General features: G+C 41.1%; 52 protein-coding genes and 3 pseudogenes (2 of these 55 cut by a window edge). 12 read left to right on the forward strand and 43 right to left on the reverse strand.

The genetic code is table 11. From position 1 onward, the window contains the following. The 6 genes from IGI71_RS13315 to IGI71_RS13340 form a co-directional block, all read right to left on the reverse strand. Positions 1-1319 carry the 5' portion of an extracellular solute-binding protein gene (locus tag IGI71_RS13315; protein ID WP_010749864.1) on the reverse strand. Its footprint begins 196 nt before the window's first position, so the window shows 1319 of its 1515 coding nt (coding positions 1-1319); the start codon lies at positions 1317-1319; the stop codon falls past the left edge of the window. A 418-nt stretch (positions 1320-1737) separates the two neighbouring features. Beyond that, entirely contained in the window at positions 1738-2991 is a 1254-nt protein-coding gene (locus IGI71_RS13320) for a glycoside hydrolase family 28 protein (RefSeq protein WP_430615788.1), read from the reverse strand. Positions 2992-3414: 423 nt separating this feature from the next. Then, positions 3415-5028, reverse strand: coding sequence for a glycosyl hydrolase family 28 protein (locus IGI71_RS13325; RefSeq protein ID WP_231434788.1), 1614 nt, complete (start codon positions 5026-5028; stop codon positions 3415-3417). Positions 5029-5103: 75 nt separating this feature from the next. Then, positions 5104-5937 carry a carbohydrate ABC transporter permease gene (locus IGI71_RS13330; RefSeq protein WP_005234188.1) on the reverse strand — a complete coding sequence of 278 codons (834 nt, stop codon included), beginning with the start codon at positions 5935-5937 and terminating at the stop codon, positions 5104-5106. Positions 5938-5940: 3 nt separating this feature from the next. After that, positions 5941-6900: a carbohydrate ABC transporter permease gene (locus tag IGI71_RS13335; protein WP_016608843.1), complete on the reverse strand. Its 960-nt coding sequence runs from the start codon at positions 6898-6900 to the stop codon at positions 5941-5943. 189 nt (positions 6901-7089) lie between these two features. Beyond that, on the reverse strand, positions 7090-8400 hold the full coding sequence (locus IGI71_RS13340; protein WP_060791387.1) for an ABC transporter substrate-binding protein: 1311 nt from the start codon (positions 8398-8400) through the stop codon (positions 7090-7092). Between the two features lie 264 nt (positions 8401-8664). Here IGI71_RS13340 and IGI71_RS13345 point away from each other — a divergent pair, with 264 nt between their 5' ends. From IGI71_RS13345 to IGI71_RS13355, 3 genes are read left to right on the forward strand one after another with little or no spacing between them, the layout of a single operon-like run. Further along, the gene (locus tag IGI71_RS13345) at positions 8665-9321 is read left to right on the forward strand and encodes a DUF624 domain-containing protein (RefSeq protein ID WP_430615789.1); all 657 of its coding nucleotides are present in this window, start codon (positions 8665-8667) and stop codon (positions 9319-9321) included. Beyond that, complete coding sequence (locus IGI71_RS13350) at positions 9290-11059, forward strand: sensor histidine kinase (protein WP_151195168.1); 1770 nt, start codon at positions 9290-9292, stop codon at positions 11057-11059. The genes IGI71_RS13345 and IGI71_RS13350 overlap by 32 nt, the downstream gene beginning before the upstream one ends. Further along, positions 11056-12507: a response regulator gene (locus IGI71_RS13355; RefSeq protein ID WP_005234181.1), complete on the forward strand. Its 1452-nt coding sequence runs from the start codon at positions 11056-11058 to the stop codon at positions 12505-12507. Before IGI71_RS13350 ends, IGI71_RS13355 begins: the two co-directional genes overlap by 4 nt. 155 nt (positions 12508-12662) lie before the next feature. On the opposite strand, the gene rhaM is transcribed toward IGI71_RS13355, so the two are convergent. Next, positions 12663-12974, reverse strand: coding sequence for an L-rhamnose mutarotase (gene rhaM, locus IGI71_RS13360; RefSeq protein ID WP_061053170.1), 312 nt, complete (start codon positions 12972-12974; stop codon positions 12663-12665). 39 nt (positions 12975-13013) lie between these two features. Further along, a complete protein-coding gene (locus IGI71_RS13365) occupies positions 13014-14120 on the reverse strand; it encodes a glycoside hydrolase family 88/105 protein (protein ID WP_081117554.1) in 1107 nt (368 codons plus the stop codon). A 132-nt stretch (positions 14121-14252) separates the two neighbouring features. Here IGI71_RS13365 and IGI71_RS13370 point away from each other — a divergent pair, with 132 nt between their 5' ends. After that, positions 14253-15137, forward strand: a complete 885-nt coding sequence (locus IGI71_RS13370) for an AraC family transcriptional regulator (protein ID WP_201688482.1) — start codon at positions 14253-14255, stop codon at positions 15135-15137. A 122-nt stretch (positions 15138-15259) separates the two neighbouring features. Here IGI71_RS13370 and IGI71_RS13375 read toward each other — a convergent pair whose 3' ends face one another. From IGI71_RS13375 to IGI71_RS13385, 3 genes are all read right to left on the reverse strand, one after another. After that, a complete protein-coding gene (locus IGI71_RS13375) occupies positions 15260-16684 on the reverse strand; it encodes a 6-phospho-beta-glucosidase (RefSeq protein ID WP_231434905.1) in 1425 nt (474 codons plus the stop codon). An 11-nt stretch (positions 16685-16695) separates the two neighbouring features. Next, entirely contained in the window at positions 16696-18552 is a 1857-nt protein-coding gene (locus IGI71_RS13380; protein WP_333718687.1) for a beta-glucoside-specific PTS transporter subunit IIABC, read from the reverse strand. Positions 18553-18765: 213 nt separating this feature from the next. After that, positions 18766-18921 (reverse strand): hypothetical protein, encoded by a 156-nt coding sequence (locus IGI71_RS13385; RefSeq protein WP_430615790.1) that lies wholly within the window; start codon positions 18919-18921, stop codon positions 18766-18768. 98 nt (positions 18922-19019) lie between these two features. Here IGI71_RS13385 and IGI71_RS13390 point away from each other — a divergent pair, with 98 nt between their 5' ends. Then, positions 19020-19841, forward strand: coding sequence for an MBL fold metallo-hydrolase (locus tag IGI71_RS13390; protein ID WP_201705248.1), 822 nt, complete (start codon positions 19020-19022; stop codon positions 19839-19841). A gap of 35 nt (positions 19842-19876) precedes the next feature. On the opposite strand, the gene IGI71_RS13395 is transcribed toward IGI71_RS13390, so the two are convergent. The 8 genes and pseudogenes from IGI71_RS13395 to IGI71_RS13430 all read right to left on the reverse strand — a co-directional run bounded on the left by IGI71_RS13395 (position 19877) and on the right by IGI71_RS13430 (position 30772). Beyond that, positions 19877-20764, reverse strand: coding sequence for a MurR/RpiR family transcriptional regulator (locus tag IGI71_RS13395; RefSeq protein WP_231434909.1), 888 nt, complete (start codon positions 20762-20764; stop codon positions 19877-19879). A 125-nt stretch (positions 20765-20889) separates the two neighbouring features. After that, the gene (locus IGI71_RS13400; protein WP_221692699.1) at positions 20890-22068 is read right to left on the reverse strand and encodes an MFS transporter; all 1179 of its coding nucleotides are present in this window, start codon (positions 22066-22068) and stop codon (positions 20890-20892) included. Between the two features lie 290 nt (positions 22069-22358). After that, a complete protein-coding gene (locus IGI71_RS13405; protein WP_221692700.1) occupies positions 22359-24116 on the reverse strand; it encodes a 1-deoxy-D-xylulose-5-phosphate synthase in 1758 nt (585 codons plus the stop codon). Between the two features lie 1037 nt (positions 24117-25153). After that, on the reverse strand, positions 25154-27052 hold the full coding sequence (locus IGI71_RS13410; protein WP_430615793.1) for a hypothetical protein: 1899 nt from the start codon (positions 27050-27052) through the stop codon (positions 25154-25156). Positions 27053-27161: 109 nt separating this feature from the next. Further along, a pseudogene (locus IGI71_RS13415) lies at positions 27162-27505 on the reverse strand (hypothetical protein); the annotation flags it as partial. A 439-nt stretch (positions 27506-27944) separates the two neighbouring features. Beyond that, positions 27945-29135 carry a site-specific integrase gene (locus IGI71_RS13420; protein ID WP_270286512.1) on the reverse strand — a complete coding sequence of 397 codons (1191 nt, stop codon included), beginning with the start codon at positions 29133-29135 and terminating at the stop codon, positions 27945-27947. A 59-nt stretch (positions 29136-29194) separates the two neighbouring features. Continuing rightward, positions 29195-29398 (reverse strand): DUF3173 domain-containing protein, encoded by a 204-nt coding sequence (locus IGI71_RS13425; protein ID WP_270286511.1) that lies wholly within the window; start codon positions 29396-29398, stop codon positions 29195-29197. A gap of 141 nt (positions 29399-29539) precedes the next feature. Then, positions 29540-30772, reverse strand: a pseudogene (locus IGI71_RS13430) (replication initiation factor domain-containing protein). A 161-nt stretch (positions 30773-30933) separates the two neighbouring features. Between IGI71_RS13430 and IGI71_RS13435 the strand changes: the two are divergent. Then, complete coding sequence (locus tag IGI71_RS13435) at positions 30934-31746, forward strand: helix-turn-helix domain-containing protein (RefSeq protein ID WP_270286509.1); 813 nt, start codon at positions 30934-30936, stop codon at positions 31744-31746. A 373-nt stretch (positions 31747-32119) separates the two neighbouring features. On the opposite strand, the gene IGI71_RS13440 is transcribed toward IGI71_RS13435, so the two are convergent. The 16 genes and pseudogenes from IGI71_RS13440 to IGI71_RS13515 form a co-directional block, all read right to left on the reverse strand. Continuing rightward, positions 32120-32311, reverse strand: a complete 192-nt coding sequence (locus tag IGI71_RS13440; protein ID WP_002304272.1) for a hypothetical protein — start codon at positions 32309-32311, stop codon at positions 32120-32122. Positions 32312-32554: 243 nt separating this feature from the next. Continuing rightward, positions 32555-32784: pseudogene (locus IGI71_RS13445) on the reverse strand (hypothetical protein). Next, a complete protein-coding gene (locus IGI71_RS13450; RefSeq protein ID WP_071868827.1) occupies positions 32768-32965 on the reverse strand; it encodes an accessory gene regulator B family protein in 198 nt (65 codons plus the stop codon). The pseudogene IGI71_RS13445 and the gene IGI71_RS13450 overlap by 17 nt, the downstream one beginning before the upstream one ends. Before the next feature lie 145 nt (positions 32966-33110). Beyond that, a complete protein-coding gene (locus tag IGI71_RS13455) occupies positions 33111-33989 on the reverse strand; it encodes an ROK family protein (RefSeq protein ID WP_002304270.1) in 879 nt (292 codons plus the stop codon). A gap of 38 nt (positions 33990-34027) precedes the next feature. Next, on the reverse strand, positions 34028-35146 hold the full coding sequence (locus IGI71_RS13460) for a glycoside hydrolase family 172 protein (RefSeq protein ID WP_002287020.1): 1119 nt from the start codon (positions 35144-35146) through the stop codon (positions 34028-34030). Next, complete coding sequence (locus IGI71_RS13465) at positions 35143-37242, reverse strand: glycoside hydrolase (protein WP_002287021.1); 2100 nt, start codon at positions 37240-37242, stop codon at positions 35143-35145. The genes IGI71_RS13460 and IGI71_RS13465 overlap by 4 nt, the downstream gene beginning before the upstream one ends. Before the next feature lie 50 nt (positions 37243-37292). Next, complete coding sequence (locus tag IGI71_RS13470) at positions 37293-38114, reverse strand: PTS system mannose/fructose/sorbose family transporter subunit IID (protein WP_266167211.1); 822 nt, start codon at positions 38112-38114, stop codon at positions 37293-37295. Beyond that, positions 38111-38920 (reverse strand): PTS sugar transporter subunit IIC, encoded by an 810-nt coding sequence (locus tag IGI71_RS13475; protein ID WP_002287024.1) that lies wholly within the window; start codon positions 38918-38920, stop codon positions 38111-38113. The genes IGI71_RS13470 and IGI71_RS13475 overlap by 4 nt, the downstream gene beginning before the upstream one ends. Before the next feature lie 20 nt (positions 38921-38940). Then, positions 38941-39435 (reverse strand): PTS sugar transporter subunit IIB, encoded by a 495-nt coding sequence (locus IGI71_RS13480; RefSeq protein WP_002287026.1) that lies wholly within the window; start codon positions 39433-39435, stop codon positions 38941-38943. An 11-nt stretch (positions 39436-39446) separates the two neighbouring features. Continuing rightward, positions 39447-39947, reverse strand: a complete 501-nt coding sequence (locus IGI71_RS13485; RefSeq protein WP_256664972.1) for a PTS sugar transporter subunit IIA — start codon at positions 39945-39947, stop codon at positions 39447-39449. 64 nt (positions 39948-40011) lie between these two features. Next, entirely contained in the window at positions 40012-42708 is a 2697-nt protein-coding gene (locus IGI71_RS13490; protein ID WP_002304269.1) for a sigma 54-interacting transcriptional regulator, read from the reverse strand. Between the two features lie 427 nt (positions 42709-43135). Then, entirely contained in the window at positions 43136-44209 is a 1074-nt protein-coding gene (locus tag IGI71_RS13495; protein WP_430615796.1) for an ABC transporter substrate-binding protein, read from the reverse strand. Further along, positions 44206-45042 carry an ABC transporter permease gene (locus IGI71_RS13500; RefSeq protein WP_005228535.1) on the reverse strand — a complete coding sequence of 279 codons (837 nt, stop codon included), beginning with the start codon at positions 45040-45042 and terminating at the stop codon, positions 44206-44208. The genes IGI71_RS13495 and IGI71_RS13500 overlap by 4 nt, the downstream gene beginning before the upstream one ends. Beyond that, positions 45039-45848, reverse strand: coding sequence for an ABC transporter permease (locus IGI71_RS13505; RefSeq protein ID WP_010749878.1), 810 nt, complete (start codon positions 45846-45848; stop codon positions 45039-45041). The genes IGI71_RS13500 and IGI71_RS13505 overlap by 4 nt, the downstream gene beginning before the upstream one ends. A 12-nt stretch (positions 45849-45860) precedes the next feature. Beyond that, positions 45861-46949, reverse strand: a complete 1089-nt coding sequence (locus tag IGI71_RS13510; RefSeq protein ID WP_005234156.1) for an ABC transporter ATP-binding protein — start codon at positions 46947-46949, stop codon at positions 45861-45863. A 16-nt stretch (positions 46950-46965) separates the two neighbouring features. Beyond that, positions 46966-47508: a helix-turn-helix domain-containing protein gene (locus IGI71_RS13515; protein WP_015510239.1), complete on the reverse strand. Its 543-nt coding sequence runs from the start codon at positions 47506-47508 to the stop codon at positions 46966-46968. A 386-nt stretch (positions 47509-47894) separates the two neighbouring features. Here IGI71_RS13515 and IGI71_RS13520 point away from each other — a divergent pair, with 386 nt between their 5' ends. Genes IGI71_RS13520 through IGI71_RS13535 form a run of 4 tightly spaced genes read left to right on the forward strand, consistent with a single transcriptional unit; the run spans position 47895 to position 50866 of the window. Continuing rightward, positions 47895-48884 (forward strand): acryloyl-CoA reductase, encoded by a 990-nt coding sequence (locus IGI71_RS13520; protein WP_060791398.1) that lies wholly within the window; start codon positions 47895-47897, stop codon positions 48882-48884. Beyond that, the gene (gene coaB, locus IGI71_RS13525) at positions 48881-49630 is read left to right on the forward strand and encodes a phosphopantothenate--cysteine ligase (RefSeq protein WP_086295677.1); all 750 of its coding nucleotides are present in this window, start codon (positions 48881-48883) and stop codon (positions 49628-49630) included. The genes IGI71_RS13520 and coaB overlap by 4 nt, the downstream gene beginning before the upstream one ends. Before the next feature lie 31 nt (positions 49631-49661). Then, entirely contained in the window at positions 49662-50219 is a 558-nt protein-coding gene (gene coaC / locus IGI71_RS13530) for a phosphopantothenoylcysteine decarboxylase (protein WP_005228528.1), read from the forward strand. Positions 50220-50221: 2 nt separating this feature from the next. Beyond that, positions 50222-50866, forward strand: a complete 645-nt coding sequence (locus IGI71_RS13535; RefSeq protein WP_005228527.1) for an ECF transporter S component — start codon at positions 50222-50224, stop codon at positions 50864-50866. Between the two features lie 66 nt (positions 50867-50932). Here the strand turns inward: IGI71_RS13535 and IGI71_RS13540 are convergent, their stop codons facing one another. The 4 genes from IGI71_RS13540 to IGI71_RS13555 all read right to left on the reverse strand — a co-directional run bounded on the left by IGI71_RS13540 (position 50933) and on the right by IGI71_RS13555 (position 53898). Continuing rightward, positions 50933-52141, reverse strand: coding sequence for a hypothetical protein (locus tag IGI71_RS13540; protein WP_231434910.1), 1209 nt, complete (start codon positions 52139-52141; stop codon positions 50933-50935). A 117-nt stretch (positions 52142-52258) separates the two neighbouring features. Next, complete coding sequence (gene murB / locus IGI71_RS13545; RefSeq protein ID WP_370447898.1) at positions 52259-53143, reverse strand: UDP-N-acetylmuramate dehydrogenase; 885 nt, start codon at positions 53141-53143, stop codon at positions 52259-52261. A gap of 329 nt (positions 53144-53472) precedes the next feature. Continuing rightward, positions 53473-53550, reverse strand: a complete 78-nt coding sequence (locus IGI71_RS13550; protein ID WP_231434930.1) for a type II toxin-antitoxin system PemK/MazF family toxin — start codon at positions 53548-53550, stop codon at positions 53473-53475. Positions 53551-53622: 72 nt separating this feature from the next. Continuing rightward, entirely contained in the window at positions 53623-53898 is a 276-nt protein-coding gene (locus tag IGI71_RS13555) for an AbrB/MazE/SpoVT family DNA-binding domain-containing protein (RefSeq protein WP_333718689.1), read from the reverse strand. A gap of 213 nt (positions 53899-54111) precedes the next feature. On the opposite strand from IGI71_RS13555, the gene IGI71_RS13560 reads away from it, so the two are divergent. After that, positions 54112-54864, forward strand: coding sequence for an exodeoxyribonuclease III (locus IGI71_RS13560; RefSeq protein ID WP_005234144.1), 753 nt, complete (start codon positions 54112-54114; stop codon positions 54862-54864). A gap of 84 nt (positions 54865-54948) precedes the next feature. Further along, positions 54949-55482 carry a 3'-5' exonuclease gene (locus IGI71_RS13565; protein ID WP_010749886.1) on the forward strand — a complete coding sequence of 178 codons (534 nt, stop codon included), beginning with the start codon at positions 54949-54951 and terminating at the stop codon, positions 55480-55482. A 75-nt stretch (positions 55483-55557) separates the two neighbouring features. Here IGI71_RS13565 and IGI71_RS13570 read toward each other — a convergent pair whose 3' ends face one another. From IGI71_RS13570 to pta, 4 genes are all read right to left on the reverse strand, one after another. Next, positions 55558-56073, reverse strand: coding sequence for a GNAT family N-acetyltransferase (locus tag IGI71_RS13570; protein ID WP_231434911.1), 516 nt, complete (start codon positions 56071-56073; stop codon positions 55558-55560). A gap of 15 nt (positions 56074-56088) precedes the next feature. Further along, positions 56089-56613, reverse strand: a complete 525-nt coding sequence (locus IGI71_RS13575; protein WP_231434912.1) for a GNAT family N-acetyltransferase — start codon at positions 56611-56613, stop codon at positions 56089-56091. Beyond that, complete coding sequence (gene tsaE / locus IGI71_RS13580; protein WP_010749889.1) at positions 56606-57079, reverse strand: tRNA (adenosine(37)-N6)-threonylcarbamoyltransferase complex ATPase subunit type 1 TsaE; 474 nt, start codon at positions 57077-57079, stop codon at positions 56606-56608. Before tsaE ends, IGI71_RS13575 begins: the two co-directional genes overlap by 8 nt. Before the next feature lie 214 nt (positions 57080-57293). Beyond that, positions 57294-57671 carry the final stretch of a phosphate acetyltransferase gene (gene pta / locus IGI71_RS13585; RefSeq protein ID WP_005228517.1) on the reverse strand. The gene runs 606 nt beyond the window's last position, so only the last 378 of its 984 coding nucleotides appear in the window; the start codon falls outside the window, past its right edge; its stop codon occupies positions 57294-57296.

Below are 57671 nucleotides of genomic sequence, written 5' to 3' on the forward strand. Positions count from 1 at the left end.
TTAAAGACAGCGTGCTCTAAATCAGCTTCCATCAATGACAATCGTTTTTCATAGCTTTCAGTAGCCGCTTCTGTATCAGGCTTAGCAATATAGTACAGGGTATCTTCCGTTACATTCATCCCAATTTGTGAGTACCCTTTGACCGCATTGGCTAACGCTTCAGCTTCTGATCCTTCTAATGCGACGGACATTCCATCCACTACTTCAAAATTGATTCCTTCGATTCCGTTGTTCAGCAATACCTGTGCTTCTTTATCATTTAATTTATCAAGGAACGTCAACACCTCTTTTAGATGTTCCTCTGTCTGGACACTCGACTTAGGAATCGCCAAGAAACCAGAATAGCCATCTGTCGGTAACGCATTCATCGTACCGCTATTATCTTTTAAATTCCCTGTAAAGACGACGAGGTCTTCTTCTCCAGCTTGCAATAATTTATTACTGATTTGTGCTGCTCGTGAATACGTATCAATAATGATCCCACCACGTCCATTGATAAACGGCTCATCCCATTTATCTGCTGCCATAGTTGCAAAATCACGATTGACATAGCCTTGTTCCACCATATCTTTAACAAATTGCATTGATTCTAGGTATTCTGGTTGCATAAAGGATGGCTCTAAAGTGCCGTCTATTTCTTTCCAAGCATTTCCTGCCCCAAACCAAGTAGCTAACACATCGTAAGGACTATTTGAATTGATCGAGCCAGGCCATTGGGGAATAATCAAACCAAACGTATCATTTTCACCATTCCCATCGGGATCGTTCTCAGTAAATGCTTTGGCAACCTCATAGAGATCATCGATCGTTTCTGGTACATCTAAGTTTAAGTTTTCTAACCAATCTTTTCGGATGATCACCGCCGTCCGCATCGCATCACGTTTCCGATAAATTCCGTACACTTTGCCATTCACAGAAGAATTACGCAAAACATCCTCGTTAGATTGAGAGAGATTAGGATAATCAGCTAAATAGTCGGTCAAATCCCAAAAAGCGCCATTTTCTGCTGACTTGATAAACCCTCCTGATTTTCCTTGAATGACCATCACTTCTGGAATATCATCCGAAGCTAACGTAATATTCATTTTATCCTCGTAGGATGTATTGGGTGCCCAGGTAATATCAATGTTTTTGCCAGTGTAAGCTTCTAATTGCTTCAAAATCTCGTTGTCACTTGCAGGTGGTTCAGTTTCAATGTACGGCGATAAAATCGAAATCGTATCATAATCTGTTGTGGAACCTGCTTCCTCCTTCCCACATGCCGATAAAAAGGCAACTGATAGTAACCCCAAACCAAGAATCGTACTTAATTTTTTCACTACTTTTCCTCCTTAGATTTTGTTGTTGAGCCCGATTAAATAAACCGCTTTCAATACCAAAAGCATAACGAAAAGCAGGATTTCCAGCAATTGACATTTTTTGTTAATCGTTGATATATGGCTAGATAGGGAGTTTTGCTCTACATTTGCAGGTATCGTAAATTATAGGAAAAAGAATAAATAGTTCTTCGTGTTCTTAGTTCGCTCAATCAATCTTATTATCGCAGTTTTTCTGATTCCTATCATTCTTAAATTCTAGTTATAGAAAGCATAGCCTAAGTACTGAAGTTCTTATTCGTTAGAGCTTTGGGAACATCTTATCATGAAAAAAAGACCAACTCATTGGTCTTCTTTGATAATTCATCAGTTTTGTAGTACTAAGCGGATCACCACTTATTCATATTTGACAGAAAGAGTACTACCGCTCATACACATCATTTTGATCCAAGGTTGGCGCTAACGCAGTGAACTTCGTTTCCACCATCTTTAAGTTCTCAACCCCTGCAATCTTGCCGAACTCATCGGCATGGATGGAAAGATTTTTCAATGTTAGATTGCGGATCGGTTCTGCTGGGCTGGCCTCGATGAAAAAAGCACGCACGCTTTGTTGTCCTGTTTTGGTAGCTTGCACGTTTTCAATAGTAATGTCGCAGACCTTTGCTGGACCTACTGGAACAGCCGGTTGTGCCATCAATTTGTGCCAATAGTCGGGAATCTCTTCCGCATAATCAGCTGGCAGTTCTGGATAACTATAATCTGGGTACCAATTTGTTTGTAAGAGAAAAGGAAAGCCAACATCCTTCATCGTTAAATCCGAAGCAGTGACCTTGCGTATAAATCCACCTCGATTGTTGGCGGATTTGATCCGAAACCCTGCGCCAGTTTGCTCAAAGACGACTTTTTGGATTTTGATCTCTTCGATCCCACCTGAGGTTTCACTGCCAATGGCAATTCCTGAACCGTACCCTAACTGACAGTCTTTGATCGTGATTTTCCGACAGCTTCTTTGCTGGGCTAAGGCTTCTGCTCCACGTCCCGCCTTGATCGAGATATTGTCATCGTTGCAGGAAATGTGAGCATTTTGAATCGTGACTTCTTCACAGGAATCAATATCGATGCCATCGGTACTAGGCCCTTTCCCATTGTCTATCGTGATGCCGTCGATCAATATGTGGTGAGAATACGTGAGTTGGGTATTCCAAAAACCCGACTGTACCGACGAAATATCTTTGATGGTTACTTGCTGACTTTCATAAACAAGGATATTCCGTGGACGCTTGCAATCATAATCTGCTGCCCAGCATAAGCCTCTCTTTGCGTAATCCGCCATCATCCCGCTGGCTTCATCTGTTCCCCAAAACGTTTGCCACCATGTTTCTCCACGACCATCAAGTTTTCCTTTTCCCGAGATCATGACATTTTCTGCGTGAAAAACATTGATCATCGCTGCAGGCCACTTCATATTGATCCCTGCGACCCGATTATTTACTTCGGGATAATCGGTCAGTTCTTGACTACCATACAGAATCGTATCCTCTGAGACAATCAAGTGCACATTGCTTTTTAAAAACAGTGCGCCGATTTGATAGGCGCCGGGTGGTGTAATCACTGTTCCCTGCACAGTTGATGCTTGGTCAATTTCTCGTTGCAATAATTGCGTGATGTCTTCCATTCTTGCTTTCCTCCTGCGCTTTTGTTTTACGCTACAAATAGGTTTGTCGATATCCATGACTTTGAAAAATTTGCGCATCGCCAACCTTTTTTCATCTATCGTTTATTTGGATAGAACTAAGTGCTTCTTACTGGCGCTGCCCATCAAGTAAAGCGTTCCTCTTGGCTCATCTCGTTGTCTTTTCCCATGTATTTTTGGCGTCTTTTTTCTCTACATTCTTTACTATAGTCCCCTTAGCGGGAAAAGAAAGTTCTTTTTGATTTCTGGGAATCGTCTTTTTTTGCAACGTCCTTTCTTGTTAGAAAAATGCGCCTTTTTGTCTACAAAAGCAAAAAGGCGCAACCTGTCAATGGAGGAAATAAGGTGCTTACCTAACTGTTTCTCATTGGGAGAACCAACGCAGATCATTTTCAAAAGCTTGTTCTACGTGCGTTTCTTTTGCCCCACCATGGATAGTTCGACTGTTTCTTGGCAACTTATTGTGTCACTTATGGCCGCTCGATCAATGATCGCTGCCTCTTTAAAGCTGACCTCCTGACACTGTTCAAAAATCATTTTCTTTTGCCCTTTAGCTGATTCAAAGGCAACTGACTCAAAAACAACGCGTTGGATAGGTGAAACCTGCTGTGTTTGTTCATCGACAAACCCTTTTAGCTCGACCAAAGGGTTCTGCCCTACGATACGGGTATTCTTGACCAAAATATCCGAAATGATTGGTAACTGTTGTGCTGCCTGACCATCGGCATTGTAAGCAACAGGATGAGCCATGAAACGATCCAACAGGCAATCGATGATTGTCACTTGACGAATATAGCCACCACGATCATTCTGCGCTTTCAATTCTAGCCCATAAAGCGTATTGGTCAGCTGGCAATCTCGAAAGGAGATATTTTCGACACCACCAGATTGCTCACTACCAATCGCGATGCCATGTCCCCCTCGAATAGCCAAATCAAACAGCCGAATATTTTTCGCTGGTCTATTGATCTGATTTCCTTCTGGATTTTTGCCAGATTTGATTGCGATACAATCATCACCCGTATCAAAAACGGTGTCAAAAATCAGCAAGTTTTGCGAAGAATCTGGGTCCCAACCATCGCCATTGTCGATGCCTTTGGACTGAATATTCACCCCGTGGGTCACAACGGTGTCACAATAAATCATATGGACAGTCCAGCATGGTGGGTCACTCAACGTCAGCTCTGTCAAATGGATGTTTTTGGCCTGCATCATACAGATCAAACGTCCCCTTACTCGTCTTCCAGGTTTTCCATCAGAAACATATTCTGGATACTGTTCACGGTCTGCATAAGAGTTTCGCATCGCCAGTCCTAATGGATTCCCGCCACCAATGATCGTTCCTTTGCCACAAAGACGGACATTTTCACAAACGATACGCCCTCGATCGCCTTGATCGATATACCCAATGTTGATCAATGAACGAAAGCAAAACAATTCCCAGCCTTCATAACGGCTTAATGGTAAGCCCTCTTGATTCACGCTTCCTAAATACTCGTGAGGGGCAACCCGATACGTTTCTATGTCGAGGCTTGCTTGCAATGTGCCATCTACCTGAAAAATCATATTGCTTTTTAGCTCCAAAGCACCAGAAAGGATCACCGCCCCTGTTGGGATCCAGACAGTGCCATTGCTAGGGCAATCGTTGATCGCTTGCTGGAGAATGGTGGTACTATCTTCTTTGCCTGCGCTATCAGCATGGTAGGGTGCTTGCGTAACATCTAACAAAACACTTTTTTTCTTTGTACGAAAGGTCGTCGTGACTGCGGTATTTGTAAGCAGGCACCCCTGATGATCGAGGCAGATGATCGTTACTTGATACGTTTGATCGGCAGATAAGTTTGTCAACGTCCAATGCGTCTTGTTTGTTGGTCTGGTTTGGATCAAATCGTTGTCTAAAAACAATTGATAACCAAAAATAGCTTGGGCGTGCAGCGGCTTCTCCCAAGTAAGGGTCGCTTGATGAGCGCCGATCGTGCTTGGTACGACATGAAAATCAATTACTTGAAATGGTTGCATCGGTTTGTCCTTTCTTCAACGAATTCATTCAATAGAAAAAAGATATTCCAAAACAGCGAATATCTTTTTCCACACTTATTTAAGACCAGTCGTGCTGATGCCTTCAACAATGTATTTTTGGAAAATAAAGAAGATGATCAACACAGGCAGCAAGGAGACGACAGACATCGCGAACATCGCTCCCCAATTGGAGGTGCTGCTAGCATCTAGGAACTGCTTTAAGGCAATCGATACCGTGTAGTTTTGCGGACGTGTAAGGTACAGCATCGGCCCGATCAGTTCTTCCCATTTCCAATAGAAAGAGAAGATCGCAGCGTTTGCCAAGGAAGGCTTCATCAACGGTAGAATCACACGGAAGAAAATACCGACCCGTCCACAGCCGTCCATTTTTGCTGCTTCATCTAAATCTGTCGGGATCGCAGAGACGAATTGAACCATCATGAAAATAAAGAAAGCTTGTCCGAAGTATGAAGGAACGGTTACCGGACGAATCGAGTTAAGCCAGCCTAATTGATTAAACCAAAGATACTGAGGCACCATGATGATCTCTTGCGGCAGCATCATCGTGACCAAGATACAAGCAAACCAAAAGCCTTTTCCTTTGAAAGGAATTCGACCAAATCCATAAGAAATGACAGCCGAAGAACAGACCGCCCCTACCATTGAAATCAACGCGATTTGCAACGAGTTGAAAATATAGCGAATGAAGGGAATCCCTGCGATCCCTTCAAACCCTTTGGTAAAGTTTTCTAACGTCCAGCTTCGGGGGATCAACTCCGTTGCCGTTCGAAAAATGTCACTACTAGGTTTAAAGGCACTAAACAGCAGCCAGAAAATCGGATAAAGCATCAGTAATGCAGCAACTAAGATCACGGCATCAAAGAAATAATTTTGTTTTTGTTCACGCATCAATCAAACCTCCTCGTTTTCTTTAAACACCCAAAATTTCGATGTTGCGAACAACAGAATCGTAATCAACCCAACGATGACCAGTAAAATCCACGCTAAGGCTGAAGCATAGCCCATTTTGAAATCGGTAAAGGCTCGTTGATACATGTACAAGGAATAGACTAACGTGCCGTTACGAGGTGAACCCGTCCCATTCGAAATGATAAACGCAGGTGTAAACGTCAAAAAGGCCATGATCGTTTGATAGATCAGATTGAAAAAGATGATTGGTGTCAGGACTGGAACCGTGATATTGAAAAACTGTCTGATTTTTCCTGCCCCATCAATTTCCGCTGCTTCATAATAATCTTTCGGAATATTTTTCAAACCGGATAAGAAAATCAACATCGACGAGCCAAATTGCCACGCTGCTAATAAAATCAAGGTCATCAACGCTAAGCCAGGACTTTTAAAGAAGTAGATCGGGTCTAAGCCGATCGCCGCTAGTACGCCATTGATCAACCCTGAATCGCCAAAAAGATTCCGCCACATGATCGATACCGCCACGCTCCCACCTAAAATCGAAGGGATATAAAATAATACCCGATAAGCACCGCTTAATTTCGATGGGCGGTTGATCAGCATCGCCACTGCTAATGCGACGATCAGCCGTAAAGGGACTGCCAACACAACATATTTCAGCGTAACAGTCAGTGACTGAACAAACTTGGGATCATTCGTAAAAATCGTCTTAAAGTTATTCCAGCCAACAAATTGCGCCTCTGTCAATAAATCATAGTCGTGAAAAGACATAAAAAGAGAAATCCCCATCGGGACGATAATAAAAGCAAAAAAGCCAATGATGAAGGGTGAGATAAATAAATAGCCTGTAACCATATTCTGTTTTGATTCTGGTAATCGATTAAACCAGCTTTTGAGTTTCCCAGGCTCTTTTGCCGTGGGTGATTTTGATTGTAGTTCCATAATTTTCACTTCCTACCTCCTATAGTTGATTACGCTTACAAGTTGATTTTAACGAAGTGCTTCTTAAGAATGAATAGAAAAAAAAGCACAGAAATGTGAAAAACTAGAGGACCTATATTTTTTGCCTCCATTGTTTCTCCTAAAAAAACGCCTTTACTGAAAAAGTCAGTAAAGGCGCCACAGCTATGCTTATTGATAGTTTTCTGCAAAAATTTCTTCGCAGCGTTGCGTAAAGGCATCATAAGTTTCTTCTGGTGTCATCGTGCCATAAGTGATCTCTGCGTACAGCTCTTTAAAGTACGTGTTGATTTCAGCAAACCCAATTGGTGGGATTGGGGATGGATCACCGACGATGTCTGCAATATCATCTAAGAAATCAGAGGACTCTTGTTCTTCTGGTGTCATGTCGGCATAAAGCAATTCTTTGATGGCATCATTGGAAGGAATCCCCCGCTCAGTACCGATGATCTTATTGGCTTCTTCACTATTCACTAAAAAGTCAACAAACTTCGCAGCTGCTTCTTTTGATTCAGAAGCATTCGCGATCGAATAAAAGAACCCTGGGCGATACGCCATCGCCCCGTTTTCTGAGTCGAATGGACGAGCCAAGTTGATTTCGACATCTTCTGCGGCGGAGGCCTTATAGGTCAAGTATTGATTGGACCAAGTCATCATATAGGCTGCTTTTCCTTGTGAAAACGGATATTGATCCATACTGTTGGCATTGCTAGTCACTTCTGCGGTTGGCATTGCTTTGGCTTCCGTAAGGTCCGCGATAGCCCCCATAAATTCAACCCAGTTTTCTTTGGAAAAACCGATCTCTGGTTTGCCGTCTGCATCGTATTGGTATAGATCTTCGCCTTTAGTACGTAAAAAGTATTGCAAAATCGTACTGTTGTCATTGTTATCATTCCAACCATAATCACCGGTTGCTTCAGCGATCGCTGCCGTACTTTCTACAAGGTCATCGAAGGTATAATTGCTAAAGTCGATCCCAGTGCCCCCTTGTTCTACCAATGATGGATTGTAGAGCATCGCCATCGTATTGACAGAAGTTGGTATGCCAAAAACTTTTCCATCTAACTCGCCAGTTGCTAAAATCGATTCTTTGATATCATCGGTTTGAATCTCATTGCCGATAAATTCCGACATATCTGCTAATTGATTTTTCGTTCCATATTGCGCAATGTACTGCACATCCATCTGGATCACATCAGGTAATTCTCCAGAAGCCGCTTTTGTTGCTAGTTTTTTCCAATGGTCATCCCAAGAACCATATTCATATTCAACTTTGATGTCAGGATTTTGTTTCTCAAATTCTTTGATCGATTCGATATACTTCTCGTGTCTGACTTCTGAGCCCCACCAGGTAAAGGAAATCGTCGTTTTCCCATCTGCATCAGCTTCTGAGCTTCCGCTACTATTGCCGTTGTTGCCACAAGCTGCTAAGGTCGCACCAAGAAACAACAAGCTCGCTGCTTTTAAAAAAGTTTTCTTCATTCTTCTACACTCCTTTTTGTTTGCGCTTACAAGGTGATTGTAATGGAAATCCTCGTTAATAAAAATGAAAAAACAAGAGCAAATATGTGAAAAACTAGACTGCCGTTTTTGCTGAAGGCTAAGCCTTCACCGGCAATAGCTAGAAAAAAATAGAAAAACAGATGAAAAATGTAAAAAAACAGACATGCTCTATTTTTTCCAATATACTATGCTATACTAGCGTTGAAAAGGCTTACTTTTCAAAAAACAAGGTAGGTGGAAACAATGAAAAAAATACAAACCGGACTGTTTCGTCTTTTTACGGTAACAGATTATTTTGCTAAATTAAACCTTTTATGGCTTTTCTTTACCCTTTTAGGGTTGGGGATTTTTGGCTTCGGTCCTGCCACCGCTGTCACGATCAAATGTTTACATGATTTTCGTAAAACTGGTCATGACTATTCAGCTGTTGCCTTCTGGCAAGCCTACAAGCAAGCCTTTCGCACCTTTTCCCTTTTTGGCATTGGACTATTAAGTACAGTACTCCTGTTGTTGTTTAACTTACGGATTACTCATTTTTTCCCGACTGAAATGGCTTGGCTGCGTCCTGTCTATTTACTTTTAACGATTCTCCTCCTTTACACTGCATTCATCAGCTTTATGACCTATGCCAAAGCCGAACAACACGCTTGGAAACAGACCTTGTACGTCAGTATCTTTCTAGTCTTTCGCTACCCACTGCAAGGCCTTGCCTTGTTGTTTACCTGGTATTTATTGTTTCTCTTATTGATTGCCAAAACCTCCTTGTTACTCGTCTTTGGACTGGTGATTTTCTTGTTTTTCGCTGAATTTTTTCATGGTCAGATGATGGAAAAAACCAAACAATTGCAAGCAAAGCGAGGCAGTGTCCATGAAGTCCCAGAAGCTGATCAATCACTTTAAAAAGCAGCCTTTTGAGCGACAGTTACATTTTGTCTTTTTTGCGACGGTGGCAATTATCGTCTCATTGGCTGTTCTCCTGACCTTAGTTTGGCGACAAGTCTACATGGCGCAGCTGAAAGAAGCCGCGTATAAAGATGTCTCGATCATTTCAACAAATATTGCCAAACGTTTAACTGCCGTCGAAACCCTCTCTTTTCGCATTATCGATAGTGCACCGATCCAAAATGGCCTGCAAAGGATCTTGGCACAAGATTCCTTGCAATCCTTAGAGGCGATCGACCAAAAGAATGCCTTAAGTGCAGAAATCAACGCCCTCGTACGCAATGAATCAACGATTCAAAACGTCTATCTCTTTACCCCAACGAACGAAAACATGATCAACTTTCTAGCCGAGACCGACCATATCTTTAATGGCCAAACCATCAAAGATATGATCGAGACTTTGCCCGATAAGCCTGCCAAAGGGAGTTGGTTTTTTGCAAAAGACCTTTCTCAAGGTGTCTACCTGCGAAAAATCTATTCAACAGCCGATCTTTCTTTAACCTATATTGGTACGGTGATATTTCTAGTCAATACGTCCTTCTTTCGTAACGAGATCGAAAGTCTTCCTATCGTCTCTGAACAAAACCAATTTTTCATGGCGTATCAGAACCAATTTTATAGTACCGCAAATGACGAGCAAACCCTCGCTGCGGATCAAAATACCTTGCAGCAGAAAATGGGAACCTTCCAGCGATCGATCGGCTCCATGACGTTTGATAATCGCCAGTACTACTATGCAATGGATCGGAAGACGATGCCGAATATGACCTTCATTTATTTACTGCCTGAAAACCAAGTCTTAGCGGATCTTTATAAACTACAAGGCCTTTCCATCGCTGTGAGTTTGCCTTTTTTATGTTTGATTATTGTTGTGATTCGGAAAATAAGCAATCAGCTGACCCGCCCTTTAGCTGACTTGGCTTCGCAAATGGCCGTTCTGCGGAAAACGAAAAAACTGGCCTCTTTAAAGACCCTCGCTGTCCCAGAAAATAGTCAAGAAGAGATCATGGTCCTTTATGAAAGCTACAATACGATGATCGATGAATTAAATGCCTTGATCAAGGACAATTATGAAATGCGTATATTGTCCCAAGAAATCGAATTTAAAGGATTGCAAGCGCAATTAGATCCACATTTTCTATACAATACGTTAGACTCGATCAACTGGATCGCCATTGAAAATCAGCAGTGGCAGATCTCAGAGATGGTCACCTCCCTTGCCTATTTGTTTCGAAAAAAAATCGATACCAAGTCTGACTTCACAACGCTACAAGATGAATTAGATATCGTGCACGCCTATATCAATATTCAAAACGTTCGCTTCGGGAAACGGATCGAGTATATCGAAGTAATTTTGGTGAATGACTTGTCCTTTAAGATTCCTAAGTTACTGATTCAACCATTGATTGAAAATGTCTTTAAATACGCCGTCAATGATATGAAGGAGACGTGTCGCCTCGTCCTTACGATTGAACAACAAGCAACCTTTCTCCAAGTCAGTGTCTCTGACAATGGCCCTGGTTTTAAAGCCAACTTCTCGATTGAAAAAGAAGGCGGCATCGGATTGACCAATATTCAAAAACGATTGCAACTGCATTATGGTGATCAAGCGTCCTTAGCCATCGTCTCCTCGATTCCCTTCAAAAAGACGACGGTGCGCTTTGTGATCCCCTTAAAAGGAGTGAGTGAAACATGAAAAATATCCTCGTTGTTGACGATGAACCCTTGATAGCAAATGGTGTGGCTAACCTCGTTGCTTCTTTTGATTTCCCATTAGTGGTCAAAGGAATTTACACAGACAGTGAAGAAGCCTTGGCATTTTGTCAGCAAAACACCATCGACATCGTGATTACCGACATCAATATGCCTAAAGTCAATGGACTTGCCTTGATCAAAAAATTAAAAGCCATCAATCCTGCGATTCAAATCATTATTTTGACAGGCTTTGGCAGCTTCTCCTTTGCCAAAGAAGCGATGGCTTTAGGGGTCAAATTTTTCCTTGAAAAACCTGTTTTTCCGAGCAAGCTTTCAGAAGCGTTGGCTGAGACGATCGAACGTTCTGAACGTCGTCAAATGGAATCTACCCTCTATTTAAAACAACAAATTGAACAATACATCAATAGCTGCGGAGAAGAACCGCTGCCTGAATCGTTCGTTTTTCCATTTTGTATGTACTTATTTGATTCGAAATTCTATCACGCCATCGCCAAGCGGATCGAAAGCTATGAGAACCATCACGAGTTGGTGATCGGTCATCAAAACAAAGTTGGCTATATCCTGAACTTCAGTACGGAAAATACCTTTAATCTCTTTTTTAAAACGAAGGTACAGGCTGCGCATCTAGGAAAAGGGATCGCCATCAATTGCTGGGTCGAAACCCCCGAAAAATTTTTACTCAGTTATCATTTAGGCAAGCGGAACTTGGATAAGGAGTTTTATTTTGATACCTTTGAAGTCATCCAAGAAGCCCAAATCTCACAAGAAAATGTCTATGAAAATAGTCTCTATATGGAATACCGTGAAAAACTTTTGGCATTGATCGACAAAGGCGAACTGACTTTAGCCCAAGTTCTTACGGAAAACTTTTTTTCTACCTGTCGCATGGAGCTTTACCCTGTCCAACTATTGCGGCTGCAGGTCAACGATTTGTTATCGGCAATTTTTGAAAACCATCGCATCAAAAAAGACATCTACTTTGATGACTATTCCCCAAAGATCATGCTCTTGAATAATTGGCACGAACTCCAGTTTATGCTGCTTCACTGTATCGATTTGATGCGGGGCAGCTTAGACGATAGCGAGAACATGCAGCTGTCCCAAAAAGTCAACCTGATCATCGAAGAATATTATGACCATGAAGCATTGTCATTGAAATGGATCGCCGCCCATCTTTTGTACTTAAATCCTGAATACTTAGGAAAAACCTATTACAAAGAAACCGGGATTCGCTTCAATCAAAAATTAGCCGAATACCGCATCCAAAAAGCACAAGAACTGCTGAAGAAAAACTACAAAGTCTACGAAGTGGCAGCGATGACGGGCTTTAGTAATGCCCCCGAATATTTTGTTCAAACGTTTAAAAAGATTACCGGTATGACACCAAAGAAATTTTTGAAGCAGCAAGAAAAAGCACTTCTCTCTTAACGTTTCTTCTATCCGAAATGACTGTGTTGCTATTTCAACAAAAGAGGTAGTCCGCTCACATTCGTGAGCGAACTACCTCTTTGACTAACCAGTAATTGATGTCAAACAATTGATGCGACCGTGTTCGTTTTAAGAAATAAACATTTTTGTCTAGCTTACAGCGTAAAGACTTCCTTTAACTCCTGTGTCACTGGCGAATCATCCGGATTTGTTTCCATAAGTTCTGCCATGTACTGCCACCATTTTTGGTTGATCTCGGTTGCCGCTAACTGCTGCCAGCGGGTTTCATCTTCAATCTCAAGGTAGCCAAACAACGCAAGGCTTTCTGGATCTAAGAAAATCTGGTAGCTTTTCGCCCCGTGTGCTATGAGCTGCTCTTTTAGTTCTGGCCATAGTTCGCGATGCCGTTTTTCATATTCTGCTTCATAACCAGGATGTAGCTTCATCCGAATCGCTTTTTTGATCATCTTTGTCTGCTCCTCTCTTTATTACGTAAGGTGTTCTGCTTAACAAAATGAAACCAATAGTTCAGTAAATGCTAAAACTGTCAGTGATTGCCCGTAAGGCATTGCTGTAATCGCGATGTTTTTGTAGTACGCCAAGTCTTCTCCCATTCCAGTACCGATGGAAACATTTTGGACTTCTCCATCTTCTGCGACTTGTTCGATCAAACCGGCTAACGCTTTATAGGCAACATCTTCCCAAGCTTTGTCAATGTAACGCTTATGAACGGCTTTTAAAATCCCATAGGCAAAACCAGCCGTCGCAGAAGCCTCCACATACGAGCTAGGATCATCTAACAAGGTGTGCCACAAACCACTTTCATCTTGCATTTCTTGCAAGGCAGCTAGTTGGTCTAAGAGGGTATTGATCAAGAAGCCTCGTAACGCATCTCCTTCTTGCAAGTCGAGAATGTCAATGATCTCAGGAATCGCAATGGTGATCCAGCAGTTGCCTCTTGCCCAAAGCGCTTGCGCATAATTGTGGCGTTCTTCAAAGGTCCAGCCGTGGAACCAAAGACCAGTTTTTTTATCAACTAAGTATTTGATATGGATCATAAATTGTTGTTTTGCTTCTTCGATATAGGCCGGACGATTCAGCAACATGCCAATTTTCGCCAAAGGCAAAGCGGTCATCATCAAGGTATCGTCCCAAAGCTGGTTGCGATTTTCTGGTCCATAGGTCGCATGCTGCAGACCATTTTCATCGGTTCGCGGCATATCATGCATGACCCATTCCGCCCATTGTTCAAGGTACGGCAAGTAACGAGAATCTTTGGTGTCTTCATAAAGATACGCCATTGCCAAAAGCGGCGCCATCGTGTTGACATTTTTAGGCGGCGCGCCTTCTAACATCCGCTGCTCAAACCATTCTTCCACAACTTGGAGCGCTTTGGGATTTTTGGTGATTTGGTAGTTTTTATAAATGCCGTATAGTCCCACCCCTTGCGGCCAGTTCCAAATCCCCCAGCTTTTATCATCAACGATCAAGCCGTCAAAGTCTAATAGAAATTCGCCATTATCATCCTTGATCGTCGTTAAATTTTCGATCATGCGATCAATTTTTTCTTCTACAACACGTTTTTCCACAAATAACTGTTCTAAAATCACCATTGGGTTCATCCTCTCATTTCTCTTTGATAGATTGATCGTAACACGCTTACATTTACACAAAAATAGCAGTTATTGACATTTTACTATCTATTCTTGTATGATAAAAACAAACGAGTACGAAAGGAGCCAATCATGGAGAAGCAAAGTGCGGATACGATGATCAACGATCGTTTTGAGGCCTTTCATATCAAAGACATCGTAGAAGAAAACAATACCCTTTATCATTACCATAGTTTTTATGAGATTCACTGTACCTTAAAAGGATCAGCGGTCTTCTTTATCGATGGCGGAGAATTCCCTCTAGAACCTGGTACGATCATCTTGATTCCTCCGAATGTCTTGCATCGAATCGTCCATCAAACTTCTGATTTTTTCGAGCGAACCTACCTGTATATCAATCCTAGTTATCTCACTGCCCTCTCCACTACCCAAACAGATCTCACTGCCTGTTTTCGTAGCAACGGCGGCATCAACAGTCGTATTTTATCGATCGATGCCGACCAACTAGACCAGCTATTGCGACCTTTGCGCAAAAAAACGGATAGCAATTATGGCACCGACTTACTTTATCAAAATCATTTGATCGCGTTTTTGATTTCCATCAATACGATTGCCTATCAGGAAAAAGAACCGCTGTTTTTATCCGACTCACTCTATAAAAATAAAGACATTTTGGCTGCCATTACCTATATCAATCAGCATTTGACCGCTGATCTCTCCTTAGAGACCGTCGCCAAAGCCCTTTTCATGAGCCCATACTCGCTTTCGAGGACCTTCAAAAAAGAAACTGGCGTCGCCTTTCATGCTTATGTCGTCAAGAAACGACTCTTAAAGAGCAAAGAAATTTTACGTAAAACCAGAAGCGCCACCGCCACCTTCGAAGCTTGCGGCTTCAACTCCTATACCCATTTTTTACGATGCTTCAAACAAGAATTTCAGCTGACACCTAAAGAATTTTTACAAGAAGAAGCCCAAAATCAGTTTGTCCGTTTTGCGCATTTTGTAGGGAAAAAATAGCAAGCCGTTGCAAAGCGCCAATCATTGGCTCGTGAAAAAAGAGTTGTTGCTTCCCTTTCCTGATGTTAGATGACACAATACAAAAAGAATGACACGAGGAAATGTGTCATTCTTTTTGTATGCTATAAAACTTCCCCATTTGAAGCGATCACTTTTTTATACCACTCAAAGGATTTTTTCTTGGTTCGTTTCAAGGTGCCGTTGCCTTGATCATCTCGATCCACATAGATAAAGCCATAGCGTTTACTCATTTGACCGGTACTGGCTGCTACAAGATCAATACAACCCCAAGTAGTATAACCAAGTAGTTCCACGCCGTCGATCATCACCGCATCTTTGAAGGCTTGAATATGTTTTTTTAAATAGTTGATCCGATAATCGTCTGCGACAAACCCGTTCTCATCAGGGGTATCGATCGCCCCTAACCCATTTTCTACGATAAACAACGGTTTTTGATAGCGATCATACAATTGATTCAATGAATTTCTCAGTCCTAACGGATCAATCTGCCACCCCCACTCAGTCGATGGTAGATGTTCATTTTTAATTGATGGAAAGAGATTCCCGGTCGCTTGCGCATAGTCTTCTGGATGGGCACTGACCGTTCGCGAACAGTAATAAGAAAAACTGACAAAATCAACAGGAGAAGCCGCTAAAATCGCCTCGTCTTCAGGTGTCATTTTGATCGTTAAGCCTTCTCGCTCAAATTTTTTCAAGGCATAATTGGGGTATTTGCCTCGGGCTTGCACATCGATAAAGAAATAGCCTTCGCGATCACGATTGATTGCTTCTTGGTAATCTTCAGGTCGGCAAGTATAAGGATAATGACTGCCGCCAGCCAGCATACAGCCGACTTTATTGGTCGGATCGATCTCATGAGCTTTTTTGGTTGCTAAGGCACTGGCGACTAACTGATGATGCGCTGCTTGGTATTTGATTTCTTGACGATTGTCCCCTTCTTTAAAGACGATCCCGCCACCTACAAAAGGCTGATGCAGCAAAATATTGATTTCATTGATCGTCAGCCAATATTTGACCAACCCGCGATAGCGCTGGAAGACGGTTTCCGCATAGGTCACATAGAAATCAATGAGCCGACGATTTTTCCAGCCCCCAAATTCCTTGATCAAATGCAGCGGAACATCGAAGTGGGCAATCGTGACCAATGGCTCGATTTGATGTTTTCTCAATTCTTTGAAGATTTTCTCATAAAAAAGCAGTCCTTCTTCGTTGGGCTCTTCGTCATTGCCATTTGGAAAAATCCTTGACCAAGAAAGTGACATCCGATACACTTTAAAACCCATTTCGGCAAAAAGGGTAATATCTTCCATATAATGGTGGTACATATCAATGGCCGTTTGGGCTGGATAAAAAGAATCTTCCTGCCATTCTAACATCTCCAACTCACCAGCAGCGACTCTTGCGCGATCAGGACCAGTTGGTAAGAGGTCGACATTTGATAAGCCACGTCCTCCTGCTAATACACCACCTTCTGCTTGATTGGCAGCCGTTGCACCGCCCCATAAAAAATCATCTGATAATCCCATGTTATTTCCTCCTAAACTTTGACTACAAGTACTTCCTCTTCTTTAGCTACCAAACCTTCTTTCACACGTTCGACTGCGGTATATTGTGGTGTATTGGTAACGATGATCGGTACTTGTGTGACATATCCTGCAGCTTTTATCTGCGGTACATCAAACGTCAGCAATCGCTGCCCTTTTGTAACTTTTTGCTCTGCTTCTACTAAAGCATCAAAATACTGACCATTTAGTTCCACTGTGTCTAAACCGACATGGATCAACAATTCGATTCCGGTGTCTGAAACCAAGCCAATCGCGTGTTTGGTAGGAAAAACAGCAGCGACTTTTCCATCAAAAGGCGCAATGACTTCACCGATGGGTTCATCGACCGCAAATCCTTTTCCGAGTGCTTCAGAAGCAAATGCGTCATCTTTGACTTGATTCAACGGAATCACGATTCCCGGTACAGGATTGATCAAGCCGGTATCTTCTAGTACTACTGCTTTCATCTCCGGAACATCAATTGTCACTTTTGTTTCATATTTGAAACTTAAGACATAGGTAACGGCCCCACTCACCACAGCTGCAATCACCAATGCGATAATGATGTTCCAAAAATAGCGCATCGTATCATCACCGATATATAGTAAGACTGCTGGGAGACCAGACGAACCGGTCGCAAAGCGATGCGTATTGGTCAAGCCAGCATACAAACCACCAGAAGCCCCACCAATCATTGCCGCAACCAACGGATATTTTTTGGGCAAATTGATGCCATATAAAGCGGGTTCGGTAATCCCCATGTAGGCAGTGATTGCCCCTGATACCGCCAACTGCTTAGTTTTTTTCTCTTTCGTACGCAATGCGACAACTGCTACTGCGGTTGCTTGAGCAATGTTTGAGACCAATGCCCCTGGACCAAAAATACTGTCATACCCAAGTTCTGCCATTTGCATCACCCCTAAAGGAGCAATCCCATTGTGCAATCCAAACATCACCATGATTGGCAAAAAGCCCCCAATCAAAACCGCTGGAACCCAGCTAGCATGGACACTTAAGAAGGTAAAGAATGTTGCCAAATAACCACCCAAGATACTACCGATCGGTCCAAATAGCGAGAAGGCTAATGTACCCATTATCAAGAATGTTAGCATCGGAACAAAAACCAGCTCCACTGATTTTGGAATCACTTTGTTCAAAAACTTTTCGACATACGATTGGAAAAAAATCACGATCAGGATCGGAATGACTGATCCCGTATAATTTGCTAATGTAAAAGGAATAACCCCAAAAAAGTGAACGGGTTCGCCTGCTGTGACCAAGGCACCCCAATTAGGATGCATCATCATAGCAGCCACTGAAGCCGCTAAAATCGGATTGCATCGCAATTTTTGTGCCACAGTGAAGGCCAGGATCATTGGTAAGAAGAAGAAAACACCATCTGCAAAAAGATTCAGCATGTAATAGGTTTGCGAATCAGCCGTGATCACATCAAAAACTATCAATAAAGCCAAAACTGCCTTAACCATTCCGGCACCGGACAGTGCGGGAATAATTGGTTGAAACGTTCCTGCCACAAAATCGATCACTGCAGCTACTGGTCCTTTTTTCTCCCCAGGTTCCGACGCCCCTGATGATTGAAGCGAAACCAATTTTGTGACTTCTTCATAGACATCTTTGACATGTGTTCCGATCACGACTTGATGTACCCCTGCGTTATTGATGTATTTGGCAACCCCATCGAGCGCCTCTAGTTCTCCTTGATCTATACGCTTTTCTTCATTGACTTTAAAGCGCAATCGGGTTTGACAGTGATAGGCATCCGTGATATTTTCTTGTCCCCCCAGATACTGGACGATTTTTTTTGCTAATGATTGATAATTTTCACTCATACATTCCACCCCTAAATAAATTTCAAAGAAAATCTATGTTGTATGTGCTTACCGGTATAACATACTGTTCTTTCTGCCAGCAATGTACCATTTATAGATAGCGTTTCCAATATATTTTCCCAAAGACGAAATGGATTTCATCTTTTCATTAAAAACCGCTCTTTTTTCGAAATCCATTCCATTAAAAGACCAAACATCGCCTTGACGAAGCCACTAGAAACAATGATATAATTTACTAGATGATTGTGTTACTTTTGATTTATCGCGATCATAATAGGCTTTTTCAACGCAATGGACCCACCAACCGAAAAAGAACGCCCCGATGATCCCGCAACAACGGATCAAACCACTGCTTCTTCCCCCAACCATTGAAGCAATCCTTACTGAATCAACGATTTGGTCTAGCCTGTTATGAACGGCTATTCTAGGTTGGATTTATAAAAAACAGGCGAAGGGAACGAAGAAACATGACAAACGTGAAACAAGCAATACCCCCAAAAACGATTTTCTTTCATGAAGAAGCTTTTCAAAAAACAGATCAAACGATCATTCGCTGGTTAGGAAACTCCGGTATTCTTCTAAACAGCCGTGGTACATGTATCATGGTCGATCCGGTCTTAGAAGGATTTGACCTGCCGTTACTGATCGATCTGCCAATCAAACCGGCGGCAGTCCCTCACTTAGATGCGGTATTGATCACCCATTCAGATAATGATCACTACGGCATTCCGACGATTGAAAAATTAGTCCCGGTTACCGATAGCTTCCATGGACCCAAATATGTTGCCGAACTTATGCAAGAGCACTTTCAAGTTGCTGCCCAAGGTCACGAAATCTATGATTCATTCACCGTTAAAAATTTGGAGATTTCTTTAACAAAGGCGTATCACCTTTGGCAAAATGAGACGACAAAATTTGACCGTGTCTTCCAAATTGAGGACTATTGCGGCTTTTGGATCGATACTCCGGATGGTTCCTTGTGGATTCCTGGCGATTCTCGTCTTTTACCAGAACAATTAGAGATGCCTCAACCAGATGCGATCTTGTTTGACTTTAACGACAACGCTTGGCATATCGGCTTTGAGAACGCCGTGAAACTGGCAAATACCTATCCTCATGCTGAATTGATCCTCTCCCATTGGGGATCAGTGGATGCTCCGCATATCGATGCTTTTAATGGGGACCCTGAAGCTTTGTACGATCGGATCGTCAATCCGAAACGGATTCGTCTAGTTGCTGCCGGTGAGCCGATCGAATTGAAATCAACCACTTCCAACAATTTAGAATAGGGAAAAAGGACCACACCGTTTTTGGTGTGGTCCTTTTATTCTTCTGCCATCTCTTTAAACGTCGTTTTGCGGCTCGTTTCTAAATAACGAGCGTTGCTGATTTTCATTTGGATATTCTCCTGATAATCGAGGGAAAAAATCTGAGCAAACAAAACCGTCAAAAGGAATTGAATCGATTCTTCTGTGGAAAAATTTCCGATTTTAGAATATAGTTTTTCTCGGCTAGCAATCGTCAAGACGATCGTCGAATAGTCCCGCAAATAGTTGTCCCCACCACTCGTAAGACTGATAATTGGCACACCATTTTTCAGCAATGTTTTCACATTTTTCATAGGATAGGTCTCTGAATTATTGCCAGAATAAGAGATAAGAATGGCACAATCCTGCGGGGTAAGCGTTTGGGAGATCAAGCCCGCTTCGTCCGTATCCGCAACAAAGGCTTTTTTATGAATCGTGTTTAAGTTGCGTTTAAACAGCTGCCCGAAATACGAATTTGGACTACGCCCATAGATGACGATGGTTTGAGCGCCATTGATGAGTCGAGCGGCTTGATTCAGGTCTTTTACCGTCATAAGTGCCGCTGTTTCTTTAATCGTCTGCATGCGTAAGTTCGCCAAGTTTTCAATGATTTCTAATGTGTCTGCCGCCTCACCAAAAGGGATATTCACATCGATCGTTGCTGAGCCATCATCAAAGTGTGCCAGTTCATGCACGAAGGCATACACAAATTCTTTCCAACCGGAAAAGCCAAAATATTTTGCAAAACGGACTAACGTCGGCTTTGAGGTATGGGTCAGTTTTGCGATTTCTTCCATAGTATACTCACTGACTTTTTCCCGATTGCCTAGTAAAAAATCACCGATCGTCCTTCTTGCATCATTTTGTTTAAACGCTGCTTCTTCAATTTTTTGAAAAAGATACATCTGGTTCTCCCTTCTGATTGCTGCTGTTAGTTTTACACGTCCCATTCATTCACGTTTCTTTCTATCTAAAAGCACTGAAAGTGATGAATTGAAGACAGAAAAGCGTGGAGCACGCCAGCGTATGCCTACCCTCGTTCAAAATACAAAAAGAATTTATTTCCCAAAAGGGCGATCATACCAATCAGACATAGCATGCCCCCTGATAAGATCATCTGTATCCCTGCTGTTTCATTGCCGCTGACTAGTATCAGCAAGCGTGATGCATAAGGTGCTAACGTGACTCCTAAATTGTAAGCAACGATCGAGACGATCGTGCCAAACTTAGCTTCCGCTTCACCACCAGTCGTCAGCAAGTGGGTGAAAAAAGGCATGATGCTGCGAAAGGCAAAGCCTAGTAGTAAAGAACAACCCAAGAGCAGCCCCACCGTCTGCAAGGGATAGGTTAAATAGATGCTGCTTCCTGCAAGCAATGCCGCAACGGGCAGCAACCAGCGATGTAGGCGGCTATATATCAAGCCAAAGGCATTGCCTGCGATAAATGCCCCCGTCGCAATGGCGGCGATCATGTTACTGCCATCGGTCGCATCACCGATTCCTTTTTCCAACAACAACGGGGTGATCTGCAGATTGTAGTTGATAAACAAGACAACGATCAGAAACAAGAGCACACCCAAAACAAATGACTTTTGTTTCCGTTCTGTTGAAACCGTGACGTTCGCTATCAGAGCCTCATCAGTGATCCCTTTTGTTTCGTTGGGAATAAATACCTGAACAAAAAAGAGACTGATCAAGGCAAAGCCATAAACGAAGAAAGAGATCTCCCAACTGATCTTCACTAGCTGTCCTACCAGCAAAGTCATAAAGATACCGCCTAAACCACCGACGGCACTTTCTAACCCAAGAGCCTTGGCTTTCTTTTGCGGCTCATTTTGAAACAACAAACTAATCATTTGAATCGCCAAACGATTGAATAAGCCGATCCCAAAGCCAAGAATCGCGCGCGAAAGAAACAAGACGGGAAAGCTCCCCTGATACCATGCCGGCAGCGTGCCAAAAATCGCCACAATGACCAAGCCGGTGACCATCGTGTATTTTTTGCCGATCCTTTTTTCGATCATGCTAGTAGTAAAAATCCCTAGCAAAAGAAACAATGACGGAATCGTGGTCAGTAACCCGACGTAGACCGCATCTACTTCTGGAAAGCTTGCCGCAATCGCGGGAACATTGGCAGAAATCGCCGGTGCCGAATAGACGACCATTGCCACCGACAACAGTGCCAGCAACTTCATTGAAAAAAATTTCATAGTTACCCCTTTTCTTTTTACAAAATACTTTTTTTGTTTCTCTGAGCTCAACCGGATAAGACACCAAAGCAATCTTTTCCTACCTCTTTATTATTTGCTGGATCGCCAGCTTTTGACCAATGCTTCCTACGCTGAGGCTTTATGCTTGAAAAGCATTGGTTTTCTGCATTTGCTGGAGATCGTCACCGATTGTTTGCGAAAAAACCTTGCAGTTTGTTTTACTGCAAGGTTTCCTTCGATCATTCATTTTTTAACAATCCTATCAGCCACACAAGACACCCTAAGAGAACTTATTTCTGCAGCTGTTCTATGACATCTTTCGTAATTGCCTCAGCAGTGATACCAAGTTCGGATAAAACGTCCGCTGCTCGGTAGTTATCATAAAATTTCTTTTCTAAGCCATAGTTTTTGACGGCAATCTCACGATCACCAAGATAGCTGGCAATCATTTGTCCATAGCCGCCCTCTCGTATGCCGTCTTCCAACGTGACAACGAGTTTATGCGCTCGTGCCACAGCATCCAGCAACTCTTTGTCGACCCCTGAAATAAACTTAGGATTGATCACCGTTGGGGTAATTCCATGTTGCATTTTCAATTGTTCTGCGATCTCTTCCGCTAGCGCATAAAAGTTTCCGACCCCGACGATGGCTACCTGCGTGCCAGCTTGAGTCACCTCATTTTTTTGATCGCTGTAGTCAGTAGAGGCTGCTCGTACCGTTTCGTTGACAGGTCCAACCGGTACCCGGATCGCAACTGGAGCGTTGGTTTGTTCCAGCGACCAATCCAACATTGCTAGATATTCTTCTTTAGAGGTTGGCGCAAGATAAACAAGGTTGGGAATATGTGCCAAAAAGGGGATATCAAAAATTCCCAAATGGCTCTCGTCATTCATTCCATGAATCGATGCACCGTATACCAGAATCGTTCCAGGCAGATGATTTAAGGCCAAATCATGGGAAATTTGATCAAAACTACGTTGCATAAAGGTAGAAAAAACGGCCCAGACAGGTTTCGCTCCATTTTTTGCTAACCCAGCAACCATCGATACCGCATGTTCTTCTGCAATACCCACATCTACAAATTGTTTACCTGCTTTTTCTCGTTGTTCTGGAGAAAAAAGCAGCATCGGTGTACCAGCATTTACTGCCACGACTGTAGGATCTGTCGCCATTTTTTCTAATAAATAATCCGTCGTTAAGCTGTTGTAGGTTACTTGATTGCCCCCAACAGAAATATATTCGCCTGTTTCTAAACGAAAGGGACCGCCTGCATGAAACTTTTCACGATTTTCTTCCGCAAACTTGAAGCCTTTGCCTTTGATCGTATGAATGTGTAATAAAACAGGATGATCAATGTCTTTCACTTTTTCAAATAAACCAATCAATGCAGCGAGGTCATGTCCTTCATCTAAATAGTGGTACTCAAAACCAATCGCTTTGAACAGATTGTCTGCTGCTTGCCCCTTGGTTTCCCGTAATGCCCGCAAATTCTGATACATCCCTCCATGGTTTTCCGCGATCGATTGGTCATTGTCGTTGAGGATCACGATAGTATTGGTGCCTAATTCCACAATATTGTTCAAGCCTTCAAACGCTAAGCCACCTGATAGAGAACCATCGCCAATGACGGCAACGACGTTATACGTTTCATTTTTTAGGTCACGGGCTTTCGCCACACCATTTGCCAACGAAACTGAGGTGGAGGTATGACCGACCGTAAAGAGATCGTGCTCGCTTTCTTTCGGATTCGTGTAACCAGAAACCGCATCATACTGCATAGCATCAAGAAAGGCATGGGCGCGTCCCGTCAGCATTTTGTGGATATAGGTCTGATGAGACACATCAAAAATCAGCTTATCGGTGGGGGAATCAAAGACTTTATGCAACGCGATCGTCATCTCGACCATCCCCAGATTGGGGCCATTGTGCCCCCCATGGTGACTGATTTTTTCCAATAAAGCAGTTCGTGCTTCTACTACCAGTTCTTGAAGTTGCCCACTGGTCAATTCTTTTAACGCTTTGGGGCTTTTGATTTTTTCTAATAACATGTACGTACCTCCTGTAAAAATGTTTGAATGGTTCGTGTGTTTACTCACAAGGAAAAAGACACGAAGTCGAAATGAGTGGATCGTTTTCTGGAATGAAAAAAGCGGCAATCGGAGCTGGACGCTCTTTTTTAAATTCCTGTCAAACCGTGAAATAGCAAGTTATCCTAAAGGGAAATCGTAATTTTTCTGAGTTTCAACAATCGCTGCTCATTTCTTCTATCTAAAAAGATACCACCTAGAGTTGACTTTAGGTCAAGTGGTTTTTGAAACATTTTGAATAAAACGAGGTTGATTTTTTCTAATTATTGAAACAATTGCAGGTTTATTCTCTATAAATTTTCTTTTCTAATACATATTCCTAGAGGTTCATTTGATATGTCATAGTAAATTATAAAAAAACTGCCATTAAACAGGATCCATTCCCTGCTTAATGGCAGTTTGCTTATTTCCGATACATCTTCAACAGGAGCAACTCAACCAAAAACACTGGTACAAAAGCTTTTGTCTATCTTCTGGTAGCGCAGTGGAAAACTCAGACTAGTAATAAATCGTCATTTTTTGAAAGAATAGCGCCCTCTTGAACATTATCAATCGCATTTACCACTTGCTGATATGATTTCACATATACTCGAGTAATCAATTGAGCGGAGGTATTCGAATTGCCCTGTTGATTTGTTCAAAAGAAACAGCCTCTTATTCAATACACAGAGGTCAATCAATATCTACATCTCTATCTACCATTCACTATAGAACGCTTGTTAAACGTAGCGTATTCTCAATCAACCTAAGGTGACAAATTTTATATACGTGTGACAACTCCCTGTTAGATACGAGCGGGAGTTTACATTTTGTGGCAGAAAAACACTGCCACCTTCAAATAATCATGGTGGGACTGTTTGCTTCGCACAGTCCCGCCATGATTATTCAGAAAAAATATTTTCAAAAATTTGTGAACTAATTTTTAAAGTAAAGAAACTTAAATAGATAAGGGAGTGTTTATAAAAAATGTTCTACACTTAGTAATGTATTAATCTACGTTAATCATCTTTGTCAATGAGATCCGCATAATAAGGATCGTCTCCATAAGGTACTATTTTGATATACCCTTGCGCATTTTCACCAACCGTACAAATTGCCCCACATTTCAAGCAAATGCCGTCTCCTGGTTCTTGACTTTTATCCATCATCTCAAAATATGATTCCTCAGTAGTAACCGTACCATAATCCCCACAGTATGGGCATTCTCCTTCAATCAGAAGGTCGGGTTCGCCTTCTGTACCACGAATATAATTTTTAGAATCCTCTTTTATCATTTCTAAATAATTGGGAATCATTTCGTTGGGATTACTAGTCATTTCATCAACATAATGTTCCAATAGATTCGTGTATAATTCGTCCTCTGTAACCGGCATAAATATGTTACTTTCAGGATCTAATTGGTATCCACCATTTATATAAGTCACCAATATTTCTTTTTCAGAATCTTGACTTTCAGCAAGTAATTTGACGAAGCTTTCAGAACTTTGTTCATCATTAATGGAGACTTCAGCTACTCGTATTGTATAATGCTTATCTTTCAGATATTTGTGCTGTGCCTGAATCAAGATAATTCCTGAGGGATCATCAGAAAAAGAGTTATTTAGAACAATCTCTGCATCGTTTAAATCAAGAACATTATATAACTCATCAATATTTGAGTTTATCGCATCCATAAAAATGGCGAGGATAGCTGGACGTTCTCTAACGTTCACCCCTGCTTCCATCTGTGCCATTAACTTGTATTCTTCTTCTTTCTGTTTAGTAAATTCATCGTCAAGAACCTCAATTTCTTCAGGAGTCAGGTCCCAATCAACTTCATTATCATTGGTATTATCAACTATTGTAGTAGATTCTTCCGGGAGATGAGCAGAGTCATCGATGAAATAAACTGCTCTCTCTTTGGTCACTACATCTCTATTTCGCAGAAACTCATCCATACTCATTATGAGGGAGTCAAAAAGATTACTAGATTTAAGATAAAATTTAATATCTAACAGTTTCGTGTGGGCTATATGGTTTCGATACGACGTGGCCTGTCCCCATCTGTTTTTAAAGCGTCTGTCACCCCCATCAATATCCAGTATTTTAAAATATTCCTCATGCAAAGAAAAGCCAGAATCTTTTTCAATCAGGCCACCTTCTACAAGAAGTTGAACTACCTTGTCAGCCGTACTCGTTTTATCAAGAAGCGCACTAACCATTTTGCTGAGCTGATCTTTGACAAACTGTGAATCATTTGCTTTTGATCCAATGGTATATTTTGCAGGTTCAATAAGTTCAAGCAATTGATCAGTTAATAGACCCAAAAGTCGTGCATCTACAAAGGAGTAATCAGTTATATCTTGCTTAAACGCACCTTGTTTTTTATTTAATGAATAGGCCACATCATATTTTCGTAGCCAATCGGGACCAAGCTCTCTGCTTAGCACACTATCAAGAATCTCTCTAAATTTATTTTCTAATTCATAAACAAGGCTAAATAACGCTTCAGAGATTTTTTTTGCCTGAAAATCTTCATAAACCACAATCCTGGAGAAATACTTGACTCCGTTTTCCCTAAGAAAAAATTTCATCAGTTTAAATTTAAACTTTTCAAAATTGTTGTTATCATCATTGTCAATTATTGAAAAATCTAACAGCTTATCATCGACTTCCAAACACCCATCGAGAAATTGAACAAATCCATTTCCATTGGGTACAACTCTCTGAGAAAATTCAACAGTCCCAACATGAAGGTTGGGAAATCCTGATTTAACCATAATCGGGTAATTTCTCGCTTCGTCCACTGAATTGTATGATTCATTCAAATAGAAATAATCATCTTTCAATATTTCGACCAGTCTTTGGAGATTGACATTTACTTGCTCGTGGGTGGTACATTGAAAACGTAATTTCATGAAAAGAGTTCCTCCAACAATTTATTTCAATTTCCAATAATTATAACGCAAATTATCAGTTGAAAGAACCATTGTTGCTACACAATGGTTCTTTCATCATAAATCATAATCATCTGAGAAAACATAGTTTACTATAATTACTATGATAAACCCCATTCATTCTAGACTTCCAAGCCCCATTTTCATCTTGAACATTTAAAGGATGCTCTTTAACAAGGCTCAAAATAACTTGAAATAACTCATGTCCTTTGGGTACTAGTGGCGTACAAAACTCACTGATCACACTGATACCGGTATCGATATAACCGCGACCTTTTACTTGCTTGAGAAAAAAACTTTGTTTATCTCATCAAGGATCATCTGATAACCCACCTCACTCATCCGACCCAGTGCCACCCAAAAATTAAACTGATCCCGAATCCCATCGCCCTAGTATTTTGCATCAGGTCTTTGTAGGCGCGCTGAAGTGGCTAAAGCTTGATCCGTTAGCATGCTTACCTTCAAGATCGTAGTATGCTTGATCACTATATTTGACTGAAACTTGTTCCGAGCTATTAATATCAGTCATCGCAATTAATGGGCTGATAACTGAAAAAGAACCTATGCTAGTAGAATAGCTTTAGCACAGATTTCTATTTTCTTCTTAGTATTTATTTTCATTCGCTACTCCTTTCAATAAAAAACCACCAAAAGATGGTGGTAGTGTGCCTATCAACTTTAACGGCTATTCTGTGGAAGAAAAATTAATATCATTTTTACAGGTTGGCTCACTCGAAGATTGCTGGTTTAATCCCATTCTTATCGAGTTTTACTATTACTTCCTGTACATTTTCAAAATGAAAGCTTTCGTACATTAGCTAGTAGAATTGCGTAAAACTTAAACTACTAATGATCATCTATCAATTCCAACTATAATAACATCATCTTGAACTTCATCAATTGCACTTACCACTTGTTGATCTGACTTCGCATATAAGTGACCGTAAGTTCCTAAAGTGATTTGAATGTTTGCATGACCCAATCGCTCTTGAATAGATAGCGGTTGAATATTCTGCTCAATCAGAAATGCAACATGAGAATGTCGTAGCGCGTGAAGTTTAATCGGTTTGACACCCGCTTTTTTAGCAGCTTCTTTTAACCAGTTCGAAAAAGAATAAGGTGGCGTAAAGGTTCCGTCCAACTGAGCAACATATTCAAAATTTCCAATACGTTTTTGCAAGTCATACCACTGTCTGAGCTTTAAGGAAAGCTTCTTCCCCATCCCAATCGTTCGATAAGCGCATTTAGTTTTGGGAGTCGAAAAGTACCAATCGTCTTTTGTATTATAAATCAATGTATTCTCAATCGTTATCGTGTTTTTCTCGAAATCTACATTTGACCAAGACAAAGCTTCAAGTTCTCCAATCCGAATGCCAGTATAAAATAGCATTTCATACACAATCTTCCGATGGTGGGTTTGAATCTTATCATCCTTCAATTCATTCATCACTTTTAGAAACTCACTGTGTTCCCAAAACTCAACTTTCTTATTCTCAGAAGGAAGCGAAGAAACATCTTCAACGGGATTTTTAGCAATCACCCCCTCTTTAATAGCCCGATCCAATACAATTTTTAGGTGCCCTCGAATCCGATTGATATAAGATTTTGATAACGTTTCGCCATTGACTTTTTTCCGTGAATTACGTGACTCTGTCTGGCTTAGTTCAAATAACCAATCCTCAATATCGTGACTTGTAATATCTCGAACACGAAAATGATAGAAAAACTGCATACGCTTTTCGAAAATGAATTGCGCATTCTCATATGTTTGACTTTTGACCTGTCTCTCGTACCATTTTACAAACCTATCCTTGTAAAACTCTTCGAAAGTCATTTGATTGGTAGAACACAGTTGATTAGGAATCGTCTTGTTAAAATCATGTGTTTCCATGTACTTGTCATAAGCAATTTTGGCATCTTTTTGTGAAGCATAACCTCGTTTAGTCTTCTGAACCTTTCTTCCATTTTCATCTATACCTAGATATGCTCGGAAGAACCATTTTTTTGTCTTTTTATCTTGGTAAATATTTTTAATTTTTGGCATCGTTCCATTCCTCCCTGTACTTGAGAAAAGCTACTTTAATAGTACCGAGCTTGTACTGTTTATTCCGCAACTTGAATGTGAAAAAGATGTTCAATTACTCGAGATGGCACCACACCAACTTGGCGATTATTATAAAAATCAATACCTTCAACCCTTGCAAGATACGCCTTGCTCTCTTTAATCATTCGTGCAGCTTGACTAGGTTTAAAGCCCATTTCTATCAGAATTGCACGATTTACCATGAAATCACATTTTGTTTCCAATCTCTCACCTCCTGATTCTTTACTCCTTTTAAAATAATCCTCTTTATAATCAATTGTTTATCATTCGATGGGTGTGTTATACTCGTCTTGTCGAGGCGGAGTACGTTGCACAACTTGTTGTGTAAGCAGTACTTTGCTTTTTTAGTAGCTTGTTTTCTCATTTGATATACTTTGTAATTTTCGTTCATAATACTCAACCTCCTCCTGATAATACTCCGGGTCTGCCTTCATATTTTGGAGAAGTTTGATCTGTCTTGGATTCATTTCTCCTTGTTCAATAATCAAAGGCAACAAGGAAGAATGAAATGTTTGATCGACCTGTGCAATAAAAACTAATGATGGTGAAACACCATGAATTAACCAACTCATGGTTTTCTCAAAACTTTGAGGAATTGTATCTAAAGAAATGGTGATTGCGCCATAATTGCTAATAAAGGCTGCCCATTTGGCATCAACTTTTGCACCTGGATCATTTGGATCACGGTCATAAAAACAAATTGCTCCATTAAGTAACTCAAAGAACAGTTTGGTTAAATCATGGGTTTTTGAAATAATCTTTGCCAAGCTTTGCGCTTTCTCTTTTCGATACCGTAGTTCAAAGCGATTTTTTACTTATGCTTCTTCTAAAGGAATTCCTCGTCGCTTTCGTTGTTCATAATCCTTCTGATAAAAACAAAAGCGACACTGACTCTTCTTTGAGCCTAAATACAATGTTTCGCCATTTGATTCATTATTTATAATATCCGTACCACCATGGGATTCACTCACTTGAAAAGTGGTCCACACATGGCCTAGTGTTACCTTACGCTTAAGTTCTGGAATGCTGAGACTCCCCACAAAATCATCTAAAGTAAAATCAATCCGTGTAAAATTTCCCTGATAGTCTAATACCTTACGGAAGAACTCTTGCCAATTTGATTTTGCGGTCTTCAAACGCATGGCAAGATGTTTACAGCCTTGACCTGAAAACTCCATCACAGTTCCTTTTACCGTATCTTCAATAGAGTACCGAATCGTAATTACTTGATTCCATACGTACTGCCCGGTATATCCTTTTGGCGCATAATCCAGTTCCTCAAAACGTTCAATGGGCATTTCAATGATCTCTTCAATTAGCTTTAAATGTTGATTCGAGAAAAAGTGTATGGTTAGATAGTCAATCAAAACGCGATTAACTGGAACGATCTCTTCTCGCAAACTATCCAATACGAGATTCAGTTTTTCTTCACTTAATTGTCTCGTTCCTTTTTCTACTTTCGATAATAACGATCTCGAAATCCCAACTTTTTCTGCCAAAAATCGTTGTGTCCACCCCCTTTCTTCTCGAGAAAGTCGAATGGCTTCCCCGAGATCATGTTGATTAACTTGATTCATAGAAAACCCTCCTTTTACTATTTGTTTGTCAAAGAACTTTCGCACTTATTTTAAGTACATACCAATTGTACGCCTGTATTTATTTTAAGTCAATACATTTTGACTTTTTTTAAGTACACATGTATACTAAATTTAAGAACTTATCATGAGGAGGAGTTTTCATGGAGATAGACAAGCAAGCCGTGGGCAATCGAATTCGACAGATTCGCCAAGAGCTAAAGTTGAGTATGGAGAAATTTGGCAAACTAATTGGTGATTTACCGCGAAGTACAGTCAATAACTGGGAGCGTGGGATTAACCTTCCAAAAACCGAAACCCTTCATCAAATCGCAGAGGTAGGTCATGTCACCAATGAATATCTTTTATATGGTGAGCGAGAAAACCAATACATTTTAGAAATGCTTCAAAAAAAGGCAGGTAAACTTGATCCTAAGATTGAAGGACTGATAGTAGACAAACTAAAACAAGCAAGTCTTGTTAGTGAAAAAGAAATGGATCGAATGATTGAATTTTTTATTACAAATCTCATTCCACCAACTGAACAAGATCAGTTTACTTTCCAATGTATCGACGAGAAAAAGCGGCTTTACCTTGGTTCAACCAATTTTGGTAAAGAAGCTCAGCTCTATTTACACCATGATAATCAAAACCATATTCTGCACATGATGCCCTTTACCTTCTCCAACTTTAGTGTGGATCGCTTACTCGTCTATTTAGCAAATCAAGAATCCTATTCCTATTTTGGAAAGCAATTGCCCAAGAAACTAGTTGAAAAAGCCATCCTCCTATACTCAATAAATCAATTGACCGGCGATATTCAAATTACCCCGTTGGTCTATTCAAAAGAAACCGCTTCTTATCAGTACACAGAGGCCAATCAATACTTACTAGAACAACAATATCTTTATTTACCATTTGCAATGGAAATCGAGAAAGAACACCTGTTAAATGTAGCGTATCCATCATCAAAATAAGGTGACAAGTTTTATAAGCACGTGACAAAGAAAATACTGCTAGGACACTCCCCAATGGGTAGTTGTCACAGTTTCCTGTTCTTTGTTAGCCCCCTGTTAGAACCGGGGGCTTTATTCCTGCAGTCCGGCTACGCCTTCCTGCAATAGACAAAACTCCAGATCGGGTAATTCGCTTGTGGCGAAACCCGACCTGGAGTTTGTCTCTGTATTTTGAACCCTAAAAATTAATCAAACAGACTGATATTCTCATAATCAGCGCGAAATAAGCCATTAAGTACAGTTTTCCTACCTATTTTTGATAACCCGCTGGTTAGTTAATATTCCTTTTCCGAGAGGGATAAATGATTGGTTAAATCTATATACATCTCAACCTTTAAAAATGTTTTCGAAATACTTCATCAGTACATGTCATACAAATTACCAGTGCATTCTCAAATTCTAGTTCTTTAATTGATTTCAGTTGAGGAGCAGTTACTTTTGGCGGAAATTTCCATTTTTGTCCAAACCTCTTCCCCCGATGAAATTTCTTTGTTGCAATTATTGCAATGAAAAATTTTTGTTTCAAAAATATACATAATTACTTCCTCCAATAAAAACTATCTACCTCTCAAATTATTTTTCTCTAATAAGAAAAACAGAAAAGGTAATAAGATACAACAGTGATGATTCCTAATAAAGAAAAGACTACAATAATATTTTTCTAACTTATCGCCTTCAAAGAAATAGTTTCTTATTTTTCACTAAAATAAAAAATTTATTGCAAAAAAATAGAAGTGACAAAATTATCAATCATTTCAAGGTAATATAACTACCTGAGTTTATTATCGATTAAAATGCTAACTACATTTGCAAGAGAAGCGAGAGTTAAAGGTAAATATAGAATTTCTACTTTTTTAGCAATAGAAATAGGAATAAAATATTTAAAATGTATAGAAACTTTCTTTTTTTTCTTGCTATCTTTTTATAATCACAACTCTCGATAATAGAATTACGATTTATTTTATACGGCTGAAAAAATCTATCACCAAAAAAATTCAAACATTAAGCCAAGGATTATGAAGTCAACATTTCGAAAAATGAACATACATTGGTAAGCAACTATAACTATTACCACAGACATAAAGTAACACAATATATTACTATTTAAGTGTACGCCACCAGTGAATATCCTCAAGGTATACAGCGCACAACAAAAAGAAAAAAGGAAACGCAGAAGCATTTCCTTTCAGTGATTTAATGAAAACAACACGATTTGACTTAGAGCCTTTTTATTTGAATTCATTTTCGCTTTATCCAACTTCATTTGATCATTTGATTACTCGGTTAAATACTTTTGACATGAGTATCAATGAAACATTCATTAATTATGGTTGCTTATTTCTTACCGCTTTTCTGGCCAATGCTAATCCGCCGATTATTCCGGCATTATCACCTAATTCGGGCGTAATAATGTAGCTATCAATTGGTGGTATTTCAACATATCCATTTATAAGCTCAACAAATTTATCCTGAACTTTTTTCTTCATGTGTTCTTGTTTCATTACACCACCGCCAAAAATAATTCTATCTGGCGAAAACATCAGTGTTGTATTGTATGCACATTGGGCAAGGTAAAAGGCTTCAATCTGCCAAAACGAATCGTCAGCCAATAAATTCTGGCCTTTTACACCCAACCGTTTTTCAATCGCTGGTCCTGCTGCCATCCCCTCTAAACAATCTTGGTGGAAGGGACAGTTTCCTGAAAAATTGTCCTTTGGATGTCGCTTGATCAACATATGCCCCATTTCCGGATGACTGAACCCTTCCACGAAAGTCCCATTGAACAAGGCACCACCTCCGATACCTGTTCCCACAGTGAAGTATGCAACACCTGCTAACCCTTTGCCAGAACCAGCAACATATTCACCATAGCAAGCCGCATTGACATCTGTTGTCCATTCAATCGGAATATTGAAATATTGCTTTAGCGTTCCTACAAAATTGAAATTTTGCCAAGCAAGTTTTGGTGTTGATGTGATATGACCGAAACTCGTTGATTTGCATTGAATATCAATTGGACCAAAGCAGCCGACCCCGATGCCTGCCAATTGTTCCTTAAAAGGTTTAAAAAAATCAATGACCTGCTTCATTGTTTCAACTGGAGTTGTTGTGGGAAAACTGACTCTTTCCAAAATCGTTAATTCCTCAGTACCGACTGCACAGACAAATTTAGTCCCTCCAGCTTCAATTGCCCCATATATCATCATAGGTTCCTCCCTTCGAATATGTGAAAAACACTTCATTAACGCGGCAAGCGTTCTCGATCAGTGAAATGACGTTTAGTATTTCCTGAAGCTTCTGTTGAATACCAGTAAGCGACACTAGCAACATCGTCTTGCCGCTCAAATAAGCGAACATCATCGTTGCCGATTTGTTGTAAAGTGACCGATAAATCTTCGGTAAAACAGATGGGGTCTTGAAGATGCCAACGATAAAGACCATGTCGTGGCATTGCGTCGTCACCAAAGGCATGAACGGCATTCAATTTTCCCGTTTCAAAACGATCTCTTGTGGCATCTCTATTTGATTGGTAAGGATACCCTAAAAAGGCTGTTGAATAGTTTTTCGCATGTGGACGTCCGAACTCATCGTACTCATGAAAGGCCCACGCCCCGCCAAAATAATCTTCTGAACCTGTTGAGGTTACGGTCGGATACTCACTATCCCCATCAATGTAGAATTTAAACTCGCCTTCGCCCCACCAATAACGTTCTAGGCAGGTAAGCGCAAGGTAAGTACCCACGTAATAGCCTTGACCCTTTAATCGATCAATTAACTTATAATCCTCCTGTAATTTGGTAATGCGTTCCCGATGCCAATTTGCGTGAAAATATAGGCTATTTTCTTCCAATTCGTCCACCAAAGCGTAATTTATCGTATAAAAAAATGAGGACATATCCTTCGGATGTAAATTCTCGATCGTAATTTTAGCGGATGTTTGGAAAGGCATTTCGAAATAGGAATTAAAGCCCCCTGTAGGATTAACCACTATCGGCAACGAGTTCACCTCGCAACGCTCTCCAAACCCATTACAAAAGAAATCCCCTAAAGGACTTTCAACAGCAGGGCTATCCGACCCATCCCAATAAATTCTTAAGATTAAATCACGTAAAACAAAACTGCCAAATTCTGTTCGATCACGAATCGTCATCCACATATGACGAATTATTCCCGTTCCAGTAATATCCGCAATCACAGTTTCTTCACCAGAAGTCAGCGGAATTGCGCCACGACCTTTGCGGCTTGGTCCTAGCTCGCTTGGCAACATCGCAGCTTTACCTTTCTCGCCTGTTGGATTTTCGGGAGTGATTGCTCGACTCTGGATTTTTTTAAATTGGGTAATATTTTTTAGTATACTCATCTTTTTCTCCTTTGAATGTGAATCGTTTTTCCCTTTTCTACGTGAAGAATTTTTTTCGTATCACTTATTTTCAATGGCTTTTCTGACAAATTTGAAATACTCAACTCGGATTGCGTACATTCAATCGAAATGAAGGCTTGACCGAACTTCAAATTCTTCCAAGAAAACGTTAAATTATCAACAGGATCAATTTGCAATACTCCTTTTTTGAATTTCAATCCGAAATATTGACTGATCATTAGGCTGACAAAAAGACCCGATGCCCAGCCGCATTTGCCGCAGCCAAAGTCTCGCACGACTTCTCCTTGTTGAGCCTCTAAGCGATACGGCCACCACCACCACGAACCGTCTAAATCTGCCAAACAAATTAGTTCTTCTAATCGGGTTACGAAAGCTTGAGGGTTGTGCAGCTCGCTCATTAAAACAGTGATAAAGCCAGGAAAAGTGGCGCCGGATTCTAATCCCCAAGTGATGCCTTTGATTTCCTCGCTATAGGTTGGATTGAAAGAACTAGCAGAAAAGGCCATGGTGTTCTGATATAAATGATCTTTATTATCTAAAAATTGATAAAAAGGCATCAACGTAGTGTCTGATTCTTCTCCATCATGCATCAATAAATTAATTTTTCCATCCACAATCACATCACTTAAAAAGATTAACCCTTGCTCAAGAATCGGTTTTTGATAGTGCTTCACTGAATAGGTTGTTTTCTCCTCATCACCGATTCCCTCCAAAAATTGCTCACCAAAAGGACCATCGATAGTCATTTGTTTACAAATTGATTCCTTTAGTTTACAGGCAATGTTTTTGTATCGCTTGCTAAGACTCAGTTGTTCTAGGGCTTCAAAAATTTCTGCAAGTCCAATACAGGCCTTCCAAAGACAAAGATTGCTGCCGGTATGATACTTTCCAAGTGCAAAGGCGTCTGATAACCAAACAGATGGAAAAAGCATTGGTTCCCCTGACCGACGTTGAGCTAATATGTCCTCAATAATTCTTGAAGCATTCAGTAGAACCTGCGGACACCGCTCAAAGAATTTTGTATCCCCAGTATGTTCAAAATAAAGACTAGCCAGTAACGCACTGGATAACGAATTACTCAGAGAATGATTGATACCTCCTGTAAATTTTGAACCAGGAAACTTAACGCCATATTGATCAAACCACAGAACCGTTTTTTGACATAACTCCGGTTCAAACATGGTGAATGGCAATGATGCGTAATACATATCCTTATTCCAAATTCGATTAGTAGCAGGATAGCTGCCCCAATTGCTGCCGACGACCTGTCCCTGTCGATTCATACCGAAACTAGAAAAGCTTTGATAAAGTGCACGACGATAGAGATGGACAACTCTATCGTTTGGCATTGACAGCTGCCCAAATAGCTGAGCAAAATAGTTCAATGTTTCCTTCAGCCATTTTTCGATATCAGATTCCTGAAAAGTCATTACTTCTTCAAAAGCATTTGGGTCCACAAAAGCAATGGCGAAGCTTGCCACTTCCTGTTGTGCGATCGTGTCCTTATTTCCTTTTTGAGAAATCAACACATTTTGCTGATCCGAATACTTCTCTTGATACGAAGGCACATCTTTCACTGAAACTTGAAGGCTTTCGTGTGTTTCATTCACAATGTAAACCTGTTGAACAAGCATACTTAAACGCTTATTAGCCAGTATGGGAGCAAAGGATACTACAATGACCTTAAACGTCGAATAATGATGAATATATCTAGGCAAACAGTCTTGAATCACATCGACTTCAATACGATGATCCGATTCTGACAAATGGTAGACAATCCCGTTTACTTCAACCTTTAAGGATAACGAATTGGTTTGAGAGAGCTGTTTATTGACCCAAACACCTGGTTTTTCCTCAGTTAGTAAATTTTCTCGATAAAAGGTCAACGTTTGAATCGTCCCGCAAACATCAAGGTTTGCTAATGTCTTTTGATTACTTACATCGAAGGTCAATCCCTTTACATCAGGAATATTCCGATAGTAGCTGTATTCGTTTGAAGTAGTCACATTTCCGTCGTTTAACTCAGCATTAAAAAATGGATGTTTGGGTGAATAAATTACTTCATTAATAGTCATCTTTTCCCTCCTTGCTAAAAAAACTGCAGCCTAGTAGCTGCAGCTTCCTACTATGCGATTCCAAGTAATGACAATAAAATTCCCAAGACGACCATTCCAAAAATAATTTTGATGACGCCGACTTTTTTATCTAGTAATTTGAAACAGCCCAATGTTACCAATAACGGTACAATTCCTTTAAAAATACTATCGAGGATTTCTTGGACATTCATTAGTTCTTCGCCCTTCATTGAAAAGCTCAAAACGGTATTGAATTTGACCATACTGATCGTCATTGCACCTACCATGATCAGACCCAAGATACTAGCAGCTTTTGTCAGAATTTCAATTAACCCGTTCGCATACAGCTTTTCAATATATTTAGAGCCTAATGAATAGCCTAAAACGCCGCCATAGTATCGCATCAAGTAATTAGGTATATTGAACATAACTAAAAAGATAATTGGTGCCAAAATATTTCCGGCATTGGCTAAGTTGATCGCTAGTCCCGCGGTAACGACACGCCAAACTCCCCAGAACAATGAATCGCCAATTCCAGCCAATGGTCCCATCAAACTCGTTTTGATCGCGTTGATACTTTCCACGTCAAAACCAGCTTTTTCAGAATTTTCCTTCTCCATCGATGCCGCAATCCCCATGACAAAGGACGCGCAAGGAATGGTCGTCGAAAAATACTGTGTATGACGTTCCAGCGCCGCAGCTCGCTCTTCTTCACTTTTGTAGAAATGATTAATGAAGGGCATCATAGAATAGGCGAAACCACCGCCGCCCATCGTCACCGGATTCACCGAAGCATACATGGTCATCGAGCGCCAAAACATCTTCCGAACCAATTTTTTCTCATCTTTAGAAATTCCATCAGCAAATTTCATTGAAAGAAATCCTCCTCTTCTTGGTCAAGCGTTGCATTTACAGCAGCATCGCTTTGAACTGCATGAACAGATATATTTTTTAGTTGTAGATCTCTTTGGGCTATAACAATTGCAATAATCGTTCCAACTGCGGCAATTGCAATCAATGGTAACTCGAGATACGCCATAACAACGGCCCCAAAGAAAAACCACACAGCAATATTTTTACTCCAAAGCATCCGTAACAGCATCGCCATCCCAACTGCCGGCAGCAGATTTCCAGCGACTGTTAATCCGTTCATGATGACCTCTGGAATATTATCCAAGACGCTTTTGACAACATCTGCTCCAAATAAAACGGCAAAGAATGGAATAAGAGCATAAAGCGCATAGTGGACAAACCACATAAAGAAGTGCAGATTGATGATTCCTTTTTGATCACCAGATTTTGCAAATTTGAAAAATTTAGCAGCCATCGGTCCACATACAAAAGAAAAAATCATATTCATTAACTGTAATCCTAATACTGCTAGTGGAAAGACAATGGGAATAATCGCATCCACGTTTCCTCCCATTTTGATTGCGAACGCTGTAGCCAGCCCAGCAGCCAAAGAAGGCTCCGCCGTACTAGAGATTCCGATATTGACGACACCCATAAAGATGGCTTCTAGTGACGCCCCGACAATCAACCCCGTCTGCAAATCCCCCATCAACGCTCCTGCTAACGGAGCAACAACAATCGGACGACTCAGCATGGACATCCCGAACATTTCATGTCCAGCAACTCCAATAAAAACGGCCAAAGCGACTACAAATGCATCATACATAATTTTTCTCCTTCCTTTTTCTAAAAATCACTCAAAATAGAGATAGCTGAACGTTTTTCCATCGCCGGTGTAGGCTGAAAAACGGTATCTGGATAAAGTTCAACTAATTCTTTTAAGTCTTGAATTTCTGACGTCGTTAACATCACTTCCTTTGATAAGGTTTTCTTATCTTCCGATGGCGGTGTCATTTTCCCAGCATTCCCCACGTTCATTAATTCGATTTCCGTTGGGAAAGCTTTCGCAACTTTTACCGCATCTTTGACATTAGGGACTAAAACCATCAAGCGCATGTCCTTCGCCCGCGGATCTTTTAACAAATGAATCGCGTCATCAACTGTTTTAATAATGACTTTGACATTCGATGGTGCAGCCATCTTCAATGTCATCTTTTGAATATCGTTGGTAGCCGCCTCATCGCTTGCTACTACTAACCCGGTTAAATTTAGACTCTTTGTCCAAGTCATCGCTACTTGTCCATGAATTAATCGTTCATCAATTCGCACTGCTTTAATCATTTTTCTTCCTCCTAAAAAAAATCTTCCTCTTCATTTACTACATGTACCTCATCAAGAATGGTCATCTTTAATTCCTGTTGGCATTTATTTACCAGTTCCTGAATATCCTCCTTTGTTAATTCCTTGGTTGCCAATACTATTTCGAGCAGAATTGGCAGATTAAAGCCAGACAAAATAGTTACAGCAATCTCTTTCTCCAAAAATGTTTTGGTAATCTTCTGATTGACACTTCCGCCAAATAAATCGGTAAAAACAAAAATCTGATCCTGCTCGTTCACCTGGTTTACAAATACATTCAACTCCTGTTCAAAATCACACTCATCCACATAAGCATTAATCACCGTAATCTCTTGAACCTTCCCCGTCAGTAATTGAATACTGCTAAGAAAGCCTGAAGCTAAGTGACCGTGAGTCGCTATTAGAATTTTCTTCATATGGTTAATTCCTTTCTTTCTGTTCACTTTTATATAAGCAATTCCTGTGCCAACTTTTAAAAACATTGGTTTAATCACGTTAATTCACATTAAAAAAAGTGTCTAACCTAAAAAAAACAGATTAGACACTTTTTTAGACACTTTATTTTTGAATATACGGTCCTAATAATTCATAGAGCAGCGAAAGCTCATAAGCATTGACTTTAAAATTATATTTCATCTCCATTGATTGAAAAATACTTCTAGAAACATAATAAAATTCATCTTCATCTGGTTTCAAATCATAATTCGGTTCTTCAGATTTTTCTGTCCGAGCCAAGAATAAACGTTCCATCATCAATGCCGTATGCATATAGAGATTTAGTTTTACACGGCCATTTAAAGTGAAATGATAGTAATTTTCATATTTAGAAATGACTGTTTCCACTTCACTCATCACGATCGTTGGGTTCAGAAAGTTCAAACGGTCCGCAATTCCTTCCAACGAAAAGAATTTTACTAGCTCCTGAATCAAGCGGTTAAATTCTGCCGGCTTCATTTCAGGACTCAAAATATGCTCCAAATTGGCTGCTCCATCACCGTCTAAGATGTCATAAACATTAATATTAGGAATTGAAAAAGAACGTGGAAGATCCGAAGTCGTGATGACCAATTTTGTCTTGTCAAAATAAGTTTCATCATTTTGGTCGATTAATTCACGTAGTTCTCTGTAGTCCTTCGTGAAAACTTCGATGGATTCATCCGATAAATGATGACGAAAAACATCTTTCAATTTGTCCGAAATCCCCAAACCCGACATACAGGAAATGATAATGTTGCTACTTTGAGAAAAGCCTTCAAAGTATTGAACATTGATTGAATACTTGTCTGCTGCATCCTCTGCAATCTGTTTAAATGGCGCATTCATCGTCATCTTCAAGCCAATATCAAGTGCAATGGAAGTCGTCAAATTATTCAGAAGAAGTAACTCCCCTTTTAAATCGTTCTTGATCTGTGTGTAAATTTGATTTAAAGAGCCCATATCTACGATCAGCACTAGACTATCTGTATTCACTTGCCGTTTCACGAAATTCCTTGTCGATTCGACAATCTCTGACACATTACTCTCTACTGGCATATCCAACGCTTCAAAAACATAATTGCCGCATAATTGATTCACTACTGCTTGAATGCTGCTAGCCGTACTATCTCCGTGAGCAAGCAACAGGCCCTTCAGCTCGATGGATTCATCTACATAATCAGATAAAGTCACGACAATAAGCAGTCTTAGAAAGTTCTCGTCCTTTTCTGAGAGCGGTGGTAAATGCTCCAAGAACTGATTACATAAGTAAGTCGTCCGAGGTAGATTTGCAGCTAATGTACGATTTATCCCGGTTAAGTCTGTCTTATAGCTTGGGGAAATGACATAGGATCTGCTAATAATTTCTGCAACAGGTCCACTCGTCGTCAATCCGTACGTTTTTCCTAAAACGGATACCCAGACCTTTCTAAACATCTGAATCATCAATTTTCTACTCATTGATAAAAAAGAATCCTTATCAATGTGATGCACCAAATGCTGTACTTCATTCTTTATCGAAGAAAAATTTTCATTGAAATTACCTTCATTTATCAGCTGAGTAATTTTTTCCAAAATCGAATCATAATCAAACGGTTTGATTCGATCCGTTTTTATCTTTTGATTTTTCTTTATCAATAAACTAGCAATCGGCAAGCTTTCTACTTCGGATTCCAGCATATTTAACTGAATCAAGATCTCATTTTTCCCAATCGTTAATGGTTCTTCTTGTGTTCGACTATACACATCCGCACAACTGATTTTAATGATATTCTTCAGCTTACCAATATTCCCACTAAAGGGATGAGATAACATTAAAGACAAGGCTTCTCTTGAAACAATAATATCTTTTTGTAAAACATCCGCTTCATTTTGAAAAAATAATTGAATCAGCTCTAATCGTTCTCGAATGGGGCGATCTTCAAAAGTTGGCAACATAACACTAATTTGAATACGCCGATCAAAGGTGTCTAATAAATAATTTTCACCTTTTTCCGTCGTGGCGAAAATAAAACGAACCTTAGCAGAATGCCAATTTACATTTTCACCGACTGGACGATAGTTTCCAGTATCAATAAATAGAAAGAGCTTTTCTTGATTTTCTTTCGATAGGCGATGGACCTCATCGAGAAAAAGATAGCCGTTGTTGGCCGTTGCCAATAAACCATCGGTATCCTTTTCAGCCCCCGTAAAGGCCCCCTTCTTGTATCCAAACAGTGTTGCCGAAAGCAGTTCGGGATTGTCCGCATAATCGGCACAGTTTAAGATAGCAAATGGTGCATCTTTTTCAATAATTTGCTCATGGATAGCGTATTCAAAAATTTTTGTGGCTAAAAAACTTTTTCCAACACCCGTGGCTCCATTTATTAATACACTGAGTCCGTTAGGCGGATATTTGACAGCGGCTATACATTTTTGAATGACCTCTCTCAGACTTCCGTCATGACCAACTACAGAATGAAAGGCTTCGTTTATTTGCTCCGTATTATCTACAACCGCATATTCATCTAAAGGCTTCCACAAAACAGGCTTTCCCGGTAATTTCTCGACCTTTTTATCTTCCACTAATCTCGTCAAATAATGGCTGGCATTCTGACGAGAGATACCTAGATTCTTCGAAATTTTCTCGGCAGTGACAGAAGACATATTCCCTGTTAGTCGTATCAGCTCATCAAAAACTCGATCTTTAGCGCTCTTTTTCATTTTTTCCTCCAGTTTAATGTGTCTAAAAGCATAATAAACTATCGGCTGCAATATGTCTATTCTATATTTGTATTCCAATTTTTACTTTGAAACACAAATAGTCGAATATTTGCCTCAGATATCTGACAAAATAATTTATCTACCAATTTAGTTTTTATCTAATATGATTTTTATGTTTTTTCATAGCTACAAATATTGAACTGGATTCATATATTAGTTTTATTAATAGATTACAGAAGGGTTAAGTATATTTGCATAGTTTCCAATTACTTTATCCTTCTGTAACTTTTTCAATCTTAGATTTACTAGCCCGTCTCGGGCCCTATTTTACAATGGTTTTGTCCACTTTTCTCTGGTAGAAAAACGTGGTAGAAAAAATAAAATAACACAAAAAAAGCGGCGTTTCATCCGCTTTTGGTAGAAGATTGGAAAACTCAGATAGAAAAAGGACGATTTTTAGCTCTTTAGAACGTTGATAAGTCCCCATTCTTACTGAGTTTTGCCATTATCTCCTATACATCTTCAATTCCAAGAACAAATCATTATAGATGCCCAGATACTCAGCACCTAAGTTTTCATAGACTTCGAGGTGTTCCATTAATTCATCGGATGGATAGAATTGTTCGTCTTCGGTGATCTCGTCAGGCAGTAATGCCATGGCTGCTTGGTTAGGTGTGGAATAGCCGATGTATTCTGCGTTTTGTGCAGCGTTCTCGGGTTCCAGCATAAAGTTCAAGAAGGCGTAGGCGCCGGCTTCGTTTTGTGAGGTCTTAGGAATGACCATATTATCAAACCACAGGTTGGAGCCTTCCGAAGGGATCACGTAATGAATGTGCTCGTTTTCGTACATCATGTCGGCTGCTTCCCCAGAAAATGTGACCGCAACCGATGCTTCTTCATTTGCCATGTACATCTTGATTTCATCTGCGACGATGGCTTTGATGTTTGGGGTCATGGTCCGTAGCTTATTGAATGCCTCTTGCAGCTGATCGTCGTCTTTACTGTTTAGAGAATAGCCTAAGCTGTCCAAACCTAATCCCATCACTTCACGCGCGCCATCGATCAGCATGATGCTATTTGCTAATTCGGGTTTCCAAAGATCGTCCCATTGGGTGATCTCACCTTCATCAAAGAATTTATCGTTATAGACGATCCCCAGTGTTCCCCAGAAATAAGGGATGGAATATTGATTGCCAGGATCAAAACTCAAGTCCAAAAAGCGAGGGTCGATATTGTCTAACCCTTTGATTTTACTGTGATCCAATGGTTTTAAAAGATTTTGTTCCATCATTTTCTCAATCATGTATTCACTCGGTATGGCGATGTCATAGGACGTACCGCCTTGTTGGATCTTCGTGAACATCGCTTCATTTGAGTCAAAGGTTTCATAATTGACTTTGTAGCCTGTCTCTTCTTCAAACTTACTGATCAAATCAGGGTCGATGTAGTCGCCCCAGTTGTAGATGTTGACGACCTCAGCGCCTGCCATACCAGAGGAGCGTTCCAATTCACGGACACCAAAGAGCAAGATCAGGACGATCGCAACAATACCGATAATCAGAGATTGTAGTCGTTTCATCGCAGATTTGCCACCTCCACACGGCGGTTTTTACGCAATTTCTTCGCGCCGTTTTCTTTACTGATAAAGTAATAGCCTACCACCAGGATCATGGAGAATAAGAAGACAAGTGTACTTAATGCATTGATTTCTAAACTGATTCCTTGACGTGCTCTAGAATAGATCTCTACCGATAAGGTACTAAAGCCATTGCCTGTCACAAAGAATGTCACGGCAAAATCATCGAGTGAATAAGTAAAGGCCATGAAATAGCCGGCGATGATGCCCGGTGTCAAGAAAGGCAAAATGATATTTTTAATGACTTGAAAATTATTCGCGCCTAAATCACGGGCAGCATCGATCATTGAATCGTTCATCTCTTGCAGTTTCGGCAAGACCATCAAGACCACGATCGGGATACTAAAGGCGATATGCGAAAGCAATACGCTGAAAAAGCCTAAGCTAAACCCACGGAACAAGTTGCCGATCATCGTAAAGAAAATCAAGAAGCTGGCACCAATGATGACATCTGGTGAAACCAACAAAATATTATTCAAACTCAACAATGCCGTTCTCGTTCGACGTTTGCGGGTATAGTAGATGCCCATCGCTCCAAATGTGCCGATGATCGTTGCCAGTAATGCTGATAAAAATGCCAGCATAAAGGTGTTCAACACGATGATCATCAAGCGGGTATCTTGAAAGACGGATTGGTAATGTTCAAAAGTGAAACCCGTAAAAGCATTCATGGTGCCTCCTTCATTGAAGGAATAGAAAATCAAATAAAAGATCGGCACGTACAAAAGAATAAAGACGACGATCAGATAAAGATTCGACCAGCGAAATTTTTTCATTTACGTTGCCCTCCTTTTTTCTTTTCTCCCGTAAACAGCATCACGAGGAACATGGCGATGATCAAAATGACGCCGATGGTCGAACCCATGCCCCAGTTTTGGGTAACGAGAAAGTGCTGCTCGATCGCCGTACCAAGCGTGATCACGCGATTGCCCCCAATCAAACGGGTCAACATGAAGAGGGAGAGCGACGGAATGAAGACGGCTTGGACGCCGCTTTTCACCCCGTTTAACGACAGAGGGAAAATCACTCGTCGAAACGTATCATAGCTGTTTGCCCCTAAATCGCGACTGGCACTGATCAAAGAGGGATTCATTTCTTCTAAGGCATTAAAAATCGGCATGATCATAAAGGGCAGTTCGATATAGACGGCAACCGTCAAAAAGCTAAAGTCGGTAAACAAAATCTGCTTTGGTCCAACACCCATGATTTCTAGGAAGTTGTTGACACTGCCATGAATGCCGAAAATCCCAATAAACGCATAGGCTTTTAACAATAAGTTGACCCACGTTGGTAAGATGATCAACAGCAGCCACAAATCTTTGTGACGCAGCTTAGTTAAGAAATAGGCTGTCGGGTAGCTGATCACTAAGGTAATCACGGTGATCAAAAAGGCATACCAAACCGAGTTTAAGGTCATGATCAAATATTTGCCAGAACCTAAGTAGCTTTGATAATTGACCAGCGAAAAGTTGCCGTTCATATCAAAAAAGGATTGGTAGATGATCAATAGGACTGGTGCAATAACAAATAGCAATAACCAAAAGACATAGGGTATCGCATAAAAACGACGCATTTTCGTCATTAGCTTTCCCTCCTAATCTTCGTAGCTCTCTAAACGAGCATCAAAATCTTCTTCGGACTCATTGAAACGCATGACGTGGATATCTTCTGGTTCAAAGGAAAGACCGATCTTGCTTCCTTCAGTGGCTTTTCTTGTAGAGTGAACCATCCATTCGTTGCCTTGTTCATCGTAACAAATGATTTCGTAATGCACGCCTCGGAACAATTGCGTGTCTACTTCAACGACCAGCTTGCCTTTTTCAACGGTCGTCAAATTCAAATCTTCTGGACGGATCACGATCTCAACGGCTTCATTCGGCCGCATCCCGCCATCGACACATTCAAATTGCTTGCCGACAAACTCCACTAAGTTGTCTTCGATCATCGTACCTGTGACGATGTTGCTTTCACCGACAAAATCCGCCACGAAATGGTTGATTGGTTCATCGTAAATATCCACTGGTGTGCCGCTTTGGACGATCTTCCCTTTGTTCATAACGAAAATCTCATCACTCATCGCCAACGCTTCTTCTTGGTCATGGGTGACAAAAATAAAGGTGATGCCTAGTCGCTGCTGCAATTCCCGCAGCTCGTATTGCATGTCAGTTCGCAATTTCAAGTCCAATGCGGACAATGGTTCATCAAGAAGCAATACTTTGGGCTCATTGACGATCGCTCGTGCGATTGCGACCCGTTGACGTTGGCCTCCTGACATTTCGCTGATTTCACGATTCTCATAACCAGGAAGTTGTACTAGCCGCAACGCTTCTAAGACTTTTTTATTCACTTCATCTTTTGGTAATTTTTTGATTCGCAGACCAAATGCCACATTTTCAAAAACGTTCATATGTGGGAATAAGGCGTAATCTTGAAAGACAGTATTCACTTGCCGTTGATTGGCAGGAACGTCATTGATTCTTTGTCCATCAAAATAAACGTCGCCTTCTGTTGCGTCCGAAAAACCCGCAATGATGCGTAAGATGGTTGTTTTTCCACAACCTGAAGGACCTAACAATGTATAAAAGCGACCTTCTTCAATATCAAAACTCACTTTTTTCAAAACTGTTTCATCATCATCAAATCGCTTCACCACATTGTTGAATGAAATTATTGTTTTTCCCACACTCTTTCCTCCTGTACTATAAATAAGAATCTGTCACGACTACAAGCACACGGCTTTTTTTGCCCGCAATATTTTTTAATTGATGCGGCTCAGTCGCCTGATAATAAATCGATTGGCCTTTACGAGCCTTGTACTGCGTTTCTCCTAGTGTCAAGGCCACACTGCCCTCTAAGACATAGATAAATGTTTCTGCTAACGATGGTTCAAAGGTCTTGTATTCGCCCGCTTTATCAAAGGTCAGCAAGACTGGCTCCATTTCTTTTTCATTGGAATCGGGAATCAGCCACTTCAATTCATAGCCATTTTCTTCATCATAATAAAGCGTGCTGTCTTCTTCGCGATAAACCACTTGATGCTGCGCATTTTCTTCTCGGAAAAATTCCTCTGGTGTCACGCCTAAAACTTCTAAGATCGTAAAAAAAGTTTCCATAGAAGGCGAACTCAAATCACGTTCCAACTGTGAGATATAGCCTTTCGTCAAATCGGTCCGCTCGCCTAATTCTTCTTGGGTCAAATTCTTTTGAACGCGCAAATTGCGCAGCTTCTCGCCAATCTCCATGTTCATTCCCCCTTTGATTGACACAACTTCAAATAAAAAAGTTTGCTATAAGTAAACTTCATGTTTAATTTCACTTTTTCTAGTATACAAATAATTGCAAAAAACACAAGCCTTTTTTCTTCATTTTTTTGAATTCTTTTCTCCCTGATCAAAAAAAGGAGTGACGCTAAACGCTTGTGTTATAAAGGAAACGATTGGTGGTCCCGGCATTTTCGCTTTTTAAAGGTTTAAAAGAACAACTTCTATTTTAACGAAGAAAAGGTAGATTTAATAATGATCTGTTTTTGCTGATTTTTTGATAAGAAGACCTGCCTTTTCTTGCTTCACTGGTTAAAAAAATAAAACTTATGGTATTATGAGTACAAACCATCAAAGGAGTGTCTGAAATGACGAATTTCTCTACCTTTCGTGTCATGAATGAACCAAATTTTACTGCTTCACTCACAACTGCAACCCTTGACGAGCTGCCAGCAGGCGATGTGCTTGTCCGTGTTGATTACTCAGATGTCAATTACAAAGATGCCTTGGCAGCAAAAGAAAATGGCGGCGTGATCCGCACGTATCCGATGACGCCGGGAATCGATTTAGCAGGGGAAGTCGTGGACAGTCAGTCTGCTGATTTTGCCCCAGGCGACCAAGTCTTAGTGACAGGTTATGGCTTAGGGGTTTCTCACCCAGGCGGTTACAGTCAATTTCAACGGGTCCCAGCCGAGTGGCTCGTGAAACGTTCTGCTGGTTTTTCAGCAAAAGACAGTATGACCTATGGCACTGCTGGGTTCACAGCAGCTTTAGCGGTGCAAGAATTAGAACAGCTGCACTTAGCAAAAGACGCTGCTATTTTGGTGACAGGCGCTAGCGGTGGCGTCGGCAGTGTCAGCATTGCTTTATTGAAAAAACTGGGCTATACAAATATAGTGGCGCTATCTCGGAAAACCGATGCGCAATGGTTGTTGGACCTAGGCGCAGCGAAAATCGTCAGTCCTGATGACGTGGTACCAGAAAAGGACAAACCATTAGCAAAACAAACGTTTGCAGCGGTCATCGATACAGTTGGCGGTCCATTGCTTGCGGCAGTGCTTCCGCAAATCGCTTATGGGGGCGGTGCCTTCTTATGCGGCAATGCTGGTGGAATCAAAATCGAAACGACTGTCTTACCATTTATTTTGCGTGGGATTCGCGTAATTGGGATCGATTCGGTCAATGTTTCCCATGAGATCCGCACGGCATTATGGGAGAAATTAGCGGGTGAGTGGAATGTGATCGATCAGCTTTACACGAAAGCCATCACTTTGGAAGACTTGCCAGAAACGTTGGCAGCTTTATTAGCAGGCACGCACCAAGGACGGACGATCGTTGAGGTGTCACAAGCGCAATGAGAATTTTGATTACGGCTGGCGGTACTTCCGAAAAAATCGATGATGTCCGTGCAATCACGAATCATTCCACGGGCTCACTTGGTCAAGCCATTGCCAAGGAATGGCTGCAATACCCTGAGGTGGCCATCGATTACGTTACGACGAAAACTGCCAAACAACCGCCGACCGATCCATGCGTTACCTGTCATTTCATTGAAGGGACCACGGACTTGTTGACGCAGTTGACCGATTTATTGACGACCCATTCGTATGCTGCTGTGATCCACAGTATGGCAGTCAGTGATTTCACCCCTGCTGCTCATTTTTCAGAAGCAGCGTTTTATGAAGCAATCAACGATGCCCTACCAGCTTATGACAACCAGGTCACTCCGGCATTGATGGCACACGTGCTCTCACAATCTGAATCAACGGCAGGCAAAGTTTCTTCCAATACTGATCATTTGTTTTTAGTGTTGAAGAAAACCCCGAAAGTGATCCAAACCATCAAAGCATTACAGCCGACAACCTTATTAGTCGGATTCAAATTATTAGTAGACGTAGCGGAAGCCGAGTTGTTTGCGGTCGCACGAAAAAGTCTGCTGGCTAGCCAAGCGGATTATGTGTTGGCCAACGACTTGACGCAAATTTCTGGAAACCAGCATGTCGGACACCTTTTGACACAAGAAGGACAAATCGGGACTGGCCGCACAAAAGCTGAGATCGCAACCTTGATCGTTGACACATTACGCAATGACCTGCGTGCTTAGCTAGATGTTTTTTAGAAAAGGAGAAAGAAACATGAAACAAAAACACGTTCTGCTTGGCGTCAGCGGCAGTATCTCTGCATACAAAGCAGCCGACCTAACCAATGAATTAACCAAAAAGGGCTATGCAGTGGATGTCTTAATGACTCAAAACAGCACACAATTTATTACGCCTTTGACGTTACAGTCATTATCCAAACGCCCGATCCATGTAGATGTTATGCAAGAACGTCAACCAGATCGCATCAATCATATTGAACTAGCCAAACAAGCCGATCTTTTCTTGCTCGCCCCAGCCAGTGCCAACAGTATTGGCAAGCTGGCGCATGGGATAGCCGATGATTTGATCTCAACAGTTGCCTTAGCGTTGCCGTTATCCGTGCCCCGCTTGATTGCGCCAGCCATGAATACCGTCATGTACGAAAACCCGATTGTTCAAAGAAATTTGGGGATTTTGAAAGAAGTCGGCTTCCAAGAGATTGAACCCCGTGAAGCGTTACTGGCTTGCGGTGATTTCGGCAGAGGCGCATTAGCAGCAACAGAAACGATTCTCGAAAAAGCATTGACTGCTTTGGAAGTACGGAGTGTCTAACAATGAAAAAAATATCAACTTTTGAACTTGTCTTAACAGCTTTCTTTTTAGGAATCTTGATTCTTTTAGCATCGGTTCCCTTTCTTGGGTTTATTCCCTTAGGACCAATCAATGCGACAACGATGCATATTCCTGTGATCATCGCTTCTATTGTATTGGGACCTCGGATCGGCGGCTTTTTAGGCGGCGCCTTTGGGATCATCAGTATGGTGCGTTCGACCTGGATCATCACCCCGCTTTCTTTTGTCTTCTCCCCTTTCGTACCGATTTATGGGAGTGATCAAGGAAGCTGGAAAGCGATCCTCGTAGCGTTGATTCCTCGTATTTTGATTGGTGTCGTTCCTTACTTTGTGTACAAAGGCTGTCAAAAAATCTGGAAAAACAAACAGCAAAGTCTTTCGCTACTGATTGCTGGTGTTGCTGGAGGCTTGACGAATACGATCCTGGTAATGAACTTGATCTACTTCTTGTTCCAGCAAGAATATGCGGAGGTTGTGGGGAAAGCTGGCAATGCTGTCTATGCAGCGATTTTGGGTGTGATCTTCGCTCAAGGTGTACCTGAAGCCATTGTAGCGGGAATCGCCACGATGGCAGTTGGAACCGTCCTTTTGCGCTTAGTCATGAACCGCAAAAAAAATCGTATCTAAAAAAATAGCGACCGCCCAAAGTTAGCTTTTTGGCTAACTTAGGCGGTCGCTTCCCTTTTGAGTGTCTTATAAACTTTGTGTCACTTGGAGTGCTTCGACAAGCTCTTGATACTGCTCTTGGGTCAAATACTCTTCATAAAATGTCAGATAATCATCGATATCTGCTTGGGTCAAATAAGGCAGCTCTTGCTTGATTTGCAGCAGCAGTTCTTCAAACTCCTCATCCGTCAGCATATAAGAAGACCAATCATCGGTTTCATCATAGCTATCCCAGTACTCATCATCATAATCATTTTCATAGCTGTCATCCCAACCATAATCATAGGGAGAAAACAATTCTTCTGGGTCAATCAATTCTTCCGCTGTAGGGATTGCAACAGCAGTATCACTTTTCTTCCCTGTAAAAGTCACCGTGGCTCCGATAGTGGTTTGCAGCTCATCCGCTTGCACGAAGTGAAAAGCCATTTTCTGCTGATTTGTTTTCGTATTGACGGTCATGGTTAAGTCAAACTGCTCGACTTCTTCCAACATCGTTTCTAATTCGGCGACTTGCTTTTGATCGGCGCCTTGTTCTTGGGCATAATCTGCATAATTTGCCAATTCTTCTTTGGTAAACGTGTGGCTGATCGTATCTCCATCTCTTTTGAAAGCATCCGGTTCAAAGGTTTTCAAATAGTCTGCAAATGTCTCATTATGAAAAAGACTGTTCATGGTAAAGAGGTTTTCAGGCTCTTTTTCTGCTTCGGTTGTCCCCTCGCCGTCCTCTGCAAAAGTTCCTTCGCCAAAGTAAGAATCTAAGGTTTCTTGATCGATGCGCAGGTATTTGCCTTCATATTCCGCAGCGTCTGGTTTTGTCCCATAACTGTCACTACCAAATGCGCTGATATACCCTTGCAGTGTTTCATAGATTTCAGCTGACACATACGCTTCTTGTTTTTCTGGATCGACGATCAGCTTGATCGGCAGCTCCTGCCCCCCAAAAGCGACTGCCAGATTGAGTAAAATCGCTTTGGTTTCTTTGTCCTGGACGAAGTCCCCTTTAAATGACGAGCCGACTAACTGTGACATCAACATAGAGGCATACCTATCGGCTTCTTGACCGTATTCGCTGCTGCTGCCCATCTCAAAGGTATCGATCGTCGCTTGGAATTCACCAGCATTCGCTGCTTGCTGATTCGTCAACTGTTCGGCAAACTGTTCTTGCGGTAATTTCGTACAACCGCCGAAAAGAAAGGCGAACCCAACAAACAAAATGACGCGTCCCCACTTTTTCATCCTGCTCACTCCTTTTCGTTTATTGTACCGAAGACTGAGAAAGCTTACAAACCTAAGCTCTTTTTTATCAGCTCTCATAAAAAAAAGACTGCCCCTCAGGACAATCTTTTCGCTATTCTATTCTTCGCCGATGATTCGGACTTCTGTTTCTAAGGTGACATCAAAGGTTTCTTTGATGACTTGTTGGATATGAGCGATCAGTTCGACGTAATCCGTTGCAGTGGCTTGATCGACATTCACGATAAAGCCCGCATGTTTTTCCGAAATTTGGGCTCCGCCCCATTTCAATCCTTGTAAGCCTGCATCTTGGATCAGCTTGCCGGTAAAATGACCGACTGGACGTTTAAAGACACTCCCACAAGAGGGGTATTCTAGCGGTTGCTTCAATTGCCGCAATTCTGTCAGTTCATCCATCCGCTTTTTAATTTGCTCTTGATCGCCTTTTGCTAGATCAAAGCGACTGCTTAAAATGATCATCTTTTGCTCTTGCAATTTGCTATGACGATAAGCAAATTCCATTTCTTCCTTGGTATAAGTCACGATTTGACCATTAGCCAGCAAAACGTCGCAGGACGCAAAGACATCTTGGATCTCGCCATCATAGGCGCCAGCATTCATAAAGACGGCACCGCCGACACTGCCAGGAATCCCGCAGGCAAATTCAAAACCAGTCAACGATTCATGCAAAGCGACATAGGTGGTATCGATCAACTTTGCTCCAGCATCGACGATCAAAGAAGTGCCGTCTACCACGATTTGGTTCATTTCTGATAGCATGATCACCACGCCACGAATACCACCATCACGGACGATCAAGTTGCTGGCATTTCCTAAGACGATCCAAGGAATCGCTTGTTCTCGGCAATAATCAAGCAGCTGTTTGGCCTCTTCTGCTGTTTTTGGAAAAGCCAAAATGTCTGCCGGTCCACCAGTTTTTGTATACGTATAGTTCAATAAGGGTTCATCTTTTAATAAGGCAATTTCAGGGAATTGCGCAATCATCAAGTCTTTATTCACGAGAAGGTTTCCTTTCACAATAAACATCTCACTTATTTTAGCATGTTCAAGGAAAAGTTGCTACCTCTGGTGAATCAAAGAAAAGCTTAATAATCGAATGACCTGATTAATAAAGAGTAAGCTTCAAAAAAAGTGTTTTGTTATTTCAGATAATCGTTCTTTCATCTCCGTAGTGACTTTATCGACTACTTCTAAGTTGCTGCGATGCAAGAAGTCCACACTGCAAATATGCTGACAAAGAATCGTCCCTTGAACTTTACTTTATTGTGTTTCGGTAACTGTTTGAAACGCATTCGATCGAGCAAATTTTTCTTCTACATATTTTTTGAGCTACTGAGTGGCATCACTAAGACGTTATTGAAACTCTTGTTATAATAATCATTACTAACCACTACACACGGTCTTTTTTTGCCATTTCATTTCCTTTGGTGGGATTTAAGTCAATAAAAGAATATCTCCTTGCCTTACCATTCAATGTTCTCCTCACCTAAATCTTTTTCAAAAAACATCTCACCTGTGTCAAATTTCCCCATTTCTTCTATGATCGCTAATTCTTGTTTCCAAAAATCTTCAAAAGAAGGTGCTGCTTTTTCGCCTCTTACCTTGATCTCACCTTCTGGGGTAAATTCAAAAACTACCCAGTGATTCTCTTTTAAGCCTAGTATTTGCCGCACACTTTTTGGAATAGTTATTTGATTTTTCGAAGTCATTTTCGCTGAAACTTGCGCTTTGATCGTCATGAAACTGCCCCCTTTTCAAAATGACTGTATCATAAAATGGAAGTAAACGTAAGAAGCCATCGTTCCTTTTCCGTACTACAAACGAATTTTCTCTAGCATCCAAATTTAATCCTCATTCTTCCTCCTTGTTTTCCTTATTCCGCTCACTTGCTTTGCGCTTCTGGCTTTTTTAGGTAAAATGGGAGGCGTAGTGGAAAATAAGGAGGAATCTCGATGAAATTTATTTCTTGGAATGTGAATGGTTTACGGGCCATCGTTAAAAAAAATTTTTCTGAAGTGTTTGAAGCCCTCGATGCTGATTTCTTTTGTTTACAAGAAACAAAGCTGCAAGAAGGTCAGATTGAATTGGATTTACCAGGCTATCATCAATACTGGAATTATGCGGAGAAGAAAGGCTATTCTGGCACAGCAATTTTCGCAAAAGAACCTGCACTATCGGTCCGTTATGGATTAGGGATCGAAGAACATGATACGGAAGGTCGCGTCATCACGCTGGAGTATCCTGAATTTTTCTTGATTACTTGCTACACACCGAATTCCCAAAATGAATTGCGCCGCTTGGATTATCGCATGACTTGGGAAGATGCCTTTTTGGCTTACTTGACTGAATTGAAACAACAAAAGCCAGTGATTCTCTGCGGTGATTTGAATGTTGCCCATAAAAATATCGACATCAAAAATTGGAAAACCAATCAAAAAAGTGCTGGGTTTACACCTGAAGAACGGGAAAAGTTTTCGACTCTTTTGGCTGCTGGCTTTACCGATACGTTCCGCTATTTCTATCCAGATGCAGAAGGTATTTATTCTTGGTGGAGCTACCGTTTCAACGCTCGCAAAAACAATGCTGGCTGGCGCATCGATTACTTTGTCGTTTCGGATGACTTAAATGAGCGCTTGCTAGACGCCAAGATCCATACAGATATCATTGGTAGTGACCATTGTCCGGTGGAACTGGATCTCAACTAACCGTAAGAAAACTTCAGTTTTTCTTAACGTTTGTTCGCTTTTCATTCTTTGATTTTGTGCTAGAATGGCAATGAGGTGAGTCTGATGAATTTTATCGCAATGGACTTTGAAACAGCAAATTATCAAAAGCATAGTGCCTGTTCCCTTGCACTAGTCATGGTACAAGATAGCAAAATCGTGGGCGAATATTACACATTGATCCAACCGGAAACGGAATTTTTTTGGAAAAACATTCAAATTCATGGCATCCGTCCAGAAGATGTACAAGAAGCGCCTAAGTTTCCTGACGTATGGAAACAAATCCAACAATATTATCAACTGAACAGTTTGATCGTTGCGCATAACGCTGGTTTTGATACTGGGGTTTTGGCGGGATGTCTTGATTATTATGGGTTGTCACAACCAAATTATCTTTCCTTATGTACGGTGCGAACGAGCCGCAAACTGTATCCAGAGTTTACAAATCATAAATTAAACACGGTTTGTGAGCAATTACAGATTCCTTTACTAAACCACCATGATGCACTAGAAGATAGTCGGGCATGTGCCCAAATCTTATTGCGTCAAGAAGAAGAATTTGGTATCGATCCATTAAAAAAATTGGTTTTAGTCAAATAAATAAGAACGTGCGTCCTAAAGTCAGCATTGCGCTAGCCTTTAGGACGCACGTTTTCATTTAAGAAAGGATTCATTTTAGGTCAGATCGATCCAATAATGACAGATTATAGCGCCATCTTCAGGATCAAAGACTTTTTCTGTCAATTTACCTCCGTTGTTTTCAATGACTTTGGCGGAGGCGCGATTGGCTTCTTCACAGGTTACTAACACGTTGTTCAAGCCAAATTGTTTGGCACTTACCAATGACTGTGCCAACATTGCCGAGCCGATGCCTTGCTTTCGATGGTCTGGGTGCACCGAATACCCGATGTGTCCGCCAATTTGGCGCAAATACGCATTAAGTGTCAGACGCAGATTCAAGAGACCGATCACTTTTTGATCTTGGATAGCAAGATAGGTACGGGCGGGAACGAATCCTTCTGGTACCGTTTCTGCTGTTTTAAAATCCGCCAATCCCTCTAGCCAGTCTTTGGCTGTGGGACTTTCTACAAGTCCTGCCCCACCGTGAATGACTTCTTGATTCTTCTCGAAGGCTTGCCGATACGCTTCGATTTGATCGCAGTCTGCGATCGTCGGTTCCCGAAACTCCATTTCCTTCACTCCTTTTTATGATTCAAAAAGACGTGCCATCATCAAGACGTCAACTTTTTGCCCCTCGCGGGTTTGCACCGCTTCTTTCATACAGCCTTCTGTTAGAAAACCAAATTTTTGATACAGATGAATCGCCCGTAGATTTCTCGCTTGGACGGTCAACTCGATGCGGGTCAATTCGCCAACTTCTACTACCCAGTCCAGTAATTCTTCAATCAGGAGCGAACCTAAGCCCAAGCCCCAATAGTCTTTTAAAATCGAGATACCGATCTCCCCGACATGGGCTAATTGCCAATCTTCGTGGCCTTTGACTGATGCCATGGCGATCAATTGTTCTTGATCAAATGCCAACAACAGCAAATAGTCATCCCGTTCATAGATAGCGTCCAGGTGTTCTGCCAATAGGGCTTCTGGTAACGCCAAGCCGCTTTCGTCCATCAAGAGAAAATCCGTTTCTTCTCCTAGCTGTTGACTGACTGCTAACACAGCTTTGGCATCAGCACCCGTGGCTTCTTTGATCTGTAATTGGATCTCACTCATGGGCTGCCTGCCATTTTGTTGTGATCCGTTGCAAAAAGGCGGTTGCTTTGGTGCCATATGCATGACATTTCACAAGACGTTTTTGTTCATCTGTATCATCTTTTTCCAAAATCAGTTCTAAATAATCCTCTGGCAGGGAGGCTTCTAAGAGATTGCCCCATTCGATCACACACAAGCCATCCCCTTCGAAATAATCATCCAGTCCTAAATCTTCTGCACCGTATTCCACCCGATAGACATCCATATGATACAGCGGTAGCCGCCCATTGGTATATTCACGAATGATCGTATAGGTCGGACTTTTGATCAGTTGCTCGATTCCTAGCCCCAAGGCGATGCCTTTCGTCAAGGTTGTTTTGCCAGCACCTAAATCGCCCGTCAATACCAGATTATCCCCTGGCTCGGCTGCCTCTCCAATGATTTTTGCAAATGCTGCGGTTGCTTCTAAGTCGTTAATGGTAAACATAGTCCCCATCCTTTGATCAATCTAATTTACTAGTTGCTAGTATAGCTTGTTTTTCAAGGAATTGTAAAGAAGGAGCTTAGGAAAAATTCCCCAACGATCACTGGATCGTTGCTTTTGCGCACACTTCCTCCTTTGCTGCCCTCAACTTTCCAAGAGCAAAACAAAAAACTGACCCTCAAGGGATCAGTTTTTCATAAGTGCAGCGATTGGCTGCTTATTTTTCCATTAGTGTTTGTGCCGCAGTAATGATTGATAATTTGTAGACATCTTCTTCATTTGAACCACGAGACAAATCAGAGATTGGTTTGTTCAATCCTTGTAAGATTGGTCCAATCGCTTCAAAGTTACCGAAACGTTGGGCGATCTTGTAACCAATGTTTCCTGATTGTAAATCTGGGAAAACAAAGACGGTTGCTTTACCTGCTACTTCAGATTCAGGAGCTTTCAATTGCGCAACTGCTGAGATATACGCAGCATCGAATTGCAATTCTCCATCGATTTGGTATTCTGGTGCCAATTCTTTGGCGATTTTTGTTGCTTCAACGACTTTATCTACTTCTGGTGCTTTCGCAGACCCTTTCGTTGAGAAGCT

It is taken from the genome of Enterococcus sp. DIV1279b (genome assembly GCF_050531515.1).
In the GTDB taxonomy this organism is placed as follows: Bacteria; Bacillota; Bacilli; order Lactobacillales; family Enterococcaceae; genus Enterococcus_D; species Enterococcus_D casseliflavus.

Bases quoted from the DNA above. Each gene is read 5' to 3' on its own strand.
- IGI71_RS13390 (WP_201705248.1), top strand. From the start codon at position 19,020: ATGACAAACGTGAAACAAGCAATACCCCCAAAAACGATTTTCTTTCAT.
- IGI71_RS13350 (WP_151195168.1), top strand. From the start codon at position 9,290: ATGAAGTCCCAGAAGCTGATCAATCACTTTAAAAAGCAGCCTTTTGAG.
- IGI71_RS13355 (WP_005234181.1), top strand. From the start codon at position 11,056: ATGAAAAATATCCTCGTTGTTGACGATGAACCCTTGATAGCAAATGGT.
- IGI71_RS13345 (WP_430615789.1), top strand. From the start codon at position 8,665: ATGAAAAAAATACAAACCGGACTGTTTCGTCTTTTTACGGTAACAGAT.
- IGI71_RS13540 (WP_231434910.1), bottom strand. From the start codon at position 52,141: ATGAAAAAGTGGGGACGCGTCATTTTGTTTGTTGGGTTCGCCTTTCTT.
- IGI71_RS13380 (WP_333718687.1), bottom strand. From the start codon at position 18,552: ATGAGTGAAAATTATCAATCATTAGCAAAAAAAATCGTCCAGTATCTG.
- IGI71_RS13435 (WP_270286509.1), top strand. From the start codon at position 30,934: ATGGAGATAGACAAGCAAGCCGTGGGCAATCGAATTCGACAGATTCGC.
- IGI71_RS13505 (WP_010749878.1), bottom strand. From the start codon at position 45,848: ATGACGAAAATGCGTCGTTTTTATGCGATACCCTATGTCTTTTGGTTA.
- IGI71_RS13455 (WP_002304270.1), bottom strand. From the start codon at position 33,989: ATGATATATGGGGCAATTGAAGCTGGAGGGACTAAATTTGTCTGTGCA.
- IGI71_RS13410 (WP_430615793.1), bottom strand. From the start codon at position 27,052: ATGAAATTACGTTTTCAATGTACCACCCACGAGCAAGTAAATGTCAAT.
- IGI71_RS13340 (WP_060791387.1), bottom strand. From the start codon at position 8,400: ATGAAGAAAACTTTTTTAAAAGCAGCGAGCTTGTTGTTTCTTGGTGCG.
- IGI71_RS13450 (WP_071868827.1), bottom strand. From the start codon at position 32,965: ATGCTTCTGCGTTTCCTTTTTTCTTTTTGTTGTGCGCTGTATACCTTG.
- IGI71_RS13400 (WP_221692699.1), bottom strand. From the start codon at position 22,068: ATGAAATTTTTTTCAATGAAGTTGCTGGCACTGTTGTCGGTGGCAATG.
- IGI71_RS13385 (WP_430615790.1), bottom strand. From the start codon at position 18,921: ATGGTTGGGGGAAGAAGCAGTGGTTTGATCCGTTGTTGCGGGATCATC.
- IGI71_RS13460 (WP_002287020.1), bottom strand. From the start codon at position 35,146: ATGAGTATACTAAAAAATATTACCCAATTTAAAAAAATCCAGAGTCGA.
- IGI71_RS13515 (WP_015510239.1), bottom strand. From the start codon at position 47,508: ATGGAGATTGGCGAGAAGCTGCGCAATTTGCGCGTTCAAAAGAATTTG.
- IGI71_RS13555 (WP_333718689.1), bottom strand. From the start codon at position 53,898: ATGACGATCAAAGCGCAAGTTTCAGCGAAAATGACTTCGAAAAATCAA.
- IGI71_RS13475 (WP_002287024.1), bottom strand. From the start codon at position 38,920: ATGTATGATGCATTTGTAGTCGCTTTGGCCGTTTTTATTGGAGTTGCT.
- murB (WP_370447898.1), bottom strand. From the start codon at position 53,143: ATGATTGCGCAATTCCCTGAAATTGCCTTATTAAAAGATGAACCCTTA.
- IGI71_RS13480 (WP_002287026.1), bottom strand. From the start codon at position 39,435: ATGATTAAAGCAGTGCGAATTGATGAACGATTAATTCATGGACAAGTA.
- IGI71_RS13330 (WP_005234188.1), bottom strand. From the start codon at position 5,937: ATGCGTGAACAAAAACAAAATTATTTCTTTGATGCCGTGATCTTAGTT.
- IGI71_RS13370 (WP_201688482.1), top strand. From the start codon at position 14,253: ATGGAGAAGCAAAGTGCGGATACGATGATCAACGATCGTTTTGAGGCC.
- IGI71_RS13320 (WP_430615788.1), bottom strand. From the start codon at position 2,991: ATGGAAGACATCACGCAATTATTGCAACGAGAAATTGACCAAGCATCA.
- IGI71_RS13500 (WP_005228535.1), bottom strand. From the start codon at position 45,042: ATGAAAAAATTTCGCTGGTCGAATCTTTATCTGATCGTCGTCTTTATT.
- IGI71_RS13375 (WP_231434905.1), bottom strand. From the start codon at position 16,684: ATGGGATTATCAGATGATTTTTTATGGGGCGGTGCAACGGCTGCCAAT.
- coaB (WP_086295677.1), top strand. From the start codon at position 48,881: ATGAGAATTTTGATTACGGCTGGCGGTACTTCCGAAAAAATCGATGAT.
- IGI71_RS13365 (WP_081117554.1), bottom strand. From the start codon at position 14,120: ATGGTGATTTTAGAACAGTTATTTGTGGAAAAACGTGTTGTAGAAGAA.
- IGI71_RS13520 (WP_060791398.1), top strand. From the start codon at position 47,895: ATGACGAATTTCTCTACCTTTCGTGTCATGAATGAACCAAATTTTACT.
- IGI71_RS13405 (WP_221692700.1), bottom strand. From the start codon at position 24,116: ATGTTATTAGAAAAAATCAAAAGCCCCAAAGCGTTAAAAGAATTGACC.
- IGI71_RS13335 (WP_016608843.1), bottom strand. From the start codon at position 6,900: ATGGAACTACAATCAAAATCACCCACGGCAAAAGAGCCTGGGAAACTC.
- IGI71_RS13465 (WP_002287021.1), bottom strand. From the start codon at position 37,242: ATGACTATTAATGAAGTAATTTATTCACCCAAACATCCATTTTTTAAT.
- IGI71_RS13495 (WP_430615796.1), bottom strand. From the start codon at position 44,209: ATGAAACGACTACAATCTCTGATTATCGGTATTGTTGCGATCGTCCTG.
- coaC (WP_005228528.1), top strand. From the start codon at position 49,662: ATGAAACAAAAACACGTTCTGCTTGGCGTCAGCGGCAGTATCTCTGCA.
- IGI71_RS13470 (WP_266167211.1), bottom strand. From the start codon at position 38,114: ATGAAATTTGCTGATGGAATTTCTAAAGATGAGAAAAAATTGGTTCGG.
- IGI71_RS13570 (WP_231434911.1), bottom strand. From the start codon at position 56,073: ATGGAGTTTCGGGAACCGACGATCGCAGACTGCGATCAAATCGAAGCG.
- IGI71_RS13565 (WP_010749886.1), top strand. From the start codon at position 54,949: ATGAATTTTATCGCAATGGACTTTGAAACAGCAAATTATCAAAAGCAT.
- IGI71_RS13420 (WP_270286512.1), bottom strand. From the start codon at position 29,135: ATGCCAAAAATTAAAAATATTTACCAAGATAAAAAGACAAAAAAATGG.
- rhaM (WP_061053170.1), bottom strand. From the start codon at position 12,974: ATGATCAAAAAAGCGATTCGGATGAAGCTACATCCTGGTTATGAAGCA.
- IGI71_RS13395 (WP_231434909.1), bottom strand. From the start codon at position 20,764: ATGTATCTTTTTCAAAAAATTGAAGAAGCAGCGTTTAAACAAAATGAT.
- tsaE (WP_010749889.1), bottom strand. From the start codon at position 57,079: ATGTTTACCATTAACGACTTAGAAGCAACCGCAGCATTTGCAAAAATC.
- IGI71_RS13325 (WP_231434788.1), bottom strand. From the start codon at position 5,028: ATGCAACCATTTCAAGTAATTGATTTTCATGTCGTACCAAGCACGATC.
- IGI71_RS13535 (WP_005228527.1), top strand. From the start codon at position 50,222: ATGAAAAAAATATCAACTTTTGAACTTGTCTTAACAGCTTTCTTTTTA.
- IGI71_RS13575 (WP_231434912.1), bottom strand. From the start codon at position 56,613: ATGAGTGAGATCCAATTACAGATCAAAGAAGCCACGGGTGCTGATGCC.
- IGI71_RS13560 (WP_005234144.1), top strand. From the start codon at position 54,112: ATGAAATTTATTTCTTGGAATGTGAATGGTTTACGGGCCATCGTTAAA.